Raw genomic sequence first — 57,671 nt, 5'->3', positions numbered from 1 at the left:
GAGTCCAGACGGGGGCCAGCTCGCGCAGGCGCAGACGGCTCGCGCCGGTGGCATCGAGGGGCAGCCACACCCGGTCGGCAGGGCTGGGATCAGTGAAGGGCGCGAGGAGTTCGGCGGCGGCGGTGGCGACCGGCACCGCGCCGGGGTCGGGCAGCTGCTCCCAGCTCTTGCGCACCGTGTCGCGTGCGTTGGTCTCCCGCGCGGTGGTCGGTACCCAGAACAGGACGGGGGTGATGACGCCGGTGGTGCGGGCCAGCTCGCTGTAGCCGTGCAGCTTCGCCGCGACACGCCTCAGAGCGGTGGTGGCGAGGTCGTATTCGAGGAAGAAATCCAGGACGGTGCCGGAGCTGGTGTGGGTGTAGCGGCCGAAGGCGTCGGGGCGGGCGAGGTCGCCCCACAGCCGCTGGCAGCGGGTCTGGGACCACCACGCCGTCACCCGCCCGTCCGGGTCGTGGTGGGTGGTGAGGGTGGTGAACCATTCGTTGACCCCGAGGGTGTGGGTCAGGTGCAGGCTGTGGGCGACGGCGAGGGCCTGTTGGTGGTTGTATCCGAGTTCGCGCACGCTGGTGCCGGCTTCCGCGGCGAGCACGGTGGCTCCGGCGGGTGCGAGTACCCAGTGGGAGGGGGCGCTGCCTCGGGTGCGCAGGGGCCGGAACCGGTCCAGGACGCGGTAGTGGTGCAGGATCGCCAGGCGGCGGCGGGCGATCTTGGGGGTGGGGAAAGCCAGGTCGGCGATCTGGTTGGTGGTCAGGACGCGATGCTCGTGCAGCATTCGCAGGATCCAGCGATCACGGCCGGTCAGCGGCGGCACCAGCCGGACCTTCCGCGACCCCGAGGGCCGGGATCGGGCGGGGTGTGGCGCGCGTAGATCGGCTTGCCGATAGGGGTGGGCGATCATCAGCGAGGGGAGCCTTTCCAGGAGACGAGGACACGGGCAGCGGCGTCGCAGGGGCGCGCGCCGTCCTCGGCTGTGGGGGTCTAGATCAGCCGGGGGTCGCCGGTGCCGGGTGCCGAGCCGCTGGCGACGGCGGGTTTGCCGCCGGGCGCGGGGTTGTCGGGTGGTGTGGACAGGCGGGCGCGGGCAGCAGCGGCGATCTCGCGGGCGCGTCCCGGGGTCGGCGGAGGCAAGGGTCGGGTGGTGAGGGTGAACGGGCGGGCATTCTGTCCGTCGACCAGTAGCCGCGCGGCGGCGTGGAAGGCGTCCAGATGGGTCAGGTCGTGCTCGGACAGCCAGGGGCCGGTGTGGCGCGCCAGATCACGCGCGTCGTCGGGCGACACCGCGAAGATGATCTTGTTGCGGGCGTTGGCGGAGATGCCGTCGCGCAACTCGCGCGAGAGCTGGCCGAGGTTCTGGTGCGCGAGTAGTAGCGACAGGCGTAATCCGCGGGCTTCGGCGAGCATGTCCTCCACCGGGGTGGACAGGTTCAGGAAGTTCTGGGCCTCGTCCAGCACGAGCGCGGCGTCGGGTCGGTCGGCGGCGGGGACGCGGGCGCGGGCGGTCACGGCCTGCCAGGTGCGCGCCACCAGCAGCGAGCCGACCAGGCGACTGGTCTCCTCCCCGAGTGAGCCTTTCGGCAGCCTCGCAAGGCAGATCCCGCCCTGGTTGAGGATGTCGGCGAACTCGACCGTGGAAGGCCCGCCCGCGATGGCTGCGCGCACGAACGGCCGTAGCAGGAAGGCGCGCAGTTTGTTGAGTAGCGGTCCGATGAGTTGGGCGCGGCCGGTGTCGGTGAGTTGTTCGTAGCTGTCCCAGAATCCGCGCAGGAGCGGGTCGGGTGTGGTGCGGGTGACGCGGTTGCGGAAGGCGGGTTCGGTGAGCAGGCGGGGCAGGTCGGCGAGGGTGGCGGTGCCGGGTTGGGCGCACAGGGTGAGCAGGCTCGCGCGCATGATGTCGTCGGTGCGCGGCCCCCACCATTGGCTGAAGATCCGGTGGAACACCGTGACGAGGTTGTCCACCGCCAAATCCAGACCCGCCCGCCCGGTCCGGCCGATGTCGAGCGGGTTCACGCACGGCGGCGGCGCGGTGGAGTCGGCGTCGAACAACACGACCCGGTCCCCGAAACGCGACGGCAGCCGCGACAGCACGTCGGTGACGAGGTCGCCTTTCGGGTCGATGACGATCACCCCGCGCCCGGCGTCGGCGTCATCGAGGATCATCCGCGCCAGCAGCGTGGACTTGCCGACGCCGGTGGGGCCGAGGATGTGCAAATGGTGGCGGGCGTCGGAGACCTTGACCGCGACCGGGCGGCGGCCACCGGTATCGGAGAGGCCGAGAGGTTTCGTGTGCGGGCCGCCGGTGGGGGATCTGCGGTGCCGGGGTGAGGGCGCGGGCTCCGGCGCGTTGCAGGCCGGGTAGCCCGGCGTCGGTGGGCAAATGGGCGATCGTGGCGAGTTCGGGCACCGACAACACGTCCCCATGCCCGAGTCGCCGCTCGGCCATCAGCAGTGCGAGCCGGAGGCGGCGACGTCGCCGGTAGTAGTTGTGGTCGGTGCAGGCCCCGAACACTGTCGCGAGAGCGTCCGCGCGACCGCGTGCCACCGCCCGCGCCTCGCCACGGCCTCGGTCGTCGGACATCGGGATGGACACCGCGTAGCGCACGACGGTCTCCCAGTGCGGGCCGCGCGCTTTCACTGCTGCCGCTCGCGCGGCGGCGGTGTACTCCATCGCGGTCTGCCGGTCACCCGCCGCCCCGCTTGCCGCACCCGCTGCGCCGCTCGGGCGTGCGGGCCGGGCGAGAGGTCCCGGGGCCAGCAGGTTCAACACGTCACGCGCCACCGCGACCACGAACCCCGTGCTCGCTCCGGCGGCCCCGGCATTGCGGGTGGCGCGGGCGACGCGGCGGCCGGTGACCGGGCGGGCGAGGATCTGCACGCACGCGGCCTGGCCGGGGGCGAGGTCGTCGGCGGCGGTGATCAGATCACGCACCAGATCGCCGCTGTAATCGGTGCGCAGCGGCAGCCCTTCGCGGCGGCCCAACCGCAACTCACCCCCGGCCGCCACTCGCTGGGTGCCGTCCGAGGAGTCCGGCAACGGAGACCGGGCGGGGCGGGTGGTGTCGGTGTGCGCGCCGGGCCAGGCCGAGGCGACCGCGCGTTCGATCAACCCTGGTGGAATGTTGCCGGGGACCCAGAGCCGGATCGCGGCTCCGTCCTCGGGAGTCACGGTGTACTCGAACCCCAGATGCGGTTGCCCCAACAGCAGCCGCGCCCAGGCCGGGCGCAGCTGCCCGATCAGGTGCGACCAGAACGCCAGCGCGCCCTTCGCGTTGACCTCGGGTGGGGTGAGCACGGTGATCTGGCGAGCCTGGGCACTCAGCCGGCGGCCTCGCCGCCGTACCAGTGCCCGCGCCGCGGCGAGCGCACCGGCCACTCCCAGCGCCACCAGGATGGCGGCCGGGGATACCACGCCGTCCGCGATCGTCGCGGTGAGATCACTCAGGGTTGCGCCGGGCGCGAGCAGCGCCCGGCCCAGCCAGCCCTGCTCGGGGCTCGCGGTGGTGTTCACGCGGCCACCTGCCCCGGCACAGTGGCGGCGGTGGTGGGCGTGCCCCAGAACGGGGCGGCACCGTACTGGAGTCGCGCGCGAGCAGCCTGGGGGTCGGCGGACGCCGAGGGGGCGTCGGGTTTGCGCAGGATGACGACGTCCTCGTGCGCGATCAGGTGCATGGGCAGCCCGGCCGCGCGCTGTTTGACGATGAAGTCGCGCTGGAAGAAACTGCTGCGCGCGACGAGGTCCCCGTCAGCGAGCCGCCCCAGCAGCGCGACGCAGCGCTCGACCGGGACCAGCCCGGCCAGGGTGCCGCAGGTGATCAGGTGCGCGGGCAGGTTCACCAGTTCGGCGTGCTGCCGCCACGGCCGCGCGGTGATCACCACATGCCCGCCCGGGGCGAGGTATTCGGCGGCACCGGACAGGATACGGGTGAACCCGCTCAACAGTCGGCCGAGACCGACGTTGGCGAGGTTGCCGCGATCGAGTACCGCACCGTAGCGGTGGTTGTATTTGTGGACGCCTTCCCCGGCTCGGACGCTGACGTGGCCGTGGGTGGAGTCGCCGTAGGGCGGGGAGGTGATCACCAGGTCGACCTGCCCCCGAAACTCCGCTGGGAGCAGGGTGGTGAGTTTGCGGGCGTCACCGGTGTAGACGGCGGCATGAAGGTCGATACCGGCGTCGCGGGCGAGCCCGATGTTGGTGCGTGCCAGCTCGGCCCACCGCGTCTCGTACTCGACACCCACGGCACGGCGGCCGGTGTGGAGGGCTTCGACGAGCGTGGTGCCGATCCCGCACATCGGATCCAGCACGAGGTCCCCGGGGCGGGTGTAGGCGGCGACGGCGTGTTGCACGATCGCGGGGAACATCTTGGCCGGGTGCTTGACGCTGTCGGGGTGATACCGGCCCCGCCGCTGCACCGCAGGCGCGGTCTGGGCGGTGGCCCACACCGACACCGGGACGGCGGCGGGACCGGTCGGGGTCGCGGTGCCGGAGTCGACGGTGCCGGTGCCGGTGGTGTCGGTGGTGGAGTCGAGAGTCATCGAGTGTCCTTCGCGAGATCGGTCGGTCGGTGGTGGTTGCGCGGGCAGGGCGGGAGGAGTCACCGCGGCGAGGCGGACTCGTCGGAGCGGGGCTGGAGGAACGCGAACACGTCGGTGTGCGCGACCACATGCCGCCCGGCGCCCGAGTCGGGCGTGTCGGTGGGCAGGGTGGTGATGGTGTGGCCGGTGACGGGGACGGCGATGATGTGCTGGAGGTAGAGCAGATCGGCGGCCTGGGCGGCGGCCACGACCGCACCGGCCGGATCGATCAGCACACCTTCGTGGCTGTGGCGGCAGCGCCCGAGCACGACCAGTAACCCGGCTGCCGCCAACCGCTCCACCGCGAGCGCGGCGAGGTGTTCGGCGGCGGCTCCCGGGTCGAGGTGATCGGCCAGCAAACTCGCCACGACGAGATCGACCGGCTCATGCGCACCGGTGTGTGGGGCGGGGTGGTCCTCGCTGTGGCGGCCCAGCGCCGCCACCGCCGCCACCGCCGCCACCGCCGTCGCCGTGTCCGGCTCGATCACCCGTAGCTCGCCGCGACTGGCGGGAGCGGGCCAGCCGATCAACAACACCCGGTCCCCGGGAGCGGAGAACTCGCGCACCGCGCGGGACAGGATCGGTTCGGGCCAGCGGTCGCCGGGATCGAGGGTCTCGGTTCCGGCGGCCCACAGGGTCGAGGGGACCGCTACCGGAGCCGCCGCGCGGGTGGCGGCGGTGACGGACCGGGATGGACGCTGACGAGATGTCGCGGTCATGGGGTGTGCTCCTGACGGTGGGAGAAAGATGTATCTACTGAAGTAATCCCGCCGAAAACCCCATTTTTGGACACCCGTGACCGATTTCTTCGCGCGAGTTTTTCGCGGCTTCGCAATCAGCTCTCGGCATCACTGACAATCAGCTCTCGGCATCACTGATCCGAAAGCGCGCAGCGCCCTCGTGTCCGGTCGGAAAGAATATTTTTTTCCGTTGCATCCGAAGAGTTGCCGCAGCCGATATCCGACCACCCCCAAAACGCCCCCAAATCACCCCAGTCCATACACAACCCCTGGTAATAGGTGCTGCGTGTGAGGCTGTGACCGGCGTGCAACGGTGTTGTGCCACAGGGTTGCTCACCCGAGGGGGGTGGCTGTGTGTGTGGTCCGGGGGTGTTTTGGGTGTCTTTTGGGTGCTTTTTGGGGGTGGGTGTGCGATGTCCTTGTCGGGGCGGAATTTTCCGCGTTTTCCACCGAGCAGGGAGTAGATGGTGACGGAATCGAACTACGAGAATTCATCACGGCGGGCCGGGGTGGTGCGCTCGCCTTTATCGGTGGCGTCCTCGGCATTCGACCGGATCGCCGCGCAGGAATTGCCTGCCGACCCGAGACCGGTACCGCAACCGGTCCCGTGGAGGCGGGTGCAGTCGTGGAGGGGGTTGCGCGCGCTGCTGTGGCAGCCCGGCGTGACGACCGTTCGAGTCGACCAGATCTGGGTGTGGCTGATTGAGCGGTCCCGCGCGTATCGCGAGGACGCGACCCTGGTGTGCGCGAGCCTGGCGTATCCGATGCTCGCGGGCACGGCCGGATTGTTCGCCGCACCCGCCAGCCCCAAGCGCCATGACATCGAGTCCGAGGTACTGACCGGATTCCTCACCCACCTCGAGTGCGTCGAACTGGATCAGCCGGGCGTGTGGCACCGACTGCGGTGGGCGAGCTACCGCGCCGCGATCAGGGCTGTCCGTCAACAGGACGTGCTCACCGAGGCGGTCGCCGACCACGACGACCTCGATCTGATCGCGAAGTACGGCCGGGTGATGGTGAGCGAGCCGGGGCACCCCGAGACCATTCTCGCCCTGGCCGTCGCCGACGGAGTCCTCACCGCCGGGGCCGCCGAGCTGATCGCCCTCACCCGGTGGGAGCACCGCCCACTGAACGCCCTGGCCGCCGAACGCGGCGACTCGCACTGGGCATTGCGCAAACGACGCCAGCGCGCCGAAGCGCGACTTGTTGCATGGCTGGCCGAGCGCGCCCGCGACACCGCAGCCGCCGCCACCACCGAAACCCGCGTCCTGAACACGCTGCCCACCCACAACCACCCCACCGCCACCGCCGACACGGACTCGACGCACGGGGATCGGCGGGCAGCCACCCACCGCACACGAACACCAAAGCCCCGCCGACGCGAGATCGAGCGGACCTCGCTCACACCGGCCCGCCCCGACACCGACGACCAGGAGGTGCGCTCATGCGCATGAACCGACTCTTCGACTCCGCCACAACACAGCAGCGCCGGGCGCGTGTTGTTCGCGTTCGGCGGTGGGCGACGCTCGCAGCGACCGCCTGCACCGTTGCCGTCGTCCTGGTGGTGGCGGCCGGGTCGGCGGCAGCCTCACCACCCGAGCCGCCGGTGCTGGCGATCGCGTCCTCGCTGGACCAGGTGCTCGACAACCTGCGTAACTGGCTGATCGGCATCCTCGCGGCCCTGGCCACGGTGTGCCTCACCGTCGCCGGAGCCCGCTACCTCATCGGCGCGGGTGACCCGGCCGAGATGGAGAAGGCCAAGAGCGCCTTCCGCGCGGCCTGCCTCGGGTACGCGCTGGCGATGCTGGCACCGGTCATCGTCACCGTCCTCAAATCCATCGTTGGGGCCTGACGGTGAACGCCCCGGTTGCCACCCGCGCCACGCCCGCCTGCGGGCGACGGGCACAGCGAACGGGCCGCGCCGTCGCGGCCACGGTGGTGGTGGTGCTCGCCGCGGTACTGCTCACCCTCACCGGGGTCGTGAGCGCCGCCGCGCAACCACCGACGCCGCCCGTGCCGGTGCCCCCGGCTCCGACGACACCCGCACCCACCACAACACCGGCTCCGACCTCGGCGGTGCCTGGGTCACGCTGGGTCACGCCTCCACCCACCACCACCCCGGCATCGCCCACTCCAGGTGTTCCCGACTCGACGGTCCCCACCCCGGGCACGCCGGGGCCGGGTGAGTGCGGGGTGAGCAACATTTCCGGGTGCGTGGCGAAAGCCATCGACGGGTTCTTCCAGCGGTTGGTCGATTCCGCGCTCAACCCGCTGCTGGACCTGCTGTCACGCACTCTGCTCACCACCCCCGAACCGGGTGAGCTGCCGCAGGTGGGAGCACTGTGGTCGCAGTCGTGGCAGTTGGTCGCGGCGATGTATGTGCTGGTGGTGATGGCGGCCGGGGTGCTGTTGATGGTGCGCGAGACCCTGCAGACGCGGTGGTCGATCCGCGAGCTGGCACCACGGCTGGCGGTGGGGTTCATCGCCGGAGCGATGAGCATGGTCATCGCCACCACCGCGATCGGGTTCGCCAACGCCGTCGCCCAAGCCCTCGCCGGGAACGGTGTCGACTCCGATTCGGCGGCTGCGGCCTTGACCGAGTTGACCGCGACCGGCGGCACCCAGAGCGGGGTCTTCGCGCTGCTGTTGATGGTGGCGCTGATGGTGATGCTGGTCGTGCTGCTGGTCGCCTACGTGGTGCGCGTCGCGGTCACCGTCCTGCTGATCGTGGCCGCCCCTTTGGCGTTGATGTGTCACGGGTTGCCGGGCACCGAGGCGGTGGCGCGGTGGTGGTGGCGCTCGTTCGCGGCGTGCCTGGCGATCCAGGTGGTGCAGTCACTGACGTTGGTGACGGTGCTGCGGGTGTTCCTCACCCCGGGCGGGTGGGAATTCTTCGGCCCCAACGCGAACGGAATCGTGGACCTGATCGTGGCACTCGCGTTGATGGGCGTGCTGATCAAGACCCCGTTCTGGCTGCTGTCGGTCCTGCGGATCGGGCACGGCCGCAGCTTCGTCGGCTCGATCGCGCGCAGCTACGTCGTCTACAAAACCTTCGGCCTCCTCAAAGGTGGCGGGCACACCCCCGGCGGGGCGCGTGCGGGTGCGATAACGCCCCGCCAGCCACGAGCACACGGACGGCGGACCGCGACGACCGGGCCACCCGACCCCTACGCGCGGGTGCGCGCCACCCGCGACGGGCAGTTGATGCTTCCCCTGGAAGGCGTGCGCAGGGTCCGGCGGCCACCGAACCCGGACCACGCCGCGCACTCGGACGCGACGAGCACCGCCTCGGCTCGTGCGGCCGGCGCGCCGCGCGGCAGGCAACTCGCCTTCGACTTCACCCCGCCCGACCCCTACCGGGGGATCCGTCCCGGGCGCGACGGTCAGTACCCGTTGCCGATCCCGGTGACCCGCGTGAAACCCACGCCCTCGCCCGAGCCACACCGCGCATCGACCCGGGCGTCGGTGCCGCGAGCCCGCCGACCCGAACAACTCACCTTCGATTTCGCGCCACCGCCACCACCGGCCGACCCCTACGAGCGGATCCGGCCGAGGCGCAGCGGCCAGTACCCGCTGCCGATCCCGGTGACCCGCGTGAAACCCGCACCGCCGCCGCGCACGCCACCGCAACCACCCCCGCCGCCGCCGGTGCGCTCGGCCGGGCGGCAACTGCATCTGCCGTTACCCGACCTGCCCGTGCGCCGCCGCGCCCCACGTGCTCCCCGAGGAGGAAAGCTTCGATGACCACGACCGTGCGCATCCCCGCCGATGTCGAACGCAGCGACCGGCTAGTCGGCCCGTTCACCGCCCGCCAACTCGCCATCCTCGCCACCACCGCGCTGCTGCTGTACTCGGCATGGATCGCCACCCGGGCCGTCATCGCGCCGCTGGTGTTCCTGGCCGCCGCCACCCCGAACGCGGCCGTGGTCACCGTCGCGATCCTCACCCGCCGCGACGGACTGCCCGCCGACCTGCTGCTGGTGGCCGCGATCCGGCACCGCGCCCGGTCACGTCACCTCGTGGCCGAATCCGAGACAGGTGTACTCGCGGCGCCGAGGTGGGTCACCGACCGCGCCACCCGAGGCCGCCGGCCTCGGCCGCCGGTTCCGGCGGCGTTGTCGGCGCGGGAGTTGCGGTTACCGGAGTCGATCACCCCCAGTGGTGGCGGTGTCGGGGTAATCGACTGCGGGGGAGACGGGCTGGCTGTGGTCGCGGTCGCGGGCACCCTCAACCTCGCCCTGCGCACACCGGCCGAACAGGACAGCCTTGTCGGGCAACTCGCGGGCTGGCTGCACACCCTGCGCCAGCCCGTCCAGATCCTCATCCGTTCGGCCCGCCTGGACCTGTCCGCCCACCTCGCATCCCTGCACACCGCCGCGTTCGACATGTCCCCGGACCTGGCCGCCGCCGCCCACGACCACGCCGCGCACCTCGCTGAGCTGGCGGCCGGGGAACACCTCACCCGCCGCCAGGTCCTGTTGATATGGAGAGAACCGCTCGACAATCCCGCCGCCGCGACCTCACCCGGACGACGGCTGCTCGGACGAGGCCGGGCCCGACGTGGCTTGTCGGCCGCCGCGCGTCGCGGGGCCGAGTCGCGCCTGCTGCGTCGCATGACCGAGGCCGCCGACGTCCTCGCCCCGCTGGGGATCGCGGTCACCGCCCTCGATGACATCCAAGCCGCCGGTGTTTTGAGCGCCTGCTGCAACCCCGAAACACTTGTCTCGGCCACCGCCGATGCCGCACCCCGCGACGCCATCATCACCACCGCCGCATTCGCCGACACCGATCCCGACTCCTTCCCCGAGGACCCGTTCGCGCGCTACGGCGGGGCGGGGTACGCGCCGGAAGCGCTGACGATCGGCACCCGCCACCTCGAAATCGGTGGTGACTGGGCGGCGACTCTCGCGGTCACCGGATACCCGCGAGAAGTGACCGCCGGGTGGCTCGCGCCGCTGCTGACCCATCCCGGTCGCGTCGAGGTCGCCGTGCACATCGACCCCGTCGACCCGGTCACCGCCGCCACCCGCCTACGCCACCAACTCGCCAGGTTGGAATCCTCCCGGATGCACGACGCCACCCGGGGCCGCCTGTCCGACCCGCAGGTCGATGTCGCGGTCGAGGACGCCGCCGAACTGTCGGCGCGGGTGGCGCGTGCGGAGGCCCGGTTTTCCGGGTCGGGGTGTATCTCACCGTGCACGCCGACACCGAAGCCGAGCTGGCCGACGAGGTCGCCGCCGTGCGCGCGCTGGCCGCGAGCCTGCTCGTGGACACCTGCACCCTGTCCTACCGCGCCGCCCAAGCCTGGACCACCACCCTGCCCCTCGGGCTGGATTTGATCCGCGTGCGGCGCACCTTCGACACCACCGCGCTCGCCGCGGCGTTCCCGTTCGACTCCCCCCAACTGCCGGTGCCCGACCCGGCCCAGGCCACGCGCCCGGAGGGTGTGCTCTACGGCCGCGACGCCGCCTCGGGGCTGTTGTTCGTGGACCGATTCGCTCCCGAGGCGCACAACCACAACATGGTCGTCCTCGGGCGTAGCGGGGCGGGCAAGTCGTATCTGGTCAAAACCGAGATCCTGCGCTCGCTGTATCGGGGTATCGAGCAGGTCGTCATCGACCCCGAAGACGAATACCGGCGTCTCGCTACGGCGGTCGGCGGCACCCCTATCCGACTCGGTACCAGCGGGGGACGGCTCAATCCGTTCGACCTGGAGATCCACACCCGCCCTGATGGCCGCCGCACTGCCCCCGCCGACGCCCTCACACGGCGGAAGCTGTTCCTGCACACCCTCGTCGCGGTCCTGCTCGGCGACCAGACCCCTGCCCAACGGGCGGCATTGGACACCGCTCTCGCCGCGACCTATGCCGCTGTCGGAATCACCGAGGACCCCGCCACCTGGACGAGGCCCGCCCCGACCCTGAGCCGATTACGTGACCACCTGGCCGGGCTCGCCTCACCCGCCGCCGAGGAACTGGCCGCCGCTCTGCACCCGTTCGTCGGTGGCGGTGCCTACGCCGAGCTGCTGGACGGGCCGACCACCACCGACCCCGAAGGTGGGCTGGTGGTGTTCTCTCTGAGGGAGCTGCCCGAGGAGCTGAAGACGATCGGGACCCTGCTAGTGCTGGACGCGACCTGGCGGCGGGTATCGAGCCCGGCCGACCGGCGGCCCCGCATGATCACCGTGGACGAGGCGTGGCTGCTCATGCGCCAGCCCGCCGGAGCACAATTCCTGTTCCGAGCCGCGAAAAGCTTCCGCAAACACTGGGCCGGACTCACCGTCGCCACCCAGGACAGCACCGACGTGCTGTCCACCGAGCTGGGGCGCGCGATCGTCTCCAACGCCGCCACCCAGATCCTGCTGCGTCAAGCCCCGCAAGCCATCGACGAGGTTGCCGCCGCGTTCCGGCTCTCCGACGGCGAACAACAGTTCCTGCTCTCCGCCGGGCGCGGCAGCGGCCTGCTCGCTGTCGGGGGGACCGACCGCGCCGTGTTCGGGTCGCTGGCCTCACCCACCGAAAACGCTCTGATCACCACCGACCCCGGAGAACTCGCCACCACCGCCGATACCGGCGACACCGACATCGACATCGACCGGTTGCCGCCGCTGGCTCCCCTCACCGAACCCGGCGACACGGAGACCGGGACCGCAGACCTCGCCGACGCCGACAGCGGGGAAGAGATAGCTCTCGACAGGCGGGCGGCATGAGCCCATGCGCCTCTGGATGCCCACACCCCAGCGCCGTCGCCGATCACGGGCTACACGCACACACCGCCGCCGGGACCGAACCAGGTTGTCGCGCCCACCGCCCCGAATGCGCGTCTACCGCCATTTGCGGGGCGGCCGGATGCCCGGGTGCCCGACCCGGGATCGGCGGCGCTACGGCCCGACGCGAGTCTCGCATCCCGCACGAACCCCCATCTCACCCGCGCCGCCTCCGACCGACTCCAGCACCGCCCGCCCATCTCTCGAGATAGGAACCCGATGCCCGACCACAAACCCACCACCCCCGCCGACAGCACCGCACACCACAACCGGCGCGACGACTGGCTCACCACCGCCGAACTGGCCCACGCATACAAGCTCAACATCGGCACCCTGCGCTACTGGCGGCACATCGGCTACGGCCCCGCCTCCTTCGCTCTCGGCCGCAAAATCGTCTACCGGCGCACCGACGTCGAGGCATGGATCACCGAACAAGAACAACAGACCCGGCGCGGCGGCACCACCACGACCGGCGACTAGTTCGACTCCAGAATGAACGATATGTTTCTAGAAAGAAATGGTAGTGTGTGGACCCGTGGAACAACGCAACGAGCGGGACTGGACCCTCACCGACTTCGAGGACATGACCGTCGACCAGCGCAAGGAGGTGGCTCGGCAGATCTCGGCCGAACGGAAGAACCGCAACATCACCCAGGAAGACCTGGCACGCCTGGCCGGAGTGCCAGCCAAGACCATCAGCAATCTGGAGACCGGCCGGACACCGCAAGCGGCGACGCTGCTCAAACTCACACGAGCGCTCGACAACAACCCGCGCGGCAAGCCCGACGACACCAGCGCGTTACGGATGTTCACCGATGTGACGGCACCGATGTATCTGCAACTGTCCGAGCACGGCCGCGCACAAGCCCTGCGCGACATCGTGCTTCTCCTCGGCGCGGCACTCGACCACGAACGCGGCGGACAACCCTAGAAACAAGTCGGCCCCCGCCGGTTTGCCCCGCTGTTACCAGCAGCGGGCGACGGAGGCCAACACCACTACACCCACTCGAAGGAATAGAGGCATGGTTCAGAGTAGACGTGGCCGCCCGGAACTCGACCCGGGCACTGTCCCCGAACCGAACGTGAAACCACACCCCACCCTGCCTGGCGTCTGGACAGCATCGGGACGGCCCCGCGATTGGAACGGCAACTACAACCGCATCACCCGCTCATCCCCACCGGAGACCGACAGCCGAGGCCGCACCAAACCGGACCGGACCGGCGAACGCGCCCGCCGCGCCTTCCTCGACGCCGCACAAGAGTGGATCGACTCCTCGGTCACCCTGGCCAGCACACTGACCAAACGCTCCACCCTCGCCCAAGCGTGGGCCGCGTACAAGGACGATCTGCGCACGCGCGGACGGCTCGAGGAGACGATCAACAACTACGAACCGATGATGCGTGACACCGTGATCCCGAAGTACGGACGCCGCGAGATCGGCCTGATCAACACCGCCGTCATCGAAGACATGCTCGGCCACGTAGCCCGCGAACGCGGCGGCAGCGCCCCGCGCATCCTGAAAGAGAACATCCTGTCCGGGATGTTCCGATTCTGCATCCGCGTCGGCGCACTCCCACCAGGCAACCCGGTCCGCGAAGCATTGCTGCCGAAACCGGGCAACTTCTCCCGCCGCCGTGGCGGTGCCGCATTCATCGACTCCGAGACCGTCGTGCGCATCCTGATCGACGTCTACACCTCCGACGCACCATGCCCCACCCTCGACAAACGCGAAGGCAAACAGGCGTGGAAACACCGAGTGCCCACCGTCGCGGAGTACTGCGAGTCCTACGATCTCGCCGATTGGGTGCTGTTCGTCGCCGCGACCGGATGGCGTCTCGGCCAGACACTCGGCGTGTGCGAATCCGACATCGACTTCGACACCGGGATCCTCACCCCACGCGGCGCAATCCGCAACCGCGACGGCTCGGCGCAGGTATGGACCGACTACACCACGCACGACGCCGAAGACCTGAACCAGGACAAGTTCATCACCAAATCCGTCCAACTGCCGCAAGTGGTGCTCGACATGCTGGCCGCCCGGATACGCCGATTGAAGAAGGTCCGGTTGGCGCTGCCGCCGCGCCCGGAAGATGCGGACTGGCCCGAAGACCTGTTGTTCTTCGATCTGGACGACGGCGGGCCACGCAACCTCAAAAGCATGAGCCGACGCTGGCGGCGACTGGCCGCCGCGCTCGGGCTCCCCGAAGGGGTCACACCCCACAGCTTACGCAAACACCTCGGCACCGAAGGCATCTCGGCCGGACTCGACGTCACCAAGGTCGCCGACCAGCTCGGCAACACCTCCCGCGTACTGCGCAAATCGTACGTGCGACGACACCAGCCACACGCCGACGTGACCGCACTCATCAGCGACAAGCTCGGCCCCGCACTCAACGAAGTTGCACGCCGCCGCTCCAGCTAGGCTGCGCGATAACAGCGGTAACAGCGGCCAGTTGAACGGTGGCACCGCGGGATGCCGCTCGGGCGTGTATCAGATCGGATACGCCCATGTTGGATCGGGCGCGGCACCGCCGCGATCTTGGTTTACTGATCTTGGAGTTTCGCTCTGGACCGACTCGACATCTGCGCGGCGTTGCCGGAGTTCGGGAGCTCGGTGGCGTCGTGCTCACACAGTGAGGACGAGACCGGATGGGTGATTTCAATATCCAGTTGGACGCTGGCAGCCGCACGGGAACCGTCAGCGGTGTCACGAGGTACCAAATCGGGCAAGCAGAGGCCGATGCATTCGGCATCGGGGATCAGTCCACCCTGCGCAGTCTGATATCACGCTCCATCAACAACAATCCCGTGAACGGTGCCTGGCTTCATGACCCCACCAGCGGGGCGCCGTGTGGGGACATGTTCGGACACTACGGTTGGGACCCGGTTCTGGTGACCCTCCAGCCGATACGGGTGGACTTCACCGGCATCACGCCCAGCGCCAACATCGCTGCCAGCGCTTCCTACCACAACGGCGATGACCATCCGAACAACTGGACCGCCTCGGCAACCGCGACTCAGCAGGAAACTTCCAGCAATTCGTGGTCGAACAGCAATTCGGTCAGTGTGGGGCAGAAGATCTCCTACGACATCGGGATTCCCGGGATCGAAGGGGTAGAGGGTGAGACCTCCTTCTCGTACACGCACACGTGGGGCCAGACCAAGACCGAAACGCACAGCATTACCGTGTCGATGGGCAGTTCTGTCACGGTGTCCGTCCCAGCGCACTCGTGGGAGACCGCGTATGTCTGGGGGCAAGTGGGGCACGCGACGGCTAAGGTGACCTACGAGGCAACTCTGAGTGGCGGGGTCTGCTTCATCACCGACTTCCGCACACCGAACTCCTGGTGGGGCCAAGGCCACCGCGACCACTGGATGGGTATCGGGTTCCTGGACTCCCTCAGCGGTTACAGCACGACCAAGATCATCACCGAGAACGTCGATATCGGTTTCTACACACACCTGGACCTGTACACCGAGCCAGGGCCGTTCAACCCGAATTGGACTCCTCCAGCCAAGCACCTGTCGGCGGTCAAAGCCCCCGAGCCTATGGCCACCGGCGTCGGCTGAGCAGCTCGTGGTGGGCCGCATGGTCGGCCCGGTTGACGACATCACCGCTTTCCCCTCAAGCGTATGGCCTCGGCCATCAGTGTGTCTCGGCGTGCGGCGCAACCGTACGCCGAGACAAACCCCACTTTGAAGGACTTCGTCCACGCGAGCCCGGTGTGATTGCTTTGAACACCGGTCCACCCGTCCGGAGCGGCCCCGCGCTGAACGAGGTTGCACGTCGCCGCCACTCCGGCTAGGGCTGGCCGTACAGAGCAGGTTGAAGGGGTGGCACCGCGCACGCGGTGGCACCCCTTCACTGTGTCCACCCCCACGTATGGAATCCCACACCTCACCGATGACCGACCGCGACACAACGCACCGCCCCCCGGACCTATCCGCCCGTCCGCTCTTTCGCTGGCCCCCGACCGATCGATCGAGACAGACAACCCGTTATCATCAGTACCGCCGAACGTGCACGTCAGCCGAATTCTTGACGATTAGGTGGCAATCGGCCACAGATCTCACGGAACTGTCGGCACAGTGACCAGCGGGGATGGGTTTAGGGTGCACATGGGTAACTCGTCGGGCACGCCCGGAAAGGATGTGGCACCGAACGCGGGACCTGAGCGCGGACCTGCGACGCCTGCTGATATGGCCTGAACACCCGGAGAGGCGGGACAGTGACTCGCACGCTATGCCTGGCGCAGGACGCCGAGGCGGACAAGCTACTGACCGAGGACCACTTCGCCACGCTGCTCGGAATGCTCCTGGACCAGCAGTACCCGATGGAGCACGCCTTCCGCGGCCCGAAGAAGATCGCCGACCGGATGGGCGGCTTCGACATCCAGCGCATCGCCGAGGCCGACCCCCAGGAGTTCGAGGACTTGGCCGCGACCCCGCCCGCGATCCACCGCTACGGCCGGTCGATGGCCCGCCGCGCGCAGGAGCTGGCCCGCTACGTCATCGAGCACTACGACGGCAAGGCCGAGAACATCTGGACCGCGGGCGACCCGGACGGCAAAGAGGTGCTGCGCCGCCTGAAGGACCTTCCCGGCTACGGCGAGCAGAAGGCGAAGATCTTCCTTGCCCTGCTCGGCAAGCAGCGCGGCGTGCGGCCGGAGGGTTGGCGCACGGCCGTCGGCGCGTACGGCGAAGAAGGCTCGCGCCGTTCGGTTGCCGACGTGACCGACGCCGAATCCCTGACACAGGTAAGGGAATTCAAGAAGCAGGCGAAAGCGGCGGCCAAAGCCGAGTAGCCCGGCTACCGTAACTCTCTTGTTGCCTATTTGAAATCTGGGTGCTTTTTTTCCTCGTTTCCCCGGAGTTTGTGCCGGATGCTTTGCCTCGAACAGCTCCACCTGAGATGAGGGATTGCAGGACATGAGGATGAGGAAGTTTGCCGTGGTGGCCGCGCTGGTCACCATCGCGACCGGAGTGGCCGCGGGGACGTCCGGTGCCGCGCCGGAGGAAGGAGGCACCGAAAGCGCAGTCAATTTCACCGCGTATGCCACTGATACCCAGTCGATCATCGAAACCGACTCGGGTTCGCTGGTTGTGGAGGACGGGGTGTTCAAAGTTAAGGCATCCAACGGTACCGTCCTGGCGGGCCATCCGCTGCGGTTTCAGCTCGACGATTTCGAATTCCCCATCGCCGCGCAGATTTCCGGCCGCAGCGCGACGCTGACCCCGCTGTTCGACCGGGAACACGCGGTCTACAAGCCGGTGGCGCTGCCGTACGAGGACAAGGCGCCGTGGAAGACGGAGTACGACCGTGAGGTCGCCGCTTGGACCCGCCTGACCAGCACCATCACCATGGGCGCCGCGATCGGCACCCTGGTCGGCGGCATCGGTGGCGCTGCGGTCGGCTGCGTGCTCGGCGGCATCGCCGGCGCGACCATCGCGGCGGGGACCATCGCGGGCCTGTTCGGTCCGTTCATCCCGGCCGCGGGCGTCGGCTGCCTCGTCGGCATCGCCGGGATCGGCGCGCTGGGCACCGTCGCGGGCCAGATCCTGATCACCGCCCCGGTCGCGATCGGCGCGGCGATCCAGTACTTCACGACGGTCAATCAGCCGTTCAACGCTCCGAAGTAATCCTTCCGCGTGAAAAGACCTCGCCCCGTGGACCTCTCCGGGGAGCGGGGTCTTTTTCGTGTCCTCGCGACCTGGGGAAACAATGTGGGTGTACACACAACGGCGCGTCGGGGGTTGGTGCGTCGCGGAAATCGGTGTTAATTTCAATGACATGTCCGCCAGCCGATGGAACCACCTGCGGGTCACTTACGTGACCGCCGCGCTGGGTCTGCGGCTGCCGTTGACCCGCGAACTGTGTCGCCTCTCTTGCTGCAGCTGAGCTGGCTTTCCTGCTCATTTGCTGCCTCGCCGCCCATGTAGGCACGTCCCGTTCGATTACGGGACTTCAGCAAGGATCTGCACAATGTCCCTTCCCACCCTCGAACGATCCGTCTCCAGGGTTGCGGGCAGCCGTACCCGCGTCCCGCGTCCGGTTGTCGCTCCCGAACTGCGCATCGCCGACAATCCGGCGGCCGCGGTCCTGCGCGCCGCCACCGGCGGTCCTGTCTCCCGCGACAATGCCGCGCGCACAACCGGTTTGAGCATCGCCACCGTCAATCGCCAGGTTTCCGCACTGCTGGCGGCCGGTCTGCTGCGGGAACGCCCCGACCTGACGGCCTCGGGTGCGGTCGGACGTCCCCGCGTCCCGTTCGAAATCAACCACGACGCCTACCTGACCATCGGCGTCCACATCGGCGCCGCGGTCACGAAGATCGTCGCCGCCGATCTGCGCGGCCGCATCCTCGGTGGTCTGGCCATCGCCACCCCGCAGACCGGCCAGGAGTTCGCCACCACCACCGTCGCCCGCAGCGCGAAGGCGTTCCTGCAGCGCTGGCACCGGCGCAAGGCCCTGTGGGCGGGCGTCGCGATCGGCGGCCGGGTCGACCCGCTGACCGGCGTCGTCGACCACCCCAAACTGGAATGGCGTGGCGCCCAGGTCGGTTCGGTCCTCGGTGAGGTGCTGGAGTTGCCCGTTTCGGTGGCGCCGCACGTCGAGGCGATGGCCGGCTCGGAGCTGTTGCTGCCCACCGGCGAACCGAAGGACCAAGCCCGCGTGGAGCGGGGCAGCAGCCTGTACTTCTACGTGCGTGAGACCGCCGGTGTCGCGGTGACGCTGGACGGGCGCGTGCACACGCCGAGCAACGGCCCCGGTTCGATCGCGCATCTGCCCACCGGTTCGAACGTCGAATGCACCTGCGGACGGCGTGGCTGCTTGGAGGTGACCGTCGGCGATCGGTCGCTGCACTCCAGGGCTGTCGGCCTCGGCATCATCCCGGCGTACAACGGCACCGCGGGCTCGACCATCGCCGACCTGTACCGGGCCGCGGAGGCCGGTTCGGAACCCGCGCGCGAGCTGCTCGCCGAGCGGGCCACGATCCTCGGCCACACCGTGGCGATGGTGCGCGACATGCTCAACCCCGACCGGGTGATCCTCGGTGGCCAGGCCTTCACCGGCTACCGCCCCGCGGTCGCCCATGTGGCGCGGGCGTTCAACCAGGGTTCCACCTTGCCGCCCACCGACATCCGGATCAGTGGATTCGGCGGCAAGGTGCAGGAGTACGCCGCTGTGGTGACCTCGCTGAGTGTCCTCTACGCCGATCCGCTGGCCGCGGTCCGGCGAACGGCACTGAGCGACTGAGCGATACGACGAAGGGCGACCGGCCGCCGAGCGGCCGGTCGCCCTTCTCGTGTGCGTGACGCTACCTGTGCGGGTCGCCCGCGGTGGTGAAAAGTCCTTCCAGCGCCGTGATGAAGAACGGGAAGTGGCTCGCGAAGCGCTGGAGGTTGCGGTCGCGTTCGAAGCCGCCGAACCAGTAGAGGCCCGGTTGCGCGTCGGCCGAGGGATCGAGGTCGCGGAAGACGCGGATCCAGTTGTCGGCGCGGGCGCCGAGCACCGTGAACGGCAGGGCGCGGGAGAACACGGTCTCCTGGTCGATCGGCGGGATATGTTCGCGCCGAGTCGTTTCCAGCCCACGTTGCAGGGCGCGGATCTGCCGGGCGAGCTCCAGGCCGCGCGCCGTCCGCATCGGCAGGTACTTCGGCACGAGCAGGGTAGCGACGCCACCGAGCGCGATGGCGACACCGACCAGCGCATGTCCGGACGTGAGCGCGAGCACGACCGTCGCGGCGACACCCGCCACCACCAGCGCACCACCGAGCCACACCGGGAGGCCGGGGCGGCGGCGATCGAGGAAGTTGCCTCGGCCGACGGCGTCGGCGACCAAGGCGGTGCGTACCGGACCGGCGGCCACGCGACCCGGCTTGCGCAACTCGCCTACCGTCACCGCGTCGGCGCCTTCGGGCAGCAGCGCCTGGTAGACCGCCTTCTCATAGTCGCGCAACTGATCATCGGGGGCGTTGACCCGGGTGATCCGCCAGTCGCTGTCGCTGAGCGGGATGATCCGGATGTACCGGCGCACCGCGAGATCCACCACGGTAGCCGCGATGTCGACCGGATCGACGTACCCGTCCAGCAGCAGACCCGCCTCGCCGGGCAGCGTGCCGTCGGGCGAGGTGAACTGCACCCGATCGCCCTCGCGCAGCAAAGGGTCGATCGTTTCCGAACCGCCGCCGATCGCCGCCTCCTCGCGACGGGCGCGCAGCACGAAGGCGACCAGGCCCGCCAGCGCGAGCAGCAGGACGCCGAACGCGACGAGCGCCGGAGTGGTGATCGCGAAGGGGCCCGCGTCGCCGCTGTCGCGCACGTCCGCGTTACTCGGCACGGTGCCGGGTGGCAGTTGCAGTGTCAGGTCGATCGCGTCGCCTTTGCGCAAGTCGGTCTGCTCGAGGAAGAGGACGCCGTCGGCCTCGATCTTGACGTCGGCACACGGGCGGCTGTTGCCGGGCGGGCCGAGTTTGCAGTCGACGATGCCCATTTCGAAGCTCGGGCTGATGAGCGAAGCGCTGATGGACGCGATATCGGTGTTCAGCACACCCAGCCAATGGAACACCTGGGTGCCCGGGGCGTCGCTGACGGTGTTCTGCACGGAGTACTCGAAGGTGGATTCGCCCGGCCGGGCCTCGATTGTGAACTGGTCGTTCGCGACCGTCGCGGTGCCCGCGCCCTCCGTGTTCACCTCGGTGACCCGGAAGAGGCGCTCGGCGTCGTCACCGACCTTCAACCGCAGCGGAAGCGACATCCGGAACGAGCCGTCCGGCGGTACCGAGACCTTTTCGACCACTTCGAGGATGCCCTCGCGGCTCAGCTTCAGATCGGCGGTGATGGTCACGCCCGGCGCGGGCTGGGCGTGGGTGACCGGGACCGTCGCGAACAATCCCGCGATGGCGAGAAGCAGCGCGCCTAGGGCGGCCCCCCGAAAAGTCAGCATGGCTGCCTACTCTAGACAGCTTGCTATCCTGCGTCAGCGGCTGTCGGCGATCATCGAGACGAGGGGGTACGGGGGCGTGACTCAACCACCGTACGGACACGGACCGGTCCCGCACGGGGGGCGTCCGGTTCCTCCGCCGCCCGGCTACGGTGCGCCCTATGGTTCGCGACCGGGGTACGGTCCGCCACCTGGATACGGCCCTCCTCCCGGATACGGTCCGCCGCCGGGATACGCCCCGCCCGCCTACGGTCCGCCGCCGGGTTACGGCCCGCCGGTCCCACCGCCGATGCCCTATGGCCCGCCCGGGCGCCCGCCCTACCCGCCACCGCGCAAAAAGGGTGGCGGCGGATGGGTGGTGCTGCTGGTCGTCGTTGTGTTCCTCGTCGCGGCGGGGCTGGTGCGCAACGCGATCGCGGTGGGACGCGACAGCGACGCGTCCGGCCCGCAACCGAGTTTCACGTTCGACGCCCAGCCGGATGGCTCCGCACCGGCGGCTACCGGAAACAACCCGCTGCTGACCGACCCGAACGCGACGCTGCTTCCCGCGCGGTGCGATTACTCGCCGTGGGGCACCCAGGTGGACGCCGCCCGTAAATTCTTCGAAAGCGCCGCGTCGTGCCTGGAGACGGCGTGGAAACCCGTGCTGCGCAAGGCGAATCTGCCGTTCCAGCCGCCGTCGCTGAACGTCAGCGCGACCACGGCGGGCATCACCACGCCCTGCACCGGCTCGACCAGCAACTTCGCTGCCTTCTACTGCCCGGCGAACAAGACCATCTACATGCCGATCAGCCAGTTGCAGACCGATTATTTCAAGGACAATTGGGTGGTCTACCTGTCGGTCTTCGCGCACGAGTACGGACACCACGTGCAGGCGATTTCCGGCATCCTGCGCAAGGCCAACAGCGAGCGCGCCGACGCGGGGCCGCGCAGCGCCAAGGGGCTGGAGTTGTCGCGTCGAGTCGAGTTGCAGGCCAATTGCTTCGACGGCATGTACCTCTCCTCTTCATCGGAGGGCGGCTCGCTGAGCGACTCGCAGCTGGCCGTGGCACGCAAGGACGCCTACGGGCGCGGCGATCAGGCGGGGGACATGCGCGACCACGGCTCGTCGGAGAACGGTGGGCAGTGGTTCGAGACTGGTTTGGACAATAATCGTGCCGCCCAGTGCAATACGTTCACCGCGTCGGCGAGCTCGGTGAGCTGAGGCGAGGACGCGGCCGCCCGGCAGTCGATCGGTGAAGGGTGCCACCTCTCAGTCCGGGGACTGATCCGTCCGAACCTTCCGCAGCCACGCCGTGACCGTGTCCGGTGTGGGCGGGTCCGCGCCGATCTGGTCGAGCACGCCGTAGCCCAGGCAGGCGGCGCCCATCACGCGCGATGCGACGGCTTCCGCGTCGCCCCAGGGCAGGAAGGGCTTGGCGATCAGCAGTGAGGCGATGCCGTGGGCGACCGACCACAGTTCCAGCACGATGGGCAGCGGATCGCGCGGCGCCATCGTCCCGGCGTCCATGCACTTGCGCACGGTGGCCGCGAAATGCTGGAAAGCCCCGCTGGTGAGCACCTGGTCCACCGCGCCTCCGGTCTCGGCGGGCGCGGTCGCCAGCCGGTACTGCTCGGGATGCTCGAGTGCGAAGCGGACGTAAGCCATGCCTTGGTCGTGCAGCTGCGCGACCGGGGAGGCCGCGGGGTCGGTGGCCGCGCGCATCGCGTCGGCGAGGTCTTCGAAGACCTGGGCGACGACGGCCTCGATGAGCTCGTCCTTGTCAGCGAAATGCCGGTAGATCGACGGCGCGCTCACCCCGACCAGCTTGCTCACCGCGCGGATCGAGACGGCGTCGGCATGCCCGGTACTGGTGAGCAAATCGGCCGTGGCGCGCAGGATCTCCTCGCGCAGCTGGGCTCCGGAACCCCGCGGTGACCGCGGACGCCTGCCACCGATCATGCCCGTCCCGCGGTTTCCAGCGGGCGGGCCGCGGGGTCCTGCTCGTCCTCGGTCAGCCCGATCTTGGCGTGCAGGCGGGCCAGCGGGGCGGGCGCCCACCAGTTGGCCGGACCGAGCAGGCGCATGAGCGCGGGCGCGAGCAGGCCGCGGATGATCGTGGCGTCGGCGAGCACGGTCAGCGTGAGGCCGAGGCCGAGCAGCTGCATGAAGGAGACCTTCGCGGTTACCAAGGCGCCGAGCACGATGGCCATCAACACGGCGGCCGCGGTGAAGATCCGGCCCGTGCGGGCCAGGCCGACCGCCACCGCGCGGGTGTTGTCGTGGGTGGCCAGCCACTCCTCGCGCACCCGCGACAGCAGGAAGACCTCGTAGTCCATGGACAGGCCGAAGGCCAGGCAGAACATCAGGATCGGCATGGTCGGCACCAAGTAGCCCACCGGGGTGAAACCGAGCAGCCCGGACAGGTGGCCGTCCTGGAACACCCACACCATCGCGCCGAAGGCGGCGGCCAGCGACAGTGTGTTCAGCACGAGCGCTTTGATCGGCAGCACGACGCTGCCGGTGAACAGGAACAACACGACGAACGTCGTCAGCGCGATCAGCGCGGCCGCGAGTGGAAGCCGGTCGGCCAGCGCCTTCAGCGAATCCGCGTTGGCCGCCGCGGCGCCGCCGTAGAGGGCCTCGCCCGGCGCCGGGATCGCCCGGATCTCGGCTAGCTGCCGGTCCCCGGCGGGCGAGAAGGGATCGACCTTGGTCGCGACGCTCAGGTAGGTCCCGGTGTCGTTGACCATTCCGGTCGGAGGCGGCGCGATTCGCGCTCCGGTCACGTAGATCCCGGCTGCGGAGAGCACGGCGGGCACGCCTTCGACCTTGGACAGCTCGGCGGCGTACCCGCCGAGCGCCGCGTAGTCGCCGTGGTAGCCGTCCAGCACGATCGTGGTGTTGGCGACCGGGTCGGCTTGGGGGAACTCGGTGCGCAAGGCGTCGCCGACCTGGCGGCTGGCGGCGCTGTCGGGCAGTACCCGGTCGTCGGGATAGCCGAACTTCACCGAGAGGAACGGAGCGCCGAGTGCCAGCAGCAGCGCGATGATCACGATGGCGACCGGCGCGGCGTGCCGCATCACGCCACCGGCCAGCCGATACCAGCCGCTGTCCTCCGGCGCTTGCGGGCCGGGTGCGGGCGCGCCGCGGCGGAACAGGCGCCGCAACGGAGCCCGCAGATCGAGGGAGTTCACCCGGTGTCCGAGCAGGACGAGCGCCGCGGGCAGGACGACGATGGAGGCGGCCGCCGCCGCGGCGACGACCGCGACGCCGGCGTAGGCGAAGCTCTTCAGGAAGTACAGGTCGAACACGCTCAGCACGGCCATCGAGAGTGCGACGGTGAGCGCGGAGAACAGCACGGTGCGTCCCGCGGTCTGCACGGAGCGGATGGTGGCCGCGGCCGGATCCAGCCCGTTGGCGAGTTCCTCCCGGAAGCGGCTGACGATGAACAGGCTGGAGTCGATGGCCAGCGCCAGACCCATCGCCGTCGTCATGTTCAGCGCGTAGATCGAGACGTCGGTGAACAGTGTGAACAGGCGCAGGATCGCCAGGGTCGCCAGGATGGCGAAGACCCCGATGGTCAGCGGGAGGGCGGCGGCGATCAAGCTGCCGAACACCAGGATCAGCACGATCATCGACAGCGGCACCGCGACGCCCTCGGCCAAGGCGAGGTCGCGAGTGGTCTGCTCGGTGACGTCGTGGTAGATCGCGGCGATGCCGCCTTGGCGGACCGTGACGCCGTCGGAGACGCCCGCGAACTGCTCCTCGAGTTCGCCCGCGGTGTGCTGGACTTGCGTCTCGTCGCCGTCGAGGTAGGCGACGACCAGGGCGCTGTTGCCATCGGTGCTGCGCAACGCGTTCGCCAACGGCTGCTGCGCGGTCCAGTAGGACTGGACGCCCTGCACATCCGAGCGCGCCTTCAGCGCGTCCGCCAACCCGGTGCCGACCGCCTTGGTGGCCGGATCGTCCGCGCCCGCGTCCGAGCTGACCAACAGGACGAAGTTGGGGGCCGCGCCGGCGAAGTTGTCCGCGATCAATTGGTTGACGCGGGCGGATTCAGCATTGTCCGAGGTGAACCCGCCGGACTTCAAGTGGGCGGGCGCGGTGGCGCCGAAGATGCCGCACAGCACGGCGATGGCCAGGGCCACCGCCAGTACGGCGCGCGGAGATCGTGTGGTGAATCGGGCAATCCGGGTCAGCATCGCGGCTCCGCTCAAGGGGTTAACGGCGTTAGAGTAACGCTGTTAACCTATTGGTGTCGAGCCCTCGCGACGCGCCGGAGGTCAGCCGCGGAACTTGCGGATCGCCCGCAACCCCCGCCGCCCGGGCACGGGGAGGTCGTCGCGCATCTCCACCCATTCGGCGGTGGTCAACCAGAGCTGCTGGACGCGGGCGTCGGCGGTGTTGTGGAAAATGCGGCGGCCCCGGTCGTCGCGCAGTTCTTGCGCGACCACCGACCAGCGCGGCGCGCGGCCGTGCTCGTCCAGGTAGTCCGCCAGGTACGTCGCGATCGCGGTGCCGATCATGTTCACCGGGCGCAACGACACCCGGTTGCCGTACTGGGCCGCGTAGAAACGCCGTCCGGCGCACAGCGATCGAGGGTTGGCGTTGGAGGCGATCCACCCGGCGCGCTGGGCACGCTCGATCAGCCAGAGGTGTTTGACCGCAGACGGCGCGATATTGCCGACGCGGGTGCGGATCAGCGTCATGATCTGCTCGCTGCACAGCACGTCGCGGCGGGTGGGCCCATAGCCGTGCGCGGTCCAGTGCGCGTCGGCCAGTTTGGCCAGGGCCCGGCCGAAATCATCGATGCTGCGCTGGGCGCGGCGTCCGAGGCGTTCGATGCGCTCGGCCTCGCGGCGCATCTCGTTCTGCGCGGTCAGAGTGCGGATGGCGGCCATGGTGGGCACCTGGCCGCGCTCGAGCAGTTCCAGGATGGCGGCGGCGGTGGCCGGATCGGCTGCCGCGGTGACCGGCAGCGAGTCGCGCTTGATCGCGAACTCCTGCGGGCTGATGGCGCGGCTCAAGAGGGCGACGGCGGAGCGGTCGCCCGCGAAATCGGTGCTGGACAGCCAGGCGGCGGCGATGTCGTCACACGACACGGTGGACGGTCCTCCGGTGGAAGTGGGGGAATTGGCGCTGGTCACCCGTGGGCCGAGCTTTGTTGGTTGTGCCCCGGTCGGGATGAGGGACCGGCCGGGGTCACCAACCTGATGAAGGTTTGGCTACCGAAGTTGCCGACTGCCACGTTAGCCAGACGATTGCATCGGTGTCACCCATGGTGACGGTTTCGTTATATCCAAAAAGTCGAGGTAAACCGGGGTGTGAGTTCATATTTTCCGGCGCATGAGGGGTGTGGCGGCGGCCTGGTCCGGTCTTCGCCCGAGCAGCATGAGTGATAGCTCAAATGTTGCCACCTTGGATGCCATGGCGGGCTTCCGAAGAAGGCGGCGCGCATGTTGTGACTTGGATCACATATTGGCTCATCGGCTCGGCGGCGACCGGCGCACCAGGCGGGAATGTCCTTTGTCGGTGCGCGCCGGTAACCTCTGGCCGTGGCTCTGTACCGAAAGTACCGACCGGCAACGTTCGCTGAGGTGGTGGGTCAGGAGCACGTCACCGACCCGCTGAGTATCGCGCTCGACACGGGGCGGATCAGTCACGCCTATCTGTTCTCCGGTCCGCGCGGCTGCGGCAAGACCTCCTCGGCGCGCATCCTCGCGAGGTCGTTGAACTGCGCGCAAGGGCCCACTTCGACGCCGTGCGGCACCTGCCCGTCCTGCGTGGCCCTCGGCCCCGGTGGGCCGGGCAACCTGGATGTCATCGAACTCGACGCCGCGAGCCACGGCGGCGTCGACGACACCAGGGAACTGCGCGACCGCGCCTTCTACGCACCCGCCGAGTCCAGATACCGGGTGTTCATCGTCGACGAAGCGCACATGGTCACCACCGCCGGGTTCAACGCGCTGCTCAAGATCGTCGAGGAGCCGCCGGCGCATCTGATCTTCATCTTCGCGACCACCGAGCCCGACAAGGTGCTGCCCACCATCCGTTCGCGCACGCATCACTACCCGTTCCGGTTGCTGCCGCCCGCCACGATGCGCGGGCTGCTCGGCCGGATCTGCGAACAGGAGCACGTGCCGGTCGAAGAAGCGGTGTATCCCTTGGTGATTCGCGCGGGCGGCGGTTCGCCGCGCGATAGTCTGAGCGTGCTCGACCAGCTGCTGGCGGGGGCGGGCCCCGAGGGCGTCACGTATACCCGCGCGGTCTCGCTGCTCGGCGTCACCGACGTGGCACTGATCGATGACGCGGTCGAGGCGCTGGCCGCCGACGACGGCGCCGCGTTGTTCGGCACCGTCGACCGGGTGATGGAGGCGGGCCACGACCCGCGCCGTTTCGCGGTCGACCTGCTCGATCGCTTCCGCGACTTGATCCTGTTGCGCGCGGTGCCCGACGCCACCGAGCGCGGGCTGGTCACCGGCCCCGGCGACGTGCTCGACCGGATGCGCGATCAGGCCGCGCGATTGGGCCCGGCCACCCTGACCCGGTATGCAGAGTTGTTGCACGAAGGTCTCGGGGAGATGCGCGGCGCCACAGCGCCGCGGCTGCTGCTCGAAGTCGTCTGCGCGCGCATGTTGCTGCCCTCGGTGTCCGATGCGGAATCGGCCACGCTGCAGCGGTTGGAACGGCTGGAGCGCGGCCTGGCCGGTGGCTCCTTCGCCGCCGCCCCCTCCGCGTCCTCGTCGCCTGCTTCCGCCCAACCCGCGACAGCGGCCGGATCACCGTCCGATCCGCCCCGCCGCCGGGGTGCGGAGGCGCTGGCGGCGATTCGTCGCGAGACCCGTGGAGGTGGCAGTGCGGAGGCGGGTTCGGGAAGAGGCCCCGAAGCCGCTGTTGCCGCGCCTGCCGAAATCGCCGGACCTGTCGCCAGTGCCGAACCAGCGGTAAGTCGACTTCCCGGTGCGGCCGGTTCCGCGGCCACCGGGCCGGGCGGCCCTTCCGGTGGAGATGAGAACGACGCCGGTGCCGGAGACCCACACCGCGCAGCGCGCGCCGATGCCGAATCTTCGGTCGCGTCGCCCGAGAGTGCCGATCGGCCTGCGCCTGCCGGGGAACCGGCTGCCGTCTCCGGCGGTAAGCCGCCGGGCACGGCGGAGGGATCGGCGGCGTCGCGGAGTGATGCGTCCGGTTCCGCAAGGTCCGGATCGACGGATATCGCTGCTGCGCGTGGTGAAGCCCCCGGTTTCTCCTCCGCAGGCGCACAGGCGTTCTCCGGAGACGAGGCGAGTCCCGGCGCCGCCCCGTCGACGGCGGGTCCCGCGAGGTCGGGCGGACCGGTGGCGTCACCCTCCGCCGAACCGGTCGAAGAACGCGGCGAGGTCGCCGATCCTTCCGCCGCCAAGAGTGTGCCCGGCGACCAGGATCGATCCGTGGCGCGCGATCGTCGCGCGCCGGAGACGGGGCCGCAGGAGTCCGGAGCCGATCGATCGTCCTCGGTCGCGCCGAGCGGTGATCTGCTGCGCGAAGTGGAAGCCGCTTGGGTGGACATCCGCGCCAAGGTGCGCGAGTTCGGCGCGGCGGTGCAGGCAATGCTCGCCGGTGCCTCGGTTGCCCGGGTGGAGGGCGAGGTCATCGTCTTCGCGCATCAGCACGCGCCGCTTGCCCAGCGATTGTCCGATCCGCGCAATCTGGAAGCGGTCCGCTCGGCGGTGCGGGCGGTGCTCGGCCGTGACCATGAGGTGCGCTGGGAAGCGGGCGGCGCGGCGCCACGGCCCGCGGCGGCGCCACGGTCCGGCGGTGTGGGGAATCGCACGCGCGGACAGGCGGGCAATCAGCCTGGACGTGAATCCGGCAACGCGGCCGGCCGGGCTTCGGACGCCGCCCCGCCGCGGTTCTCGCGCCCGAGCCAGGCGAAGAACGCGAGCACCGACAAGCCGGGGAACGGGGGCCGTGCGCGCGCGAGCGGCGCCGAGCCGCGCCCGTATCCCGCGGACGACGACATCCCGCCGCCCGACTACCCCGACCTACCGGACGACCCGGGTCCCGCGGATTATCCGCGGTACGACGCCGAGCCGGGCGGAAACAGCAGCGCGGCCAAGAGCTGGGACGGGGATGGTGTGATTCCCGCCCCGACGCCGGAAGAGGAGCAGGAGATGCTGGCCGCCGCGGCCGATCCGGTGGCTCCCGGCGATCGGCGCGACCCGGACGAGGTCGCCCTCGAATTGCTGAAGAGTGAGCTGGGTGCCACACGGCTGGATGGTTGACAACCACCGCTCCTACGACGTTAAGTTAACCGGAGTTCGCACCCCACGGTAGTATGAACGGGTAGCCGTGAGCTTCGGTACACCGACGTTCTATGGTATGCCCAGGCGTACGGACGACCGGAACGTGCGTCCGCTGTTGCTTGCCTGGTTTTGTACAGCGTTAGGAACGGTCGGCCGCAAGGCCGGTCGGCGAGGTCAGCCGCAGCCACGCCGCACCCGCGGTGTCGCCGCACACCAGCGCTCGGACGGACGAGGGTCCGGCCGCCGCACATTGAGGAAGGAACACTCCGATATGACCACAGAGGCCTACATTTACGAGGCCATCCGCACCCCGCGCGGCCGTGGCAAGAAGAACGGCTCGCTGCACTCGGTCAAGCCGATCGACCTGACTGTTGGTCTGATCCAGGAGCTGCGCGGCCGCTTTCCGAACCTCGACGAGGACCGGATCTCCGACCTGATCCTCGGCGTGGTGGCGCCGGTCGGCGACCAGGGCGCCGACATCGCCCGCACCGCGGTCACCGTGGCAGGCCTGCCCGACACCGTCGGCGGATTCCAGCTCAACCGCTTCTGCGCCTCCGGCCTCGAGGCCGTCAACCTGGCCGCCCAGAAGGTCCGCTCCGGCTTCGACGACCTGGTCATCGCCGGTGGCGTCGAGTCCATGTCGCGCGTGCCGATGGGCTCCGACGGCGGCGCCTGGGCGCTGGACCCGGCCACCAACTACGACACCTACTTCGTCCCGCAGGGCGTCTCCGCCGACCTGATCGCCACCATCGAGGGCTTCAGCCGCGACGATGTCGACGCCTACGCGGTGCGCTCGCAGGAGCTGGCCGCCAAGGCCACCACCGGCGGCTACTTCGCCAAGTCGATCGTCCCGGTCAAGGACCAGAACGGCATCGTCGTGCTGGACAAGGACGAGCACATGCGTCCCGGCACCACCGCCGAGGACCTGGCCAAGTTGCAGCCGTCCTTCGCCGTGATCGGTGAGATGGGTGGCTTCGACGCGGTGGCGCTGCAGAAGTTCCACTTCGTCGAGAAGATCAACCACGTGCACCACGGCGGCAACAGCTCCGGCATCGTCGACGGCGCCGCGCTCGTGCTCGTCGGTACGGAAGAGGCGGGCAAGGCCTCCGGCCTGACCCCGCGTGCGCGCGTCGTCGCGACCGCCACCAGCGGCGCCGACTCCACCATCATGCTCACCGGTCCGACGCCGGCCGCCAAGAAGGTGCTGGCCAAGGCGGGTCTGACCCTCGACGACATCGACCTGGTCGAGATCAACGAGGCGTTCGCCTCCGTGGTGCTGAAGTTCCAGAAGGATCTCAACGTCCCGGACGAGAAGCTGAACGTCAACGGCGGTGCGATCGCGATGGGCCACCCGCTGGGTGCTACCGGCGCGATGATCACCGGCACCATGGTCGACGAGCTGGAGCGCCGGGGTGGCCGCTACGCGCTGATCACCCTGTGCATCGGCGGCGGCATGGGCGTGGCCACCATCATCGAGCGGGTCTGACCCCAACCGACAGCTGAAGATTTACGGCGGCGTGAGCGTCAGCCCGGAAGCGGCAGCCTGCGTAACCCACGTAGGGCCGCGAACGCCGCTAATTCACCTAGGAGACATAAAGCTGTGAGCGAAACCAACATGATCGGTTGGGAGCAGGATTCGGACGGCATCGTCGTGCTGACGATGGACGACCCGAACCAGGGCGCCAACACGATGAACGAGCTGTACAAGAAGTCGATGACCGCCACCGTCGACCGGCTCGAGGCGGAAAAGGACAACATCACCGGTGTCGTCCTGACCTCCGCGAAGAAGACCTTCTTCGCCGGCGGCGACCTGAAGAACATGATGAAGGTCGGTCCGGAGGACGCCCAGGCGCTGATGGACGAGCTGGCCGAGATCAAGGGCGCGCTGCGCCGCTTGGAGCAGCTGGGCAAGCCGGTCGTCGCCGCCATCAACGGCGCCGCGCTCGGCGGCGGTCTGGAGATCGCGCTGGCCACCCACCACCGCATCGCGGCGGACGTGCCCGGTTCGCAGATCGGTCTGCCGGAGGCCACCCTCGGCCTGCTGCCCGCGGGCGGCGGCGTCATCCGCACCGTACGCATGCTGGGCCTGCAGAACGCCCTGATGCAGGTGCTGCTGCAGGGCCAGCGCAACAAGCCGGCCAAGGCCAAGGAGATCGGCCTGATCGACGAGCTCGTCGGCTCGGTCGAGGAGCTGGTCCCCGCCGCCAAGGCGTGGATCAAGGCCAACCCCGAGGCCTGTGTGCAGCCGTGGGACAAGAAGGGCTTCAAGATCCCCGGCGGCACCCCGTCCTCGCCGGCCTTCGCGGCGAACCTGCCCGCCTTCCCGGCCAACCTGCGCAAGCAGATCAAGGGCGCGAACATGCCCGCGCCGCGCGCGATCATGTCGGCCGCGGTCGAGGGCTCGCAGGTCGACATCGACAACGCGTCGCTGATCGAGTCCCGCTACTTCGTGCATCTGCTCACCGGGCCGGTCGCGAAGAACATGATCCAGGCGTTCTTCTTCGACCTGCAGACGATCAACAACGGCGGTTCGCGTCCGAAGGACGTGCCGAAGAAGGAGATCAAGAAGGTCGGCGTGCTCGGCGCGGGCATGATGGGCGCGGGCATCGCCTACGTCTCGGCCAAGGCCGGCTACGAGGTCGTGCTCAAGGACGTCTCGATCGAGGCGGCCGAGCGCGGCAAGAACTACTCCGAGAAGATCGAGGCCAAGGCGCTCTCGCGGGGCAAGACCACCGAGGAGAAGTCCAAGGCGCTGCTGGACCGGATCAAGCCGACCGCGGACGCGGCCGACTTCGCCGGCGTCGACTTCGTCATCGAGGCCGTCTTCGAGAACACCGAGCTGAAGCACAAGGTGTTCCAGGAGATCGAGGACGTCGTCACCCCCGACGCGCTGCTCGGCTCGAACACCTCCACCCTGCCGATCACCGGTCTGGCGACCGGCGTGAAGCGCCAGGAGGACTTCATCGGCATCCACTTCTTCTCGCCGGTCGACAAGATGCCGCTGGTGGAGATCATCAGGGGTGAGAAGACCTCGGACGAGGCGCTGGCCCGGGTGTTCGACTACACCCTCGCGATCAAGAAGACCCCGATCGTCGTCAACGACAGCCGCGGCTTCTTCACCTCGCGCGTGATCGGCACCTTCGTGAACGAGGCGATCGCCATGCTGAAGGAGGGCATCGAGCCCGCCACCATCGAGCAGGCCGGTCTGCAGGCGGGCTACCCCGCCGCGCCGCTGCAGCTGTCGGACGAGCTGAACATGAAGCTCATGCAGAAGATCGCGAAGGAGACCCTGGAGGCCGCTCAGGCGGGCGACACCACCCTGGGCGTCAAGCGGCACCCGGCGCAGGACGTCATCGACTACATGGTGTCCGAGGGTCGTCCGGGCCGCTTGGAGAAGGCGGGCTTCTACGAGTACGACGAGAACGGCAAGCGCACCGGTCTGTGGCCGGGCCTGCGTGAGCACTTCAAGACCACGACCGACTTCGGCGTCCCGATCCAGGATCTGATCGACCGCATGCTGTTCGCGGAGGCGATCGAGACCCAGAAGTGCTTCGACGAGGGCGTGCTCACCTCGACCGCCGACGCCAACATCGGCTCCATCTTCGGCATCGGCTTCCCGGCCTGGACCGGTGGTGTGCACCAGTTCATCGTCGGTTACCCCGGTGGCCAGGAGGCCTTCGTGGAACGCGCCGACTACCTCGCCAAGACCTACGGCGATCGCTTCGAGGTCCCGGCCTCGCTGCGCAAGTAGTCTCGCGCCGTACGCATCGGCGAAGCCCGCCACCGCTTTTCGCGGTGGCGGGCTTCCGTCGTTTCCCCGCCCGTTCACCCGCGCGCCCTTTCGGCCGGATATGTTGGCAGCCGTGCCGAGACGTAGTCACCGTGTTCTGATCGCCAGTTGTGCCCTAGCGCTCGCCTCGGCGCCGTCGGCTGCCGCCGATCTCGCGGGCGGCCACTCGGTGCGGTTGCTGGGCGAGCAGGTGATCGCACCGGGCCTGGAATTCGAGGGCACCACCGTCGGTGGGCTCTCCGGGATCGATTACTCGGCACACACCGGTGCATTCGTGCTGATCAGCGACGATCGGTCGAACAAGGACCCCGCCCGGTACTACACCGCGCGTATCGAGGTCGGCGATCGCGGGGTCGGCCCGGTCACGTTCACCGGCACGCGACCGCTGCTGACCGTTACGGGCGCCCACTACCCGCCGATGTCGGTGGACCCGGAAGAGATCCGGGTCGATTCGTGGACCGGCGACTACTACTGGACGCAGGAAGGCGAGCGGGACGGCGCCGTGCTCGCGGACCCGTCGGTGCGGATCGCGCACCCGGACGGCTCGTATGCCGGTGAGCTGCCGATTCCGGAGAACGAACGGATGCGGGCAGGCTCGGGTCCCCGGCAGAACCAGGCGCTGGAGGCGGCGACCTTCCTCGCCGCGGGCACGCTGTTCGTGACCGCCACGGAAGGGCCGCTGTTGCCGGACGGACCGGCGGCTACCACCACGAACGGAGCGCTCGCGCGGATCACCGTCCAGGCTCGATCCGGACCTCTGCTCGCCCAGTACGCGTATCCGATGGAGCCGGCCTTCGCCGGGGCGAGTCCCGAGCCCGCCCGTGGCGGGAACGGGATCGTTTCCCTCCTTGCGGCCGATCCGCTGGATCCGGCGAAAGTCCTTGTGCTGGAACGCTCCTACGCTCCTGACGCAGGAAACAAGGTTCGCCTCTACGAGGCCGATCTGAGTGCCGCGACCAATATTCTCGATGCCCCGATCGGTCCCGCCCGCCCGGTGGCCAAGCGGCTGGTCGTCGACCTCGACCACGTCGGACTCGCCGCCATCGACAATGTGGAGGGCATGACCTGGGGTCCCCGCCTGCCCTCCGGCGAGCGAACCCTCGTTCTGGTCAGCGACGACAATTTCGACAGCCGCCAGGTCACCCAGGTCATCGCCCTCGCCCTCGCCTAGGCCGGGGCTGCTCGAGGCGGCCTGACATGCGGCGGTGACGCTGCGGGCCGGCCGCTACGCGCGCCGATTCCACGATCGAGCGTCGAGCGGCGTGCGAACAGGCGGAGTGGGGGGACACGCGCTGTCCTGTTCGGAAACACCTCCCGCGTGCTCGCGCACCGCGCTACGTTGGAGTATGCGCAGACATATCGGACACCGCGTCCGGGGGTCGGCGCGGAGTTGGTCGCCGATGTCGCCGATTCGAGGTGAGTGCGAGGTGATCACATGAATCCACAGACGCGTTCGGGCCGGGTGGGTCCCGATGCGACTGCGGCCGAAGCGAACACACAGCGGCAGCCGCCTCTCGCGATCGCCGATGAACTGGAGGCGATGGGCCTGTCCGGTGCGGTGGAAATCGGCCGCGGCGGGTTCGGGGTGGTGTATCGCTGCGTTCAGACCGCGTTGGACCGGGTGGTCGCGGTCAAGGTCCTCTCTTCGGAGATCGACGCGGAGAGCCGGGAGCGGTTCCTGCGCGAGGAACAAGCCATGGGCAAGCTGTCCGGCCACCCGAATATCGTCGACATCCTCCAGGTGGACGTCACGCTGACCGGAATGCCGCTGATCGTCATGCCGTACTGCACTCACGGGTCGCTGGAGAAACTGATCCGCGATCAAGGCCCCTTGACCTGGGCCGACTCTCTGCGAGCCGGTGTCAAGCTTGCGGGCGCGATCGAGAGCGCGCACCGCGCCCGAATCCTGCACCGGGACGTGAAACCGGCCAACGTCCTGCTCAGCGGCTACGGCGAGCCGCAGTTGACCGATTTCGGCATCGCCCGCATCCCGGGCGGGTTCCGCACCTCGAGCAGCATGATCACCGGTTCGCCCGCGTTCACCGCGCCGGAGGTCCTCAAGGGCGACGAGCCGACCATCCGCTCCGATGTCTACGGCCTGGGCTCGACGTTGTTCGCCTTGCTCACCGGGCACGCGGCCTTCGAACGGCAGGCGGGTGAGCGGGTGGTCGCGCAGTTTCTGCGCATCACCACGCAGCCGGTGCCCGACCTGCGCGAACAGGACATTCCGCCGGATGTGGCCGACGTCATCGAACAGGCCATGTCCCCGAATCCGCGGGATCGCCCGGCCAGCGCCTACGAGTTCGGCGAGATGCTGCGCGCGGTGCAGCGCAGCCACGACCAGTTGCCGGACGATATGGCGCTGCTGGACACCACGCAAGAGCCCGAACCGACGACCCATACCGCTGTCGGCGGTCCGACCGTGGCGTGGACCGGCTCCCGCCCCGCTGTCACCGCGCGGCGCAGCTGGCCGCTGACGCTGCGGCCGGTCGTCTCGCAGCATTCGGGCGCGACCACGACGCCGCCGACGGCCGTCACCAAATTCCGTCCCCCCACACCGACACGGGAGCCGATACCGCGGCCGCGTCTGCTGGACATCCTGCGCGGAGGCGGGCGGCGCAGGCTGGCGGTGATCCACGCTCCCGCGGGATTCGGCAAGAGCACGCTGGCCGCGCAGTGGCGCGCCGAACTCGCCGAAGGCTCAGCCGCGGTCGCCTGGATCGGCATCGACCGCGACGACGACAACGAGATCTGGCTGCTCGCCCACCTCATCCAGGCGATCCGCCGGGTGCATCCGGACGTCGGCGCCGGTCTGGACCAGGTACTGGAGGAGCGGCCCGCCGACGCCGTCGCGTTCGTCGTCCCCACGCTCATCGACGAGATCCACGCCGCCGGCAAGACGGTCGTGGTGATCGTGGAGGACTGGCATCGGATCACCGACGCGGGCGCGCATCGCGCGATGGAAGCCCTCCTGGACAACGGCTGCCACCACCTGCGTTTCGTCGTGACCAGCCGGGAGCAGTCCGGCCTGCCGACGGGGCGGATGCGGGTGCACGACGAACTCGTCGAGATCGGCTCGGCCGCATTGCGCCTGACCGAGGCGGAGACCCGGCAGATCCTGGTCGACCGCAACGGGTTCGATCTGACCCCGGACCAGGTGACCGAAATCCACACCGCCACCGATGGCTGGCCCGCTGCCATCCAGCTGGTCGGGTTGTCCCTGCGCGGCAACGCCGACCCCGCCCAGCTGATCGCCACACTCTCCGAGGGCAATCACGGCATCCGCGAATACCTCGCCGAGAACGTGCTGGACACCTTGGAACCGAGGATGCTCGAGTTCCTGATGTCGATCGCGGTGACCGAGCGGGTATGCGGTTCGCTCGCCGCGGCGCTGTCCGGGGAGTCGGACGCCGAACAGCTGCTCGAGCAGGCGGAGCAACGCGAGCTGTTCCTGCGGCGCATCGAGCACGACCCGGAGTGGTTCCGGCTGCAGCCGCTGTTCGCCGAGCATCTGCGCACCCGGCTCGACCGCGTCCACCCCGGGAAACTGAAGTCGCTGCACCGCAAGGCTTCGCGCTGGTACGCCGAGCATCAGCTGCTGCGCAAGTCGGTCGATCACGCGCTCGCCGCGACCGACCTGAAGATGGCGTTGGACCTGCTCGAGAGCGGCGGGATGGACCTGATCGACGGTTCCCGGCTGGCCACGCTGCTGGGCAGCGTTTCGAAACTGCCCATGCAACAGGTCGCGTCGCGCTCCAAGCTGTTGATCGCGGTGGCCAGGGCGAACGTCAACTTGCAGCAGTCCGGCGCGGCGCGCAACGCGCTCGGCAGGCTGTCGAACATCCTGGCCCGGGGCTCCACCGGTGACGCCGACGTGCGCCTGCAGCGCTGTCAGGCCGCGGTGCTGGCCGCTTCCGACCAGATCGCGCGCGACCACACCGAGGGCGTCCTGGATCGGGTCGCCGACTGTCTCCAGCATCCGGACGACCTACCCGCATGGACGGTCTCGACCGCGGCGAACCTGACGACGTTCGTGCACCTGTGCGGGTTCGACTTCGAGGGCGCCAGGCAGACACAGGCTTGGGCGCAGGAGTACCACGAACGCTCGAAGGATCCGCTGGGCCTGGTCTTCGGCCGCTGCGGCGAAGGCGCGGCCGCCTACGAGCAACTCGACGTCGCCACCGCCACCCGCTGCTTCCAGCAGGCCTGGGATTCCGCGCACGAGCGCTCGGGTCCGCGCTCGCACGCGGTGCGCGTGACCGCCGCGCTGCTCGGCGAGATGAGCTACCGCCGCGGGGATCTGGAGACCGCCGACCGGCTGCTCGACGAGAGCCACGAACTGGTCACCCGGGTCGGACCGGTGGACTTCCTGATCTCGACCTTCGTCGTCGGCGCCCGGGTCAAAGCGGTCCGCGGCGATCTGTTCACCGCCGCCACGCGGCTGGACGAGGGCGCGCGCATCGCCGCCGACAACAGGCTGCCGCGGCTGGCCGCGCACATCCGGGCGGAACGTCTGCGGCTGGGCATGCCACTGGAGGCCGCGGATCGCCGATACACCGATCCCAGCGAGCACACGCCGCTGCAAGCGGGTCATCGGCTGACCGGCGCCGCCCTGCTCACCGCCGAGGCGGAGGAACTCGCCGCGATCCGCGTGCTGCTCGTCGAACATCGGATGGGTTCCGACGACCGGGCGGTGCGCCGTGCCCGCGCGCTGTACGGCCACACGCTCGAGAAGGACCGCCCGCGCGCGCAATTGGACGCCGCGCTACTACTCGCGGAATGCCTGGCCGCCTCGGGCTGGGTGGGCGAGGCCACCAACCTGCTACTGCCCTCCGTCGCGACCTGCGCCGACCTCGGCTGGACCAGGCCGCTGCTGGACGCGGGCCCCGGCGTGGTCGGCATCCTGCGCGTGCTGCACGCCGACCTGCCCGCGTCGGCGCAGGTCGGTGACATCGAGCTACCCGCCCCGTTTTTGGCCGAACTCCTGAACGAGGCGGGCAGCCAGGCCTACTGAACGAAGCGGGTTACGGCTGCCACCACGGGCGCAGCGGTACGGTCCAGTCGCCATCGGCGGGCAGTTTGACGCCGAGCACCTGGTGCAGCTGAACCACGTTGCGCTGGAAGCCGAGCCGGCAGCCCGCCATGTACAGGCCCCACACCTTCGCGGTGCCCTCGCCGACCTCCGCGACGCAGGCGTCCCAGTCGGCGACCAGATTCTTGCACCATTCGTGCAGCGTGAAGGCGTAGTGCTCGCGCAGGTTCTCCTCGTGCAGCACTTCCAGCCCGATGTTCTGGATCTCGGAGATGATCCGGCCCGAACCGATCAACTCGCCGTCCGGGAACACGTAGCGGTCGATGAAATCACCCGCCTTGGTGGTGCGGGTGTTGTCCGGGCGGGTGATGCAGTGATTGAGGAACAGGCCGCCGTCGCGCAGCTTGCTCTTGATGTAGTCGAAGTAGAACGGGTAGTTGTGCACCCCGATGTGCTCGGTGAGCCCGATCGAGGACACCGCGTCGAATTCGCCCTCCGGCACGTCGCGGTAGTCGGAATGACGCACTTCCGCCAGGTCGCTCAGGCCTTCCTCGGCGATCTTCTTCTGCGCCCAGTCCGCCTGCTCGGCCGAGAGCGTCGCACCGATCACCTTGACGCCGCGCTTGGCGGCATAGCGCACCATGCCGCCCCACCCGCAGCCGATGTCGAGCAGTCGGTCGCCCTCCTTCAACCGCAGCTTCTCGAACACCAGGCGGTATTTGTTCTCCTGCGCTTGCTCCAGCGTCCAGTTCTCCTCGCCGTAGACCGCGCAGGTGTAGGTCATCGACGGGCCGAGTACGTACTCGTAGAAGGTGTTCGAGACGTCGTAGTGATGATGGATGGCTTCGGCGTCGCGGGTCTTGGAGTGGCGCAGGCCTTCGAAGGCGATGCGGCGCCAGCGCGGCAGGGTCTCCTGGGGCGGCGGGGCGACCGGCTTGAGCCGCTCCCAGCCGAGGGAGCGCGCGATGGTCACCAGAGCCAGCGCGGAAGGCCGCCGGAACTTCAGCCCGTCCAGCGCCTTCAGGATCTCGTACGGATCACCGGGGTGCACGCCGGTGATGGTCATGTCGCCGGCGATGTAGGCGCGGGCCATGCCCAGGTCGCCGGGAGCCGTCGCCAGATAGTTGATGCCGCGCGGGGTCCGGATCTCCAGTGTGTACTGCGAGTCCTCCGGGCCGGTCGCGCTGCCGTCGTAGGCCGTCAGCCGGATCGGCACCGGGCCCTCGACGAGGGTCTCGAAGATCTCGGCAATGCTGAGCTTGGTCCCGAGATCGGCGAAGACATCGGAACGGTCCTTGAAAGTCGTCATTTGCGTTGCACCGCCTTCGAATACAAATCCAGCAGGCGCTGGTCCGGGTCATAGCGTTTCTTGAGTTCGGTGTAGGTGGTTCCGCCGTAGAGCGCCGCGAACTCATCCTTGCCGTAGAAGGAATCCGAGTACAGCGACTTATGACCGTCGAACTCGGTCACCGTGCGTTCGATGGCGCGGTTGGCCGCGCCTTCTTGCTGCCCGGGGACGGTGGGCACGGCCGACCAGAATCCGACATTCACGTAGGTCCGGTCCGGCTCCAAGGGATATAGCGGCCAGGTCCGTTCGCCCGGCAGATTCGTGGCGCCGGTCTCGCGCAAACGCAGCGGGCACAGCCAGATCGGCTCGATCGGGACCTCGCGCAGGAACCATTCCACGAAGTCGGCGGTGCGTTCCACCGGCACTTCGACGTCCTGCACCACCCGTTCGCGCGGAGGGTTGCCCTTGCGGGCTTCCAGCCTGTCACCGATGTGGTACTTGTGGTCCAGCGCCACGAGCTTCCAGTAGAAGCTGCTGCGCCGGTAGCGTTTCGGCCAGAACCGGCGGATCTTGGGGTTCTGCGCGCCGAAGGCGCGCGAGCACCAGAACCAGTCGGTGTCCCAGCGCCACAGGTAGTCGTGGATGGTCAGGCGGTCGCGTTTGGGCGTGTCGCCGTCGTGCTGGATGGACCGGTAGTAGATGTCCATCCCGGTGTAGTCGCCGACCGGGCCCGGCTCGTCGGTCCCGCGGCCCAGTGTCAGGTAGCTCTCCTCGGCGGAGAACACGACGCCGTCGAGGTAGTCGACTCGCTCGCCCTCGTAGGTCCGGTCCGCGACGATCGTCGCGAGGGTGGCCTCCAGTGCGCGCAGATCACGAAAACGCACGTGCCGCAGCGCGACGTACGGCTGCACCCGTTCCAGTTCGATCTTCAGCCGGACCGTGTAGCCCAGCGTGCCGTAGGAGTTCGGGAAGCCGCGGAACAGATCGGCGTGCTCGTTGTCCGGCGTCGCGGTGAGGATCTCGCCCGCGCCGGTGAGCACGTCCATCTCCAGCACCGACTCGTGGGGTAGACCGCTGCGGAAGGAGGTCGACTCGATGCCGAGGCCGGTGACCGCGCCGCCCAGCGTGATCGTCTTGAGCTGTGGAACGACCAGCGGCACGAGCCCGTACGGGAGGGTGGCGGCGACCAGCTCCTCGTAGGTGGTCACGCCGGCGACGTCGGCGGTCTCGGCGACCGGGTCCACCGCGATGACCCGGGTCAGCCCGGAGACATCGAGACCGGGCGCGGGGTTCGCGGCCCTGGCGCGGAAGAGGTTCGAGGTCTTCTTCGCCAACCGGACGTTGGCGTGCTCGGGTATCGCGCGGTAACTCGCCAATAGGCGGTCGACGCCCGCTCGATGCGCGGCAAATCCTGATTCGCGTGCGGCCGGTGCGTGTCCGGCCTTCCCCAACAGACTCACTGCCACCCCTCGACGCTAGTACGGACGATACGGCGAGGCCACCGCGCGGCCACGGTCGTGGAGAAATGTCACGCATATGTTGCGAAAGGGAATACCGAATTGTCCGAAGAAGTTCGCCACACGGTCTGCCCTCGGCGTTTTCCCCCGACCCGGACAGGGCAGGATGGGTCTGTCGAGACACCGCATCCGGACAAGGAGCTCATTGTGGGACAGGTCAGCGCCAGTAGTTCGATCGACGTGGCAGCGGATCCGCAGCGCGCGCTGGAGGCCATCGCAGACTACGACACGGTGCGTCCGCGCATTCTCTCGTCGCACTACCGCGACTACAAGGTGGTTGAAGGCGGCAAGGGCGCGGGAACCGTCGCGGAATGGACTTTGCAGGCCACCGAGAAGCGCTCGCGTAACGTGCACGCGGTCGTCTCGGTATCGGATTCCATTGTCACCGAGCGTGACTCGAATTCGACCTTGGTGAACACCTGGACCGTCACCCCGGAGGGCGCGGGCGCGCGGGTTACGCTGCGGACCACCTGGAAGGGTGCGGGCGGCGTCAAGGGCATTTTCGAGGGCATCTTCGCGCCGCTGGGCCTGAAGAAGATCCAGGCCGAGGTACTCGCGAACTTGCAGCGCGAACTGGCCTGATCACGCGGCGGCGATATCGAAGAGATTGCCTTCCGGGTCGGCCAGTGTCGTCCACTTCGTGCCCCACTCGTCGAAGTCGCCGATGTGCTTCGCGCCGAGGTCGATCGCGCGGCGCACCTGCTCGTCTCCGTCGGGAGCGTGCAGATCCAGGTGGATCACGTTCTTGCCCGGGTTCTTGTCGGGCACCCGGATGAACATCAGCACCGGGGTGGCGCCCGCGGTCCGGCCGACGGTGGCGAACTCCCGGCTGGCGTCAGGGTCGACGGGAGCCTCGAGTAGTCGTGCCCAGAATTCGGCAAGGGCGCCCGCATCGTCGCAGTCGACGGTGACGTGGGCGATCGAGAGCGTCATGGATATCTCCTTGTTCACGGTTGGGCGATGGGCCAGCACAGTTCGGTTCGGTAGGCGGCGGGATCGTCGGACACGTCCGGGCCGAGCAGGTACAGCTCGCGGATCGGTTCGGGCAACGCCACATCGTGTTCGGCGACATGACTGCCCAGTGCGCCGTAGGTGCGGTCCAACTCGTCGAACGAACCCTCGTGCACGGTGACGGCGAACCGGCGCTCGGGCAGTTCGACGGCGCAAACCCCTGAGGGCAGGACGATGCCTGCGTCGGCGACCGGAACGAACGCGACGACCTCGCCCTCGTCCTCTTCGAAGAAGCCGGTGCCGTAGGTCGCCCCGCCGACACCGGCGGGCGCGATCCCGGCGGTGGCCAGCGCCTCGTACAAGGTTCGGAATGCCACTTCGCACCATGCGCCGATGTGTTCCCGGGCCACCACCGCGCGCAGGGCCGCAGCCGGGAACGCCGGAATTACGCGATATTCCACGGCGATCGGGGCCGAGGGGGTCAGCAGCGAACGCAGCGATGCCACGACCGCGCGGGTACGCATCAGCTCCGCCTCCATGCGCTCCAGATGCTTACGCAGCGCGGTGTCGCGGGCGTCCTCGTCCGGCGCGGCGAGCACGGCGCGAATCTCCGGTACCGGCATGTCCAGTTCGCGCAATCGCCGGATCAGCTGTGCCTGCGCCACCTGCGCCGTCGAGTACCGCCGATAGCCCGACCTCGCGTCGACGCCGACCGGAGCGAGCAGGTCGATCTCGTGGTAGTAGCGCAACGTCTTCACGCTGAGGTGGCTCAGCCTGGAGAACTCCCCGATGGGGACGGTTGCCGTCATGGCACCAGCCAACACCCTCCAGCGGCGGGAGGGTCAACGGCGCCCGGTGTTCAGGCGAGCGCGAAGGTCAGCAGGAGCGTGGTCTGCAACGCGCCGCGCCACCAGGAGTAGCCGAACCACACACCCGGGGTGACTTCCCGGATCTCGTCGTAGACCTGCGGCGACGGGGAGGGGGTGTAGTTCAGCGCCCAGGTCGGCTGCCCGTCGGTGAGAGCGGGGGCCACGTAGACGTCGGCGCGCCAGCCCTCGATGCCCGCGCCGGTGAGGCGGTTCATCAGGTAGCCGCCGTCCGGGCCGGTGTAGAAGGTCTTGCCGATCCACAACGGGGGTGCGATGGCCTGCATGACCGGAGGGCGGGTCACCCAGCCCGACTTCACACCGGTCGGAACCGCGCCCAGCGGCGCGGCGCGGAAGATGGCGTCCTGCTGCTGCGCCGAGCACCGCGAGCGCAGTGAATCGAGAGTCGCGGCCTTGTCGTCCGGGTAGAGGACGCAGCCGTTCCCGTAGTCGGCGACGGCGGGGGTGGTCTCGGCCTCGATGGCCTCTTGCCCGTCGATCACCTCTGTCGACTCGACGATCTCTGTCGACTCGACGATCTCTGTCGACTCGACGATCCCTGTCGACTCGACGATCCCTGTCGACTCGACGATCCCTGTCGACTCGACGATCCCTGTCGACTCGACGATCTCAGCCTCGACGATCCCCGTGTCGGCGGTGGCTGCCGGCCCGGCGGCGCCGAGAAAGACACTGGGAACACCAAGCGTGAGCACCAGGGCGCTCAGCAAACGTGCACGGGCTGCGATCATCTTCGTCTCCAGATTTGGCACACCGGTCTCGATCCGGTGTCGATGGTAGGGCGCTGTGGGTCGATCTCCACCGGAACTACCCAACCTGTTATCGACCATGCGCCACGCACATCAGGACTGTCGGGCCGCGCCGGGGGCGCGGTGCGGCAGGACTAGGCTGGCCGATGACACCTTCTCCAGAGAGGACCCTCCCGTGCAGCCAGGTGGTCAGTTCGACATGCAACAGTTGCTCGCTCAGGCGCAGCAGATGCAGCAGGCGGTGATGGAAGCCCAGGCCGATATCGCGGCGACCGAAGTGGAAGGCGCGGCGGGTGGTGGGCTGGTCAAGGTCACCATCAAGGCCAGCGGCGAGGTGCTGTCGCTGACCATCGACCCGAAGGCCGTGGATCCCGACGACGTCGAGACCCTGCAGGATCTGGTCATCGGCGCGGTCAACGACGCGATGTCCAACGCCCAGCGCATCGCCGCCGAACGGCTCGGACCGCTGTCCGGCGGCCTGGGTGGCGGTTCGCTGCCCGGTTTCTGAGCCGAGGTAGCAGTTGTACGAGGGTCCGGTCCAGGATCTGATCGACGAATTGGGCAAGCTGCCCGGCGTCGGTCCGAAGAGCGCGCAGCGCATCGCCTTTCATCTGCTCGGGGTGGAGCCGCCGGAGATCGACCGGTTGCAGGCCGCGTTGCAGAAGGTGCGCGACGGTGTGCAGTTCTGCGTGACGTGCGGAACGGTCTCCGACGGGCAGCTGTGCCGCATCTGCGCCGATCCGCGCCGGGACCGGACCATGATCTGCGTGGTCGAGGAGCCCAAGGACGTGCAGGCGATCGAGCGCACCAGGGAGTTCCGCGGCCGCTACCACGTGCTCGGTGGCGCGCTCGACCCGCTCAGCGGTATCGGTCCCGACCAGTTGCGGATCCGGGAACTGCTGGCGCGCATCGGAAACCAGGAGGACGGCGTCGACGTCAGCGAGGTGATCATCGCGACCGATCCGAACACCGAGGGGGAGGCCACCGCCACCTACCTGGTCCGGATGCTGCGCGACTTCCCCGGCCTGAGCGTCACCAGGCTGGCGTCGGGCCTGCCCATGGGTGGCGACCTGGAGTTCGCCGACGAACTGACCCTCGGACGCGCGCTGTCCGGGCGGCGCGCGCTGTAGCGGCCTCGCCCGTTCGGCCCGCGGGAAGACAACGCGTCCGAACTCGGTGAAAGCGAGTCCGGCGAGCGGTATTGCGCCCTGCCGCGGGTGGGTTACCGTGTCGTGGATGAGCATCGAATTCCTGCTGACGACGCTCGTCATCGTCGCCACTCCCGGCACCGGCGTGCTGTTCACGTTGGCCGCCGGACTGTCCCGCGGCGCGCGGGCCAGCGTGATCGCGGCTCTCGGCTGTGCGCTCGGAACCGTCCCGCACGTGGTCGCGGCGATCACCGGCCTGGCCGCGCTGCTCAACGCGAGCGCGGTCGCCTTCCAGACGCTGAAGTACCTCGGCGTCGCCTATCTGGTGTACATGGCTTGGACGACGTTCCGGGACAAGGGCGTGCTCGCGATGCCGGAGCCCACCGAGCCGACGGCCCCCTCGGCGCGGAAAGTGATCACCTCGGCGGTGCTGCTCAACCTGCTCAACCCGAAGCTGACCATCTTCTTCTTCGCGTTCCTCCCGCAATTCGTGCCCACCGGCGCGCCGAACGCGTTGGCTCGCATGCTCGAGCTGAGCGGCATATTCATGCTCGCCACCTTCGTGGTGTTCGCGGTCTACGGCGCTTGCGCCGCCGCCGTCCGCGACCAGGTTGTCTCCCGCCCCGGAGTCGTCACCTGGATGCGCCGTGCCTTCGGCGCCTCGTTCCTCGCGCTCGCGGGCAGGCTGGCCGCCCAGAACCAGTGACCGGGCTCAGACGTCGACGCGGGACCAGGGCAGGCCGGGGAAGCGGGTGCGGTCGTCGTTGGCCCAGTCCCAGATGAGGGCGGCGACGGTGGCGGGGTCGGGGACTGTGGTACCGAAATGCTTGTCGGGTGCGCCGTCCCGGTATTCCAGGGTGTAAGCGCCGGAGTTCTCCCGGTAGGTCTGGATGTAGAACTGCTCACCGCGTTCGACGACGAGGTACGGGTTGGGTGGGCTGAGCTCCGGAATCCACTGCTCGATCAGCGCTTTGGTCAGGTAGGGGAACTCGCCCGCGCCGCCGTGGGTGACGGTGGCCCTGACGTGCCCGGCGGGATCGATCAGCCAAGCCAGTTGCGGGTCGTAGACGGCGTAGTTCAGCGGTGTGGCGAGTTCGAACAGCAGGTGCCGCACGAAGCCGATCGCGTCGTAGGGACACGGCACGTAGAGCGCGGCACCTGTGGCCGCCCCGCCGACCGGAACGGTGCTGAGAAAGCTGTCCTCATCCGGCAGTTCCGCGTTGCGTCTGTTCAACTCGGCCGCGATCCGCGCGACCGCGCCCGACTCGGGGACGCCCTGCTGGGTGCTCAGGTAGGCGTCGACCTCCGCGATCGACGACGCGACACCGGACGGCAGCAACACGTGGTCATAGCTCACCGGGCCAGGGTACGGAACCGCTCAGGCGCGCCGGGTGACCGCGTCGTCCTCGGTGCACCGGCAACCGCCTGCGAGGGCGCGGCAATCGAGGACGAACGTGTGCCGGACATGGCTGAAATCGAGGCAGTGTTCGTCGGTGCATTCGGCGATCCGGCTCGCGTGGACGATCAAAGTTCCGTGGCAGTGGTCGAACGCGGATTCGCAGGATGAACAACCTGGTGTACGCATGGGACCTCCTGACGAGATCTGAGTCGTGATTCGGTGATACCACCGGCCCGGCCGATGCGGGGGGACCTGGAGCCCGTGTGTCGCGTGCTCGCGTTTGCGCAATTTCACTGCAACCCTGTGGCCAACAGGGTGGTGAGGGCTGCGGTTCGCCTATCAAATGCGGTACTACATGCGAAAATGGCCACACAGCCCACAAATGTGGAGCGGTGGAGGTGATCGTTCCTATTCGGGTGTGAAGCATTCGGCGACCGTTGGGCACACCTGGCGGCGGAAGTGAGGTCGGCGCAGTGACGTTGCGCGATGAGCCGCGGGAAACCGCGCCCGGCACGACCGTGCGCGAGCAGATCACGCGCTACCGCAGAGAGGGCGCCGACACCGCCGCGTACGACGAATGCGGTGCGCCCGTGGCGGGCTACTACGACGAATTGATCGACGCCAACGGCACAGTGCGCCGAATGTGGTCGGCATTGTCCGCCGACTTCGCCGAACTCGGCGGTGCGGGCCTCGACAGGCTGGACAGCCGGGTGCGCAGGCTGATCGATGACGACGGCATCACCTATCTCGAGACCGGCCCTTCGGCCGAGATCACGGCGCCGGCGCCGTGGCGGCTCGACCCGATTCCCTTGCTGGTCGCCGCGGACGATTGGACCCGGCTGGAGGCCGGGTTGGAACAGCGCTCCCGCGTGCTCGACGAAGTGCTCACCGATGTCTACGGCCCACGCAGGACGCTCGGCTCCGGGCTGCTCGCACCGGAAGTCGTATTCGGCAACCGCGGCTACGTCCGGGCCGCGCACGGCATCACCGTGCCGGGACGGCATCAGCTCTTCCTGCACGCCTGTGATCTCAGCCGCTGGAGCGACGGGCAGTTCCGGGCGCTCGCCGACTGGACGCAGGCGCCCTCCGGCGCCGGATACGCGCTGGCGGACCGCAGAGTGGTGTCGACCGCTATCCCGGAGTCGTTCGAGCACGCCAATCCGCGTCCGCTGACGCCCTTTGCCAGGGCGATGCGATCGATGCTGATCGAATCGGCGCAGGCCGACGACGAGCCGGTGGTCGTGGTGCTCAGCCCCGGCGTTCGATCCGAGACCGCTTTCGATCAGGCGACGCTGGCCTCCACGCTCGGCTTTCCGCTGGTGGAGAGCGCCGACCTGGTGGTGCGGGACGGTTCGCTGTGGATGCGCTCGCTCGGCACGCTGGAACGGGTGGACGTAGTGTTGCGCCGGGTGGACGCCGAGCTCTCCGATCCGCTGGACTTGCGGCCGGATTCGCGGCTGGGTGTGGTCGGACTGGTCGAAGTGCTGCGCCGCGGCGCGGTGACGGTGGTGAACACCCTCGGCAGCGGGCTGTTGGAGAACCCCGCGCTGGCCGGCTTCCTGCCCGGGCTGTCGCGTGCGCTCCTCGATGAGGACCTGCTGCTGGAGAGTGCGCCGTCGTACTGGGGCGGTCACGACCGGGAGCGCGAGCATCTGATCGCGAATCTGGAAAAGTTGATCCTCCGCTCGGCGGTCGACGGGGGCACGCTGTTCGGCCCCGAGCTGAGCCGGGCACAGCGCGACGAGGTGAAGGCCAGGATCGAGGCGCACGGGTGGCAGTGGGTAGGCCAGGAACCGGCGCAGTTCTCCGTCGCGCCCGCCGTTCGTGATCACGACGGACTCGCCGCCGCTCCGGTCGGCATGCGACTGTTCTCGCTCGCCCATCGCGGCGGCTACACCGTGATGTCCGGCGGACTCGGCCAGTTGCGTCAGCGCACGACCGAGCGCGCCGCGATCAAGATCGCCGCCAAGGACATATGGGTGCGGGCCGCGCCGACGGCCGCCGCCGCGATCGGCATCGAGCCGCCGCGCGCGGAGCGCGAACGGCGCACTGCACCGCCGGTGGAAGCGATCAGCTCTCCGCGCGTGCTCAACGATTTCTTCTGGATGGGCCGCTACGGCGAGCGCGCGGAGGACACCGTCCGCCTCCTGATCGCCACCCACGAGCGCTACCAGGAGTTCCGGTATCGCCCATGGCTGGAGGGCGCGCAGGCGATGCCGATCCTCTTGGCCGCCCTCGGCCGCGCCACCGCCACCGCGGCGCCGACGGAGGGCCTGTTCGGTCCGGAGGTGCGAGCCCTTGCGCCGCAGCAGAGTTCGGTCGATCGCGGCATGCTCTCGCTGTCGGGCCGCGTGGAAGGTGAGGCGGGCGTCGCGCATTACGGCGACGATCGATCGCACGCCTCGGCCGGATCCACCGCGCATCACGCTCAGGAGTCGAGTGCCGTTGCGGCGCCAGGGTCGGGCAAAACCGCGGGAGGGGAGGTGGACGCACCGGTTCCCGGCGCGTCCCGCGAGGGCCACGACTACCTCGTCACCCTGACGATCGATCGGGAGCTGCCCGGATCGCTGGCCTTCGCGATCGATCGGTACGGCAGCGCCGCGCGCGCGGTACGCGACCAATTGCCGGTGGACACCTGGATGATCCTCGGCGCGGTCGACCGTGCGCTGGCCGGCTATCCGGCCGCGACCGACGACCTGGAGGCGGAGCTGTCGGAGGTGCATTCGCGAACCCTGGCCGGGCTGCTCGCGCTGTCCGGGATCGATGGAGAGTCGCTGCTGCGCGACACCGGGTGGTACGTCAGAGACATCGGCAAGCGAATCGAGCGCGGTCTCGCCCTGACCGCGTTGCTGTCGGCCGCGCTCACCAAGCAGTATCCGGACGAGACCGAGCGGGAGGTCACCGATTGGGTGCTGCGGGTCACCGAGTCCTCGGTGAGTTACCGTCGACGCCACCGCGATTCGGTGCGGACCGCGAACGTCGCCGAACTCCTGCTTTTCGACACCGCCAACCCGCGATCGCTGGCCTATCAGCTCGACCGGCTCCACGCCGATTTCCACGCGCTGCCCGGAGCGTCGGGCTCGTCGCGTCCGCAGCGGCTGCTCGCGGACGCGCGACGCATGCTGCGCCGCCTCGACTCCGACGATCTCGAGGTGACCGATGCCGACGACCGGCGCACCGAACTGGCCGAGTTGCTGGAGGGAGTGCATCTGCGCCTGCGCAAGGTTTCCGAATCGTTCGAGACCACCACGCTGTCGCTCCCGGTGGGCATCCAGCCGCTGTGGGGCAGCGCCCAGGTCGTCGGATGACCGGCCCCGGCGCTGCGGCCCGGCGCTACCGGGTGGAGCATCGCACCAAGTACGCGTACTCCGGGGAGGTCACCAGCTCCTACGGTCGCGCGTACTTGACGCCGCGCGATCTGCCGGGCCAGCGACTGCTCGCCCACGACATCCGGATCGACCCCGCACCGTCGGACCGGTCGGTCGGCGGGGACGTGTACGGCAACACCACCTCCTATTTCCACGTCACCAGCGTGCATCGCGCCCTGACGGTCGTCGGCGAATCCCTGGTGGAAGTCGATGCTCCCGGCCACGATCGCACGGGACCGGCCGCCGAGCGATGGGAGAAAGCGCGCCCGACCAGCGCGACGGGGCCGTTCGCGCGGGAGTTCGCCCTCGACCTGCATCCGCCCGAGATCGCCGCGGAGATCACCGGGTACGCGGCCGAATCCTTTCTGCCGGGCAGGCCGCTGCTGGACGCGGTGGCCGAGCTGAACACCCGCATCTACACCGACTTCGCCTACCGGTCCGGCGCCACGACCGTGTCCACCCGAGTGGCCGACGTGTTCGCGGCCCGTGCGGGCGTGTGCCAGGACTTCGCCCGCCTGGCCGTCGCCTGCCTGCGCTCGCACGGCCTCGCCGCCAGGTACGTGTCCGGCTATCTGGCCACCGATCCGCCGCCGGGGAAGGAGCGGATGGTCGGCGCGGACGCCACACATGCCTGGGCGGCGGTGTGGATGCCCGGTGCGGACGAGGACGATCGCGCGGGCCACTGGATCGACCTGGACCCCACCAACGACCAGTTCGGCGACGAGCGGTACATCACCGCCGCCTGGGGCCGGGACTACGCCGACGTCCCTCCGCTGCGCGGCATCATCTACACCGACGCGAAGGACAGTGCGATCACCGTTTCCGTCGATGTCACGGAGGTCGGCGGCTGATCGGCGACGCTCGGCGCGGCCGGCTGATCACGATCGAGCTGCCGCCGAGTTCCGAGAGACGGTCCGGCGCGCGGCACATCCGTGTCCCAGAACTCGGTGGCGGCGACCGACTTATCGAACCGGGGTCCGACGCAGGCCGCCGACTCGCAGCCACATGCGACGACTCGGACGATCGTCGCGCGGGGGTAGACACCGTTGCTCACCGGCCGCGTCCACCGTGTTCGCCGGGCCGGCCCCGGAGGGAGGACGCCGAGATCGCGGTCCGGCCGATTCAGGCGCGCAGCCGCTCCCTGCGCAACTGGTCGACCTCGGGGAGGTCGAGCGGAGCCAGCTCGCTGACGCCGAGTGCGCGCATCAGCAGCAGGTCGGCGAGTTCGGGATTGCGGGCCAGCACAGGGCCGTGCATGTAGGTGCCGATCACCGACTCCTGGACGACGCCCTCGAGCCCGTCGCCGACGCCGTTGCCGACGCCTCGGGTGACGCGGGCCAAGCCGTGCGCCTCGCCGCCGAGTTTGGTGCCGCCCCGGTGGTTCTCGAAGCCGGTGAGCGCCGCGGTGAGCCCGTCGAGCAGGGGTGTGGTCGTCACCTCGCCGATGGCGCGCTTGTGCTGCGGCGACGTGGTGACGTCGATCAGGCCGACGCCGTCCACCCGCTCGCCCGCGGAGGTCTCGTACCACTGGCCGAGCACCTGGATGGCCGCGCAGATCGCCAGGACGGGAGCGCCTTTCGCGGCGGCGCGCTGCAAACCGGGGTAGCGCTGCAGGTGCCGGGTGGCCAGACGCTGAGCGGAATCCTCCGCGCCGCCGAGGGTGTAGATGTCCAGGGAATCCGGCACCGGTTCCGGCAGCGTGATCTCGACGATCTCGGCGTCGTAGCCGCGCATGCGCAGCCGCTGGCGCAGTACGAGGGCGTTGCCGCCGTCGCCGTAGGTGCCCATCACGTCCGGCAGCACCAAGCCGATGCGAATGGTCGACTCACTCATGATGCCCGCTCCTCGAGGTCACGGTTGAGATCACGGAAGGCGGTGTAGTTCGCGAGCACTTCCACATGGCCCGCCGGACACGACGCGATGGCGTGCACCGGATCGGGCACCGTCGTGTGCTCCACGCCCGCGTAGGTCAGGCGCACCGCGAGATCGGTGGCGCGCTCGCCCGCCGCCACCACCTGCACGCCTTCGAAGTGCTCGAAGCGCACGTCCCACAGCCACGACAGGTCCTCGCCGTCGGGCACCTGGCCGTTCACCGCGATCACCAGGCCCGCCGAGGTCGGCTCGATCATCGACAGCGCCTCCTGCCACCCGGCCGGGTTCTTGGCCAGCAGCAGACGCGCGTCGTGCTCGCCGACCTGCACGGTGCGGTAGCGGCCCGCGATCTCACGGACCGTGCCCGCGGCCGCGACGGCCTCCCGCGCGTCGGCGCCCAGTGCGACGGCCGCCGCCACCGCCTGTGCGGCGTTGCCGCGATTGGCCCGTCCGGGCAGCGCGAGCCGCAACGGGTAGCGCGCGCTCTCCGGGGCGACCAGATCGTCCCCGTCGAGCCACCAATCCGGTTCGGGGCGTTGGAAGTCCGCACCGGTACTGCGCCAGTGCGCGCCCTCCCAGATGATCGGCTCGCCGCTGCGCGGGCAGCTGGTCGCGTCCATCGCCCAGCCGCTGCCCGCCGACACCCACACCACGTTGGGATGGTCGTAGGCGATCGAGGTGACCAGCACGTCGTCACAGTTGGCGATCACGACGGTCGCCGGGTGCTTCGCCAAGCCCGCGCGCAACCTGCGCTCGATCATGTTGATCTCGCCGACCCGGTCGAGCTGGTCGCGGCTGAGGTTCAGCAGGATCACCGCCGAGGGGTTCAACGAATCGGTGACGTGCGGCAGGTGCAGTTCGTCCACCTCGATCGCGGCCAGCGGCGCGCGCCGGTGCGCGTTGAGCGCGGCGACGATGCCGGCGTCCATATTCGCGCCGTCGGCCTGGGTCGCGACCGCGCCCAGCGTGCTGAGCGCGGCGGTGGTCATCCGCGTGGTGGTGGACTTGCCGTTCGTGCCGGTCACCAGCACGGTGCGCCGCCGGCGTCCCAGCTGGTCCATCACGGTCGGATCGATCTTCAACGCGATCAGGCCGCCGATCATCGAGCCCTTGCCGCGACCCGCCTTCTGCGAGGCCCAGGACGCCGCGGCGGCCGCCGCGAGCGCGAGCCGTCCGCGCACCGATATGTCTGCCACGTCGCGAGTCTATGTTCGCCCCGCGATCCGGGCGCGCCGCGGTCGGGTGGCGTGGGCCACGCGGCTCAGTCGCGGTAGAGCTTGGCCTCGTAGTTCTCCGGCGAGTAGTAGCGCTCCAGCTCCTCCACCGTCTCGGTGACGTTCGTATGTACCTCTTTGACCAGGCAGGCAGCGCTCGGCAAGGTGTCCTGCGGCCACTGTTCGGGCTCCCACAGGTGGCTGCGTATGAACGCCTTGGCGCAATGGAAAAAGATCTGGTCGATGTCCACCTCGACCGCGAGGATCGGGCGGTGACCGCGCACTAGCATGTCGTCGAAGTACGGCGCGTCGCGCACCAAGCGGGCGCGGCCGTTGATCCGCAGCGTCTCCCGGCGGCCCGGGATCACGAACAGCAGGCCGACGTGCGGGTTGGCCAGGATGTTGAGGTAGCCGTCGGCGCGCCGGTTACCGGGGCGCTCCGGGATGGCGAGGGTGGTGTCGTCGAGTACCCGCACGAACCCCGCCGGATCGCCTTTCGGGGAGGCGTCGCAGTTGCCGTTCGCGTCGCTGGTGCTCATCACCAGGAACGGAGAGGTCGCGATCCACTCCCGGTCCCTGGCATGCAGTGCGGTCCGCTCCTTGGTGGCGGCGCGCGGCGCCACCTCGCCGAGCAATTCCCGCAGGTCTGCCGCGTCGGTGATCTCGTTCGGGACGGTGCTCTCGCGCATATCTCGATTCAAGCATCGTCCCGGGCCGTTGGCGATCGAATTCGATTCGGGCGAAGGGAGTTCGACCACGTGCCGTTCACGCAGGGGCGTCGAACATGTTCGGCTGTCCGGCCGCGTAGCGGTCGGCGTCGATCCGGCGCAGCGGTTCCAGTTCGGGCGCGCGGTAGAGGGTGTACATCCGGCAGCGCTCCGCGTTGGAGCCGGCCACGTCCAGCAGCGCGTTCACCGCGGCTCGCGCGGACTCGTTGGCGCCCTCCATGGTGGCCAAGTCCACATTCGTGCGCACGTAATCACCCGCCAGAAACAGGTTTTCCAACGTCCCGTGCGCCTGCGGACGGTACTCCCACGACCCGGCGGTGTTGATCAGCAGCGGGTCGGCGTTGGCGTTGCGCCGCTGCCCCTCCTGCCAGGTGATGCCCGGGTCGAGGAACCAGGAGTGCAGGTCGGCGTCGCTCAGCACCTCGCCGCGATCGTCCAGGTGGGCCCTGATCTGCGCCCACGCTTCGCGAGCGATCTCCTCGTGGCTGCACTCCTTGGCCGGTTTGCCGAACAAGATGCCGGGGGTGTTCCAGTCGGAGATGTCCACCGACAGGCAGTCCTGCACACTGCCGTCGCCGAACTCGGTCAGCTTGCGGCGCCACAGCTGGTTCTGGGTGATCGAGGTGAGCGACCAAGGCGCGTCGATGTAGGCGGTGTGGCCGCGCGAGATGTCTGCCGGTCTGCGCAGATAGAACTGGATGCCGTTCATCCAGTCGGTGGACAGGTTGTCCATTCCCGCCAGTTCGGGCCAGGCGGCGAGCACTTGCGGCGACCACAAGGTGCGCGCCCGTTCGGCGGGCAGCGCCACGACGAAGTAGTCGGCCTCGATCGTGCGCTGGACGCCGGTCTCGTCCACGACGCGCGCCGCGGTGATCCTGCGGTCGCGCACCTCCAGCTCGCGCACCTCGGCGCCGAGCACGAACTCCGCGCCCAGTTCGCGGATCCGCCGCATCCACGGGTCGATCCAGACCGCGTTGGTCGGGCCGTTCAGTACGCGGTCCAGGCCGCCGTCGTTGCCGATCCCCAAGGGATTGCCGAGGAACTGCTCGCCCATCGTGCCGATGGTGCGCACGCTGGCCACGTTCTCCTTCGCGGCGACCATGATGCTGGTCAGCGTGCGCGAGAGCAGTGCGCGGAACTCGTGCGAGCGCACGTGGCCGCCGACGAAGTCGTGCCAGGAGGTGGCCTCCCACTGGCCGAGGCGGCGCGCGTCGCAGCTGGTGTTGAAGACCAGCAGCCGTCCGGCGAAGTAGACGCCCTCCGCCGGCGGCAATTTCAACGTGGTCGACAGCGCCGCGCCGAGCGTTTCACGGAAGCCATCGGGATCGAATGCCGTGCGGGCGCGCGGACCCAGCGGAACGCGGAAGTCGTCGCCGCCGCGCCGGGCGAAGCGCGCTTCCGGCACCGCGACGAGGTTGTCCCAGACGCCGTTGGCATTGTTCGGGAACGGGATTCGGCGCATCGTGTCCGGCACGTGCTGGTAGAAGCCGGGGAAGAAGCGGAAGCCGTGTTCCCCGGGCAGGTCCGGGCGCCCGTCCGCTCCGGTGCCCGGCACGCCGACGCTGCGGGCTTTACCGCCCCACGCGCGTTTTTCGTAGACGGTGACCCGGAATCCGCGTTCGGCCAGTTCATGCGCCGCGGTCAGGCCCGCGACACCGCCACCGAGTACCGCGACTCGTCTGCCGCCGTGATCCGCCGCGGCCGGCGTCGGCCGCAGCGCACCCGCCGCCAGTACCCCCGCCGTAGCCACCCCCGCTGCGACCGTGTTACGAAGCAATGCTCTTCGCGATACGGTCCACTGATTGTCTGCCATGCGCCGCTCTGCTGCCTAGCCTAGGGACCAACTTCCACGCCGGGCACTACCTTAAAGCGGCAAACCGATCACCGAGCACCGACCCCGTGAAGCGCCCGTGCGGATCGCGGCGACTGTGCGGTCGAGCACCCGGCGGGGAGGTGTGACCGCCCGCTCAGGCCGGTTGCCCGGTGATAGCGACCGTTCTCGGTGTCTCGAGGCAGGCGTCCGCCCTGACCGCACGGGGCCTGCTCGACGTGGCCGCGAACGCGCCCGCCAGCACCACTACTCCACCGACCAGCGACAACGGGGTCGGGGTCTCGCCCAGGAAAGTCCACGCCGCCGCGATCCCGACGATCGGAACGAGCAGGGAGAACGGCGCGACCAAGCCGGCCGGATAGCGACCGAGCAGGTAGGTCCACAACCCCGTCCCCACCACGGTGGCGAGGACCGCGATGTAGGCGAGTGCCAGCAGGGCGGGCCTGCCCGCCGGTGCGAACGCCTCGACCAGGGCGCGAGCCCCCGTGGTCGGCCCCTCCACGAGCGCGGAGAGCGCGAACAGAGGCACCGGCGGGATCGCGGTGGTCCACAGCATCAGGTGCAGCGGGTTGACACCAGGGGTCTCGGTCCCGGCCAGGCGCGCGCCGATATTGCCGAAGGCCCAGCCCAGGCCGCCCGCCAGCGTCAGTAGCACCGGCAGCAGTGTGGCGTGTGCCAGCCGGTCCCAGCCGATCACCGCCATGCCTGCCACCGCGACGGCGATGCCCGCGACCTGGGCCCGGTGCATCCGCTCACCCAGCAGCAGCGTGCCGAGCAGCACGGTGAACGGCGCGGAGGATTGCAGCACCAGCGAGGCCAGTCCGGTCGGCATGCCCACCCGCATGGCGGTGAACAGGAACGCGAACTGCAGGATGCCGAAACCGGTGCCGTACAGCAGAATCCAGCGCATCCGCACCGGAGGGCGCGGAATGAACAGCAGCGCGGGAACCGCGAGCACCGCGAAGCGCAGCGCCGCGAAGAAGAACGGTGGGAAGTGGTCGAGCCCCACCCGGATGGCGAGGAAGTTCAATCCCCAGAGCAGGACGACGGTCAAGCCGAGCAGGCGGTCACGGTTGGTCACGCCATTCATCGTGCGGCCCGCTAACAATCAGAACAATCGAATAATTATGGATCAATGATGTAGCTTTTCTTAATGGAGTTGAAGGATGCAATCGCCGCGCCCGGCCCGCCCATGGCTCTGGAAAGACTGCGTGTGCTGCGTGAGCTCGCCGACCGCGGCACCGTCGCCGCCGTGGCCGCGGCGCTGTCCATGACGCCCTCCGCCGTCTCCCAACAGCTCAAGGTGCTGGCCAGGGAAGCGGGCGTGGCCCTGCTCGAACCCGACGGCAGGCGGGTCCGGCTGACCGACGCGGGCCGCGCCCTGGTGGTGCGCGCCGACGAGGTGCTCGCGGCCATGGATCGCGCGGTCGCCGAGATGGCCTACTACCGCGGCTCGCCGCGCGGGCGGGTCCGCGTCGCGGTGTTCCCCTCGGGCGGTGCGTTGCTGCTGCCGCACGTGTTGCCCGGCATGGTGGACAGCGGTGTCGAGGTGATCGCGCGGGACGAGGACGTGCCACCCTCGGAAGTGGCGCGACTGCTCGCCGACTACGACGTGGTCCTGACCCACCGCGACGAACGCGCCGCGCCGATCACCGACCCGCGCGTCGCGACCCAGGTGCTCATGCGCGAGCCCATCGATGTCGTGGCCGCACCGACCCATCGTCTCGCGGGCCGCTCGTCGGTCGCACCGGAGGAATTGGCCGACGAGACCTGGCTGAGTGTGCGGGGCGGTTTCCCCGTCGACGACGTGCTGCGCTCCATCGCCACCGTGACCGGTGTACAGCCGCGCATCGCGCAGCGGCTCAACGATTTCCGCGTCATCGAGACGTTGGTCGCCACCGGCTACGGCGTTGCGCTCATGCCGCGCTACGCCGTCGGCCACCCCGCGCTGGCGGTGCTGCGGCTGTCCGGCGTGCGTGCCGCCCGGTTGTACGAACTGGCCACCCGTCCGCGGGCCGACGCCCGTCCGGCGATCGCGGCCGTGCTCGCGGCGTTCGAGTCCGCCGCCGCGCTGGCGACCGCCGACCCTGAGACGAGGAACGGAAAGGACACCGCCACACGAGGATGATCACCGGCGGCGGTGCCGAGCCGATCAGAACCCGTGCGGTGGCTGATTCCGGTAGGGGTGCTGGGCCTGCGCGCTGACGTAGCCGAAGTCGTCGGCGACCATCGCCGCCAATTCCAGCAGCGCCCGCCGCGTCGGCTTGCTCACCAGTTCCAGATCGATCTCCGCGCCTTCGGCGAGGTGGTCGTCGAACGGCACCACCTGCACCGCGCGGGTGCGGTCGAGGAACAGCTTGCGCAGCTGGTCGAGATCGACGGTGGACGCGCCGCGCCGGGAGGCGTTGACCACCACCACCGTTCGCTCCACCAGCTTGCCGTAGCCGTGGTGGTCGAGCCAGTCCAGCGTGGCCGACGCGCTGCGCGCGCCGTCGATGGCAGGTGAGGTGACCAGCACCAGCGAGCTCGCCATATCCAGCACGCCCGCCATCGCGGAGTGCATCAAGCCGGTACCGCAGTCGGTCAGGATGATGTTGTAGAACGACTGCAG

47 protein-coding genes (2 of these 47 cut by a window edge) are annotated in these 57,671 nt (G+C 69.2%); 25 read left to right on the top strand and 22 right to left on the bottom strand.

The window, feature by feature from the left end; genetic code table 11:
- From GVY39_RS22920 to GVY39_RS22905, 5 genes are all read right to left on the bottom strand, one after another.
- Positions 1-898, bottom strand: the 5' portion of a protein-coding gene (locus GVY39_RS22920; RefSeq protein WP_159927779.1) for a replication-relaxation family protein. The gene continues 107 nt to the left of window position 1, outside the view; only the first 898 of its 1,005 coding nucleotides appear in the window; it begins with the start codon at positions 896-898; the stop codon falls past the left edge of the window.
- 80 nt (positions 899-978) lie between these two features.
- A complete protein-coding gene (locus GVY39_RS34010) occupies positions 979-2,208 on the bottom strand; it encodes a type IV secretory system conjugative DNA transfer family protein (RefSeq protein ID WP_201295310.1) in 1,230 nt (409 codons plus the stop codon).
- Entirely contained in the window at positions 2,144-3,505 is a 1,362-nt protein-coding gene (locus tag GVY39_RS34005) for a hypothetical protein (protein ID WP_201295311.1), read from the bottom strand. Before GVY39_RS34005 ends, GVY39_RS34010 begins: the two co-directional genes overlap by 65 nt.
- The gene (locus GVY39_RS22910; protein WP_159927781.1) at positions 3,502-4,530 is read right to left on the bottom strand and encodes a TRM11 family methyltransferase; all 1,029 of its coding nucleotides are present in this window, start codon (positions 4,528-4,530) and stop codon (positions 3,502-3,504) included. Before GVY39_RS22910 ends, GVY39_RS34005 begins: the two co-directional genes overlap by 4 nt.
- Before the next feature lie 59 nt (positions 4,531-4,589).
- Positions 4,590-5,288, bottom strand: a complete 699-nt coding sequence (locus GVY39_RS22905) for a hypothetical protein (protein WP_159927783.1) — start codon at positions 5,286-5,288, stop codon at positions 4,590-4,592.
- Positions 5,289-5,776: 488 nt separating this feature from the next.
- Between GVY39_RS22905 and GVY39_RS22900 the strand changes: the two genes are divergently transcribed.
- The 12 genes from GVY39_RS22900 to GVY39_RS22845 all read left to right on the top strand — a co-directional run bounded on the left by GVY39_RS22900 (position 5,777) and on the right by GVY39_RS22845 (position 19,334).
- Complete coding sequence (locus GVY39_RS22900) at positions 5,777-6,763, top strand: hypothetical protein (protein WP_159989341.1); 987 nt, start codon at positions 5,777-5,779, stop codon at positions 6,761-6,763.
- Positions 6,760-7,161, top strand: a complete 402-nt coding sequence (locus GVY39_RS22895; protein ID WP_236565604.1) for a pilin — start codon at positions 6,760-6,762, stop codon at positions 7,159-7,161. The genes GVY39_RS22900 and GVY39_RS22895 overlap by 4 nt, the downstream gene beginning before the upstream one ends.
- A 2-nt stretch (positions 7,162-7,163) precedes the next feature.
- Entirely contained in the window at positions 7,164-9,053 is a 1,890-nt protein-coding gene (locus GVY39_RS22890) for a hypothetical protein (protein WP_159927787.1), read from the top strand.
- On the top strand, positions 9,050-10,648 hold the full coding sequence (locus GVY39_RS34000) for a PrgI family protein (RefSeq protein ID WP_201295312.1): 1,599 nt from the start codon (positions 9,050-9,052) through the stop codon (positions 10,646-10,648). The genes GVY39_RS22890 and GVY39_RS34000 overlap by 4 nt, the downstream gene beginning before the upstream one ends.
- 182 nt (positions 10,649-10,830) lie before the next feature.
- Positions 10,831-12,018, top strand: coding sequence for a VirB4 family type IV secretion system protein (locus GVY39_RS34555; protein ID WP_236565607.1), 1,188 nt, complete (start codon positions 10,831-10,833; stop codon positions 12,016-12,018).
- Between the two features lie 276 nt (positions 12,019-12,294).
- Positions 12,295-12,555, top strand: a complete 261-nt coding sequence (locus GVY39_RS22875; RefSeq protein WP_159927789.1) for a helix-turn-helix domain-containing protein — start codon at positions 12,295-12,297, stop codon at positions 12,553-12,555.
- A gap of 55 nt (positions 12,556-12,610) precedes the next feature.
- Positions 12,611-13,006, top strand: a complete 396-nt coding sequence (locus tag GVY39_RS22870; RefSeq protein WP_159927791.1) for a helix-turn-helix domain-containing protein — start codon at positions 12,611-12,613, stop codon at positions 13,004-13,006.
- Positions 13,007-13,097: 91 nt separating this feature from the next.
- The gene (locus GVY39_RS22865; protein WP_159927793.1) at positions 13,098-14,498 is read left to right on the top strand and encodes a hypothetical protein; all 1,401 of its coding nucleotides are present in this window, start codon (positions 13,098-13,100) and stop codon (positions 14,496-14,498) included.
- A 227-nt stretch (positions 14,499-14,725) separates the two neighbouring features.
- Positions 14,726-15,646, top strand: a complete 921-nt coding sequence (locus GVY39_RS22860) for a hypothetical protein (protein ID WP_159927795.1) — start codon at positions 14,726-14,728, stop codon at positions 15,644-15,646.
- Between the two features lie 659 nt (positions 15,647-16,305).
- On the top strand, positions 16,306-16,881 hold the full coding sequence (locus tag GVY39_RS22855; RefSeq protein ID WP_159927797.1) for an HhH-GPD-type base excision DNA repair protein: 576 nt from the start codon (positions 16,306-16,308) through the stop codon (positions 16,879-16,881).
- A gap of 124 nt (positions 16,882-17,005) precedes the next feature.
- Complete coding sequence (locus tag GVY39_RS22850) at positions 17,006-17,716, top strand: hypothetical protein (protein WP_159927799.1); 711 nt, start codon at positions 17,006-17,008, stop codon at positions 17,714-17,716.
- Between the two features lie 343 nt (positions 17,717-18,059).
- Entirely contained in the window at positions 18,060-19,334 is a 1,275-nt protein-coding gene (locus tag GVY39_RS22845) for an ROK family transcriptional regulator (RefSeq protein WP_159927801.1), read from the top strand.
- A 61-nt stretch (positions 19,335-19,395) separates the two neighbouring features.
- On the opposite strand, the gene GVY39_RS22840 is transcribed toward GVY39_RS22845, so the two are convergent.
- Positions 19,396-21,024 carry a DUF2207 domain-containing protein gene (locus GVY39_RS22840; protein WP_159927811.1) on the bottom strand — a complete coding sequence of 543 codons (1,629 nt, stop codon included), beginning with the start codon at positions 21,022-21,024 and terminating at the stop codon, positions 19,396-19,398.
- Between the two features lie 76 nt (positions 21,025-21,100).
- Here GVY39_RS22840 and GVY39_RS22830 point away from each other — a divergent pair, with 76 nt between their 5' ends.
- Positions 21,101-22,225, top strand: coding sequence for a neutral zinc metallopeptidase (locus tag GVY39_RS22830; protein ID WP_304654140.1), 1,125 nt, complete (start codon positions 21,101-21,103; stop codon positions 22,223-22,225).
- A gap of 48 nt (positions 22,226-22,273) precedes the next feature.
- On the opposite strand, the gene GVY39_RS22825 is transcribed toward GVY39_RS22830, so the two are convergent.
- The 3 genes from GVY39_RS22825 to GVY39_RS22815 all read right to left on the bottom strand — a co-directional run bounded on the left by GVY39_RS22825 (position 22,274) and on the right by GVY39_RS22815 (position 26,151).
- Positions 22,274-22,963 carry a TetR/AcrR family transcriptional regulator gene (locus tag GVY39_RS22825; protein WP_159927815.1) on the bottom strand — a complete coding sequence of 230 codons (690 nt, stop codon included), beginning with the start codon at positions 22,961-22,963 and terminating at the stop codon, positions 22,274-22,276.
- Positions 22,960-25,206, bottom strand: coding sequence for an MMPL family transporter (locus GVY39_RS22820; protein ID WP_159927817.1), 2,247 nt, complete (start codon positions 25,204-25,206; stop codon positions 22,960-22,962). Before GVY39_RS22820 ends, GVY39_RS22825 begins: the two co-directional genes overlap by 4 nt.
- A gap of 81 nt (positions 25,207-25,287) precedes the next feature.
- Complete coding sequence (locus GVY39_RS22815) at positions 25,288-26,151, bottom strand: hypothetical protein (protein ID WP_223520080.1); 864 nt, start codon at positions 26,149-26,151, stop codon at positions 25,288-25,290.
- A 408-nt stretch (positions 26,152-26,559) separates the two neighbouring features.
- On the opposite strand from GVY39_RS22815, the gene GVY39_RS22810 reads away from it, so the two are divergent.
- The 5 genes from GVY39_RS22810 (at position 26,560) to GVY39_RS22790 (ending at position 38,093) form a co-directional block, all read left to right on the top strand.
- Positions 26,560-29,268: a DNA polymerase III subunit gamma and tau gene (locus tag GVY39_RS22810; RefSeq protein WP_159927819.1), complete on the top strand. Its 2,709-nt coding sequence runs from the start codon at positions 26,560-26,562 to the stop codon at positions 29,266-29,268.
- A 292-nt stretch (positions 29,269-29,560) separates the two neighbouring features.
- On the top strand, positions 29,561-30,775 hold the full coding sequence (locus GVY39_RS22805) for an acetyl-CoA C-acetyltransferase (protein ID WP_159927961.1): 1,215 nt from the start codon (positions 29,561-29,563) through the stop codon (positions 30,773-30,775).
- Positions 30,776-30,889: 114 nt separating this feature from the next.
- Positions 30,890-33,040 carry a 3-hydroxyacyl-CoA dehydrogenase NAD-binding domain-containing protein gene (locus tag GVY39_RS22800; protein WP_159927821.1) on the top strand — a complete coding sequence of 717 codons (2,151 nt, stop codon included), beginning with the start codon at positions 30,890-30,892 and terminating at the stop codon, positions 33,038-33,040.
- 112 nt (positions 33,041-33,152) lie between these two features.
- Positions 33,153-34,250: an esterase-like activity of phytase family protein gene (locus GVY39_RS22795; RefSeq protein WP_236565609.1), complete on the top strand. Its 1,098-nt coding sequence runs from the start codon at positions 33,153-33,155 to the stop codon at positions 34,248-34,250.
- Between the two features lie 264 nt (positions 34,251-34,514).
- Entirely contained in the window at positions 34,515-38,093 is a 3,579-nt protein-coding gene (locus GVY39_RS22790; RefSeq protein ID WP_159927825.1) for a serine/threonine-protein kinase, read from the top strand.
- Positions 38,094-38,103: 10 nt separating this feature from the next.
- Here GVY39_RS22790 and GVY39_RS22785 read toward each other — a convergent pair whose 3' ends face one another.
- Both GVY39_RS22785 and GVY39_RS22780 read right to left on the bottom strand, forming a co-directional pair.
- Positions 38,104-39,420: a class I SAM-dependent methyltransferase gene (locus GVY39_RS22785; protein WP_159927827.1), complete on the bottom strand. Its 1,317-nt coding sequence runs from the start codon at positions 39,418-39,420 to the stop codon at positions 38,104-38,106.
- Positions 39,417-40,859 (bottom strand): FAD-binding oxidoreductase, encoded by a 1,443-nt coding sequence (locus tag GVY39_RS22780; RefSeq protein WP_159927963.1) that lies wholly within the window; start codon positions 40,857-40,859, stop codon positions 39,417-39,419. Before GVY39_RS22780 ends, GVY39_RS22785 begins: the two co-directional genes overlap by 4 nt.
- A 204-nt stretch (positions 40,860-41,063) precedes the next feature.
- On the opposite strand from GVY39_RS22780, the gene GVY39_RS22775 reads away from it, so the two are divergent.
- The gene (locus GVY39_RS22775; protein ID WP_159927829.1) at positions 41,064-41,498 is read left to right on the top strand and encodes an SRPBCC family protein; all 435 of its coding nucleotides are present in this window, start codon (positions 41,064-41,066) and stop codon (positions 41,496-41,498) included.
- Here the strand turns inward: GVY39_RS22775 and GVY39_RS22770 are convergent, their stop codons facing one another.
- From GVY39_RS22770 to GVY39_RS34550, 3 genes are read right to left on the bottom strand one after another with little or no spacing between them, the layout of a single operon-like run.
- Positions 41,499-41,849, bottom strand: a complete 351-nt coding sequence (locus GVY39_RS22770) for a VOC family protein (protein ID WP_159927831.1) — start codon at positions 41,847-41,849, stop codon at positions 41,499-41,501.
- Positions 41,850-41,863: 14 nt separating this feature from the next.
- Positions 41,864-42,676, bottom strand: coding sequence for a MerR family transcriptional regulator (locus GVY39_RS22765; protein WP_159927833.1), 813 nt, complete (start codon positions 42,674-42,676; stop codon positions 41,864-41,866).
- 50 nt (positions 42,677-42,726) lie between these two features.
- Complete coding sequence (locus GVY39_RS34550; protein WP_236565610.1) at positions 42,727-43,482, bottom strand: hypothetical protein; 756 nt, start codon at positions 43,480-43,482, stop codon at positions 42,727-42,729.
- Positions 43,483-43,675: 193 nt separating this feature from the next.
- On the opposite strand from GVY39_RS34550, the gene GVY39_RS22755 reads away from it, so the two are divergent.
- The 3 genes from GVY39_RS22755 (at position 43,676) to GVY39_RS22745 (ending at position 45,354) form a co-directional block, all read left to right on the top strand.
- Positions 43,676-44,008, top strand: coding sequence for a YbaB/EbfC family nucleoid-associated protein (locus tag GVY39_RS22755; protein WP_159927835.1), 333 nt, complete (start codon positions 43,676-43,678; stop codon positions 44,006-44,008).
- A gap of 13 nt (positions 44,009-44,021) precedes the next feature.
- Positions 44,022-44,630: a recombination mediator RecR gene (recR, locus tag GVY39_RS22750; protein WP_159927837.1), complete on the top strand. Its 609-nt coding sequence runs from the start codon at positions 44,022-44,024 to the stop codon at positions 44,628-44,630.
- Between the two features lie 106 nt (positions 44,631-44,736).
- Positions 44,737-45,354: a LysE family translocator gene (locus GVY39_RS22745; protein ID WP_159927839.1), complete on the top strand. Its 618-nt coding sequence runs from the start codon at positions 44,737-44,739 to the stop codon at positions 45,352-45,354.
- 6 nt (positions 45,355-45,360) lie between these two features.
- On the opposite strand, the gene GVY39_RS22740 is transcribed toward GVY39_RS22745, so the two are convergent.
- Together GVY39_RS22740 and GVY39_RS22735 are read right to left on the bottom strand one after the other, a co-directional pair.
- Complete coding sequence (locus GVY39_RS22740) at positions 45,361-46,005, bottom strand: hypothetical protein (protein ID WP_159927841.1); 645 nt, start codon at positions 46,003-46,005, stop codon at positions 45,361-45,363.
- Between the two features lie 21 nt (positions 46,006-46,026).
- Complete coding sequence (locus GVY39_RS22735; protein WP_159927843.1) at positions 46,027-46,233, bottom strand: hypothetical protein; 207 nt, start codon at positions 46,231-46,233, stop codon at positions 46,027-46,029.
- A 293-nt stretch (positions 46,234-46,526) separates the two neighbouring features.
- Between GVY39_RS22735 and GVY39_RS22730 the strand changes: the two genes are divergently transcribed.
- Entirely contained in the window at positions 46,527-49,355 is a 2,829-nt protein-coding gene (locus tag GVY39_RS22730) for a circularly permuted type 2 ATP-grasp protein (RefSeq protein WP_370523815.1), read from the top strand.
- Positions 49,352-50,266: a transglutaminase family protein gene (locus GVY39_RS22725; protein WP_159927845.1), complete on the top strand. Its 915-nt coding sequence runs from the start codon at positions 49,352-49,354 to the stop codon at positions 50,264-50,266. Before GVY39_RS22730 ends, GVY39_RS22725 begins: the two co-directional genes overlap by 4 nt.
- A gap of 271 nt (positions 50,267-50,537) precedes the next feature.
- On the opposite strand, the gene GVY39_RS22720 is transcribed toward GVY39_RS22725, so the two are convergent.
- From GVY39_RS22720 to GVY39_RS22700, 5 genes are all read right to left on the bottom strand, one after another.
- Positions 50,538-51,248: a type 1 glutamine amidotransferase gene (locus GVY39_RS22720; protein ID WP_159927847.1), complete on the bottom strand. Its 711-nt coding sequence runs from the start codon at positions 51,246-51,248 to the stop codon at positions 50,538-50,540.
- Positions 51,245-52,483, bottom strand: a complete 1,239-nt coding sequence (locus GVY39_RS22715; protein ID WP_159927849.1) for a MurT ligase domain-containing protein — start codon at positions 52,481-52,483, stop codon at positions 51,245-51,247. Before GVY39_RS22715 ends, GVY39_RS22720 begins: the two co-directional genes overlap by 4 nt.
- 65 nt (positions 52,484-52,548) lie before the next feature.
- Entirely contained in the window at positions 52,549-53,190 is a 642-nt protein-coding gene (locus GVY39_RS22710) for a pyridoxamine 5'-phosphate oxidase family protein (RefSeq protein WP_159927851.1), read from the bottom strand.
- A gap of 76 nt (positions 53,191-53,266) precedes the next feature.
- Positions 53,267-55,042, bottom strand: a complete 1,776-nt coding sequence (locus GVY39_RS22705; protein ID WP_159927853.1) for an FAD-dependent oxidoreductase — start codon at positions 55,040-55,042, stop codon at positions 53,267-53,269.
- Between the two features lie 154 nt (positions 55,043-55,196).
- On the bottom strand, positions 55,197-56,141 hold the full coding sequence (locus tag GVY39_RS22700; RefSeq protein WP_159927855.1) for an EamA family transporter: 945 nt from the start codon (positions 56,139-56,141) through the stop codon (positions 55,197-55,199).
- Positions 56,142-56,252: 111 nt separating this feature from the next.
- Here GVY39_RS22700 and GVY39_RS22695 point away from each other — a divergent pair, with 111 nt between their 5' ends.
- Entirely contained in the window at positions 56,253-57,188 is a 936-nt protein-coding gene (locus GVY39_RS22695) for a LysR family transcriptional regulator (protein ID WP_159927968.1), read from the top strand.
- Positions 57,189-57,212: 24 nt separating this feature from the next.
- Here the strand turns inward: GVY39_RS22695 and GVY39_RS22690 are convergent, their stop codons facing one another.
- A protein-coding gene (locus GVY39_RS22690) for a MinD/ParA family protein (protein ID WP_159927857.1) crosses the window boundary here: on the bottom strand, positions 57,213-57,671 show its 3' portion. 1,176 nt of this gene lie beyond the right edge of the window; the window shows 459 of its 1,635 coding nt (coding positions 1,177-1,635); its start codon lies off the right edge, out of view; its stop codon occupies positions 57,213-57,215.

The sequence above is a fragment of the Nocardia sp. CY15 genome (genome assembly GCF_009829295.1).
GTDB lineage: Bacteria > Actinomycetota > Actinomycetes > Mycobacteriales > Mycobacteriaceae > Nocardia > Nocardia sputi.
Note: the sequence above shows the minus strand (reverse complement) of the source record. Positions and strands in the feature narration are given on the sequence as shown.

What these genes read in the sequence shown, in the direction of transcription:
- GVY39_RS22910 (WP_159927781.1), bottom strand. Translation starts at nt 4,530, where the DNA reads ATGACTCTCGACTCCACCACCGACACCACCGGCACCGGCACCGTCGAC.
- GVY39_RS22905 (WP_159927783.1), bottom strand. Translation starts at nt 5,288, where the DNA reads ATGACCGCGACATCTCGTCAGCGTCCATCCCGGTCCGTCACCGCCGCC.
- GVY39_RS22895 (WP_236565604.1), top strand. Translation starts at nt 6,760, where the DNA reads ATGAACCGACTCTTCGACTCCGCCACAACACAGCAGCGCCGGGCGCGT.
- GVY39_RS34000 (WP_201295312.1), top strand. Translation starts at nt 9,050, where the DNA reads ATGACCACGACCGTGCGCATCCCCGCCGATGTCGAACGCAGCGACCGG.
- GVY39_RS34555 (WP_236565607.1), top strand. Translation starts at nt 10,831, where the DNA reads ATGGTCGTCCTCGGGCGTAGCGGGGCGGGCAAGTCGTATCTGGTCAAA.
- GVY39_RS22875 (WP_159927789.1), top strand. Translation starts at nt 12,295, where the DNA reads ATGCCCGACCACAAACCCACCACCCCCGCCGACAGCACCGCACACCAC.
- GVY39_RS22865 (WP_159927793.1), top strand. Translation starts at nt 13,098, where the DNA reads ATGGTTCAGAGTAGACGTGGCCGCCCGGAACTCGACCCGGGCACTGTC.
- GVY39_RS22860 (WP_159927795.1), top strand. Translation starts at nt 14,726, where the DNA reads ATGGGTGATTTCAATATCCAGTTGGACGCTGGCAGCCGCACGGGAACC.
- GVY39_RS22850 (WP_159927799.1), top strand. Translation starts at nt 17,006, where the DNA reads ATGAGGATGAGGAAGTTTGCCGTGGTGGCCGCGCTGGTCACCATCGCG.
- GVY39_RS22845 (WP_159927801.1), top strand. Translation starts at nt 18,060, where the DNA reads ATGTCCCTTCCCACCCTCGAACGATCCGTCTCCAGGGTTGCGGGCAGC.
- GVY39_RS22840 (WP_159927811.1), bottom strand. Translation starts at nt 21,024, where the DNA reads ATGCTGACTTTTCGGGGGGCCGCCCTAGGCGCGCTGCTTCTCGCCATC.
- GVY39_RS22825 (WP_159927815.1), bottom strand. Translation starts at nt 22,963, where the DNA reads ATGATCGGTGGCAGGCGTCCGCGGTCACCGCGGGGTTCCGGAGCCCAG.
- GVY39_RS22820 (WP_159927817.1), bottom strand. Translation starts at nt 25,206, where the DNA reads ATGCTGACCCGGATTGCCCGATTCACCACACGATCTCCGCGCGCCGTA.
- GVY39_RS22805 (WP_159927961.1), top strand. Translation starts at nt 29,561, where the DNA reads ATGACCACAGAGGCCTACATTTACGAGGCCATCCGCACCCCGCGCGGC.
- GVY39_RS22790 (WP_159927825.1), top strand. Translation starts at nt 34,515, where the DNA reads ATGAATCCACAGACGCGTTCGGGCCGGGTGGGTCCCGATGCGACTGCG.
- GVY39_RS22785 (WP_159927827.1), bottom strand. Translation starts at nt 39,420, where the DNA reads ATGACGACTTTCAAGGACCGTTCCGATGTCTTCGCCGATCTCGGGACC.
- GVY39_RS22770 (WP_159927831.1), bottom strand. Translation starts at nt 41,849, where the DNA reads ATGACGCTCTCGATCGCCCACGTCACCGTCGACTGCGACGATGCGGGC.
- GVY39_RS22765 (WP_159927833.1), bottom strand. Translation starts at nt 42,676, where the DNA reads ATGACGGCAACCGTCCCCATCGGGGAGTTCTCCAGGCTGAGCCACCTC.
- GVY39_RS34550 (WP_236565610.1), bottom strand. Translation starts at nt 43,482, where the DNA reads ATGATCGCAGCCCGTGCACGTTTGCTGAGCGCCCTGGTGCTCACGCTT.
- GVY39_RS22745 (WP_159927839.1), top strand. Translation starts at nt 44,737, where the DNA reads ATGAGCATCGAATTCCTGCTGACGACGCTCGTCATCGTCGCCACTCCC.
- GVY39_RS22735 (WP_159927843.1), bottom strand. Translation starts at nt 46,233, where the DNA reads ATGCGTACACCAGGTTGTTCATCCTGCGAATCCGCGTTCGACCACTGC.
- GVY39_RS22725 (WP_159927845.1), top strand. Translation starts at nt 49,352, where the DNA reads ATGACCGGCCCCGGCGCTGCGGCCCGGCGCTACCGGGTGGAGCATCGC.
- GVY39_RS22720 (WP_159927847.1), bottom strand. Translation starts at nt 51,248, where the DNA reads ATGAGTGAGTCGACCATTCGCATCGGCTTGGTGCTGCCGGACGTGATG.
- GVY39_RS22710 (WP_159927851.1), bottom strand. Translation starts at nt 53,190, where the DNA reads ATGCGCGAGAGCACCGTCCCGAACGAGATCACCGACGCGGCAGACCTG.
- GVY39_RS22705 (WP_159927853.1), bottom strand. Translation starts at nt 55,042, where the DNA reads ATGGCAGACAATCAGTGGACCGTATCGCGAAGAGCATTGCTTCGTAAC.
- GVY39_RS22695 (WP_159927968.1), top strand. Translation starts at nt 56,253, where the DNA reads ATGGCTCTGGAAAGACTGCGTGTGCTGCGTGAGCTCGCCGACCGCGGC.